The organism is Arsenicicoccus sp. UBA6765, assembly GCF_002453335.1.
Lineage (GTDB): Bacteria > Actinomycetota > Actinomycetes > Actinomycetales > Dermatophilaceae > Arsenicicoccus > Arsenicicoccus bolidensis.
The window spans coordinates 1,089-58,759 of sequence record NZ_DKGR01000053.1 but is presented as its reverse complement, the minus strand read 5'-3'; the positions used below and the strand labels follow the sequence as shown (position 1 = coordinate 58,759).

The 57,671-nt window shown below is 72.9% G+C and carries 46 protein-coding genes (1 of these 46 only partly in view); 11 read left to right on the top strand and 35 right to left on the bottom strand.

Features of this window, described 5'->3' with window-relative positions:
- A protein-coding gene (locus B4K29_RS14290) for a S9 family peptidase (protein ID WP_286967846.1) crosses the window boundary here: on the bottom strand, window positions 1-1,884 show its 5' portion. 282 nt of this gene lie to the left of the window's left edge; 1,884 of the gene's 2,166 nt are visible here — the first part of the coding sequence; its start codon is at window positions 1,882-1,884; the stop codon falls past the left edge of the window.
- A gap of 29 nt (window positions 1,885-1,913) precedes the next feature.
- On the opposite strand from B4K29_RS14290, the gene B4K29_RS14285 reads away from it, so the two are divergent.
- A complete protein-coding gene (locus B4K29_RS14285; RefSeq protein WP_286967844.1) occupies window positions 1,914-2,990 on the top strand; it encodes a malate/lactate/ureidoglycolate dehydrogenase in 1,077 nt (358 codons plus the stop codon).
- A gap of 23 nt (window positions 2,991-3,013) precedes the next feature.
- The gene (locus tag B4K29_RS14280; protein WP_286958591.1) at window positions 3,014-4,129 is read left to right on the top strand and encodes a GNAT family N-acetyltransferase; all 1,116 of its coding nucleotides are present in this window, start codon (window positions 3,014-3,016) and stop codon (window positions 4,127-4,129) included.
- A 9-nt stretch (window positions 4,130-4,138) separates the two neighbouring features.
- Here the strand turns inward: B4K29_RS14280 and B4K29_RS14275 are convergent, their stop codons facing one another.
- From B4K29_RS14275 to mraZ, 23 genes are all read right to left on the bottom strand, one after another.
- A complete protein-coding gene (locus tag B4K29_RS14275; protein ID WP_286958589.1) occupies window positions 4,139-4,333 on the bottom strand; it encodes a hypothetical protein in 195 nt (64 codons plus the stop codon).
- A complete protein-coding gene (locus B4K29_RS14270) occupies window positions 4,330-5,580 on the bottom strand; it encodes a GrpB family protein (protein WP_286967842.1) in 1,251 nt (416 codons plus the stop codon). The genes B4K29_RS14275 and B4K29_RS14270 overlap by 4 nt, the downstream gene beginning before the upstream one ends.
- Entirely contained in the window at window positions 5,534-9,094 is a 3,561-nt protein-coding gene (gene dnaE, locus B4K29_RS14265) for a DNA polymerase III subunit alpha (protein WP_286967840.1), read from the bottom strand. The genes B4K29_RS14270 and dnaE overlap by 47 nt, the downstream gene beginning before the upstream one ends.
- Window positions 9,095-9,187: 93 nt before the next feature.
- A complete protein-coding gene (locus B4K29_RS14260; protein ID WP_286967838.1) occupies window positions 9,188-10,120 on the bottom strand; it encodes an RluA family pseudouridine synthase in 933 nt (310 codons plus the stop codon).
- Window positions 10,113-10,682 (bottom strand): signal peptidase II, encoded by a 570-nt coding sequence (gene lspA / locus B4K29_RS14255; RefSeq protein ID WP_286967836.1) that lies wholly within the window; start codon window positions 10,680-10,682, stop codon window positions 10,113-10,115. The genes B4K29_RS14260 and lspA overlap by 8 nt, the downstream gene beginning before the upstream one ends.
- Entirely contained in the window at window positions 10,679-11,104 is a 426-nt protein-coding gene (locus B4K29_RS14250; protein ID WP_019287200.1) for a TraR/DksA family transcriptional regulator, read from the bottom strand. Before B4K29_RS14250 ends, lspA begins: the two co-directional genes overlap by 4 nt.
- 127 nt (window positions 11,105-11,231) lie before the next feature.
- Complete coding sequence (locus B4K29_RS14245; RefSeq protein ID WP_286967833.1) at window positions 11,232-12,155, bottom strand: DivIVA domain-containing protein; 924 nt, start codon at window positions 12,153-12,155, stop codon at window positions 11,232-11,234.
- 73 nt (window positions 12,156-12,228) lie between these two features.
- Complete coding sequence (locus B4K29_RS14240) at window positions 12,229-12,510, bottom strand: YggT family protein (RefSeq protein WP_019287198.1); 282 nt, start codon at window positions 12,508-12,510, stop codon at window positions 12,229-12,231.
- Between the two features lie 147 nt (window positions 12,511-12,657).
- The gene (locus tag B4K29_RS14235) at window positions 12,658-13,215 is read right to left on the bottom strand and encodes a cell division protein SepF (protein ID WP_286967831.1); all 558 of its coding nucleotides are present in this window, start codon (window positions 13,213-13,215) and stop codon (window positions 12,658-12,660) included.
- A gap of 42 nt (window positions 13,216-13,257) precedes the next feature.
- Complete coding sequence (locus B4K29_RS14230) at window positions 13,258-14,013, bottom strand: YggS family pyridoxal phosphate-dependent enzyme (protein WP_286967829.1); 756 nt, start codon at window positions 14,011-14,013, stop codon at window positions 13,258-13,260.
- Window positions 14,013-14,759 carry a peptidoglycan editing factor PgeF gene (gene pgeF, locus B4K29_RS14225; protein WP_286967827.1) on the bottom strand — a complete coding sequence of 249 codons (747 nt, stop codon included), beginning with the start codon at window positions 14,757-14,759 and terminating at the stop codon, window positions 14,013-14,015. The genes B4K29_RS14230 and pgeF overlap by 1 nt, the downstream gene beginning before the upstream one ends.
- Window positions 14,760-14,861: 102 nt before the next feature.
- A complete protein-coding gene (gene ftsZ, locus B4K29_RS14220; protein ID WP_286967825.1) occupies window positions 14,862-16,211 on the bottom strand; it encodes a cell division protein FtsZ in 1,350 nt (449 codons plus the stop codon).
- 172 nt (window positions 16,212-16,383) lie between these two features.
- A complete protein-coding gene (locus B4K29_RS14215) occupies window positions 16,384-17,124 on the bottom strand; it encodes a cell division protein FtsQ/DivIB (protein ID WP_286967824.1) in 741 nt (246 codons plus the stop codon).
- Window positions 17,121-18,581, bottom strand: coding sequence for a UDP-N-acetylmuramate--L-alanine ligase (gene murC / locus B4K29_RS14210; protein WP_029211441.1), 1,461 nt, complete (start codon window positions 18,579-18,581; stop codon window positions 17,121-17,123). Before murC ends, B4K29_RS14215 begins: the two co-directional genes overlap by 4 nt.
- Before the next feature lie 5 nt (window positions 18,582-18,586).
- Window positions 18,587-19,744: an undecaprenyldiphospho-muramoylpentapeptide beta-N-acetylglucosaminyltransferase gene (gene murG / locus B4K29_RS14205; protein ID WP_286967822.1), complete on the bottom strand. Its 1,158-nt coding sequence runs from the start codon at window positions 19,742-19,744 to the stop codon at window positions 18,587-18,589.
- Window positions 19,741-20,985 carry a peptidoglycan glycosyltransferase FtsW gene (locus B4K29_RS14200; protein ID WP_029211443.1) on the bottom strand — a complete coding sequence of 415 codons (1,245 nt, stop codon included), beginning with the start codon at window positions 20,983-20,985 and terminating at the stop codon, window positions 19,741-19,743. Before B4K29_RS14200 ends, murG begins: the two co-directional genes overlap by 4 nt.
- Window positions 20,982-22,493: a UDP-N-acetylmuramoyl-L-alanine--D-glutamate ligase gene (gene murD / locus B4K29_RS14195; RefSeq protein WP_376786863.1), complete on the bottom strand. Its 1,512-nt coding sequence runs from the start codon at window positions 22,491-22,493 to the stop codon at window positions 20,982-20,984. Before murD ends, B4K29_RS14200 begins: the two co-directional genes overlap by 4 nt.
- Window positions 22,494-22,498: 5 nt before the next feature.
- Window positions 22,499-23,584 (bottom strand): phospho-N-acetylmuramoyl-pentapeptide-transferase, encoded by a 1,086-nt coding sequence (mraY, locus tag B4K29_RS14190; RefSeq protein ID WP_019287186.1) that lies wholly within the window; start codon window positions 23,582-23,584, stop codon window positions 22,499-22,501.
- Complete coding sequence (locus tag B4K29_RS14185; RefSeq protein ID WP_029211446.1) at window positions 23,581-25,197, bottom strand: UDP-N-acetylmuramoyl-L-alanyl-D-glutamate--2,6-diaminopimelate ligase; 1,617 nt, start codon at window positions 25,195-25,197, stop codon at window positions 23,581-23,583. The genes mraY and B4K29_RS14185 overlap by 4 nt, the downstream gene beginning before the upstream one ends.
- A gap of 11 nt (window positions 25,198-25,208) precedes the next feature.
- Complete coding sequence (locus tag B4K29_RS14180) at window positions 25,209-27,131, bottom strand: peptidoglycan D,D-transpeptidase FtsI family protein (protein WP_286967821.1); 1,923 nt, start codon at window positions 27,129-27,131, stop codon at window positions 25,209-25,211.
- A 135-nt stretch (window positions 27,132-27,266) separates the two neighbouring features.
- Window positions 27,267-27,833, bottom strand: a complete 567-nt coding sequence (locus B4K29_RS14175; protein ID WP_239266410.1) for a hypothetical protein — start codon at window positions 27,831-27,833, stop codon at window positions 27,267-27,269.
- Window positions 27,830-28,876, bottom strand: a complete 1,047-nt coding sequence (rsmH, locus tag B4K29_RS14170) for a 16S rRNA (cytosine(1402)-N(4))-methyltransferase RsmH (protein ID WP_029211449.1) — start codon at window positions 28,874-28,876, stop codon at window positions 27,830-27,832. The genes B4K29_RS14175 and rsmH overlap by 4 nt, the downstream gene beginning before the upstream one ends.
- A 206-nt stretch (window positions 28,877-29,082) precedes the next feature.
- Window positions 29,083-29,514: a division/cell wall cluster transcriptional repressor MraZ gene (gene mraZ / locus B4K29_RS14165; protein WP_019287181.1), complete on the bottom strand. Its 432-nt coding sequence runs from the start codon at window positions 29,512-29,514 to the stop codon at window positions 29,083-29,085.
- A 356-nt stretch (window positions 29,515-29,870) separates the two neighbouring features.
- Here mraZ and B4K29_RS14160 point away from each other — a divergent pair, with 356 nt between their 5' ends.
- The 3 genes from B4K29_RS14160 to B4K29_RS14150 are packed head-to-tail and all read left to right on the top strand — an operon-like array spanning window position 29,871 to window position 34,533.
- On the top strand, window positions 29,871-30,875 hold the full coding sequence (locus B4K29_RS14160) for an AAA family ATPase (RefSeq protein ID WP_034252685.1): 1,005 nt from the start codon (window positions 29,871-29,873) through the stop codon (window positions 30,873-30,875).
- 17 nt (window positions 30,876-30,892) lie between these two features.
- The gene (locus tag B4K29_RS14155) at window positions 30,893-32,200 is read left to right on the top strand and encodes a DUF58 domain-containing protein (RefSeq protein ID WP_286967819.1); all 1,308 of its coding nucleotides are present in this window, start codon (window positions 30,893-30,895) and stop codon (window positions 32,198-32,200) included.
- Window positions 32,197-34,533, top strand: coding sequence for a transglutaminaseTgpA domain-containing protein (locus B4K29_RS14150; RefSeq protein WP_286967816.1), 2,337 nt, complete (start codon window positions 32,197-32,199; stop codon window positions 34,531-34,533). The genes B4K29_RS14155 and B4K29_RS14150 overlap by 4 nt, the downstream gene beginning before the upstream one ends.
- A 119-nt stretch (window positions 34,534-34,652) precedes the next feature.
- On the opposite strand, the gene B4K29_RS14145 is transcribed toward B4K29_RS14150, so the two are convergent.
- From B4K29_RS14145 to B4K29_RS14125, 5 genes are all read right to left on the bottom strand, one after another.
- A complete protein-coding gene (locus B4K29_RS14145; protein ID WP_286958567.1) occupies window positions 34,653-36,362 on the bottom strand; it encodes an RNA polymerase sigma factor in 1,710 nt (569 codons plus the stop codon).
- Between the two features lie 258 nt (window positions 36,363-36,620).
- A complete protein-coding gene (locus tag B4K29_RS14140; protein WP_239266678.1) occupies window positions 36,621-37,016 on the bottom strand; it encodes a universal stress protein in 396 nt (131 codons plus the stop codon).
- Window positions 37,017-37,061: 45 nt separating this feature from the next.
- Window positions 37,062-38,384 carry a DUF4192 domain-containing protein gene (locus B4K29_RS14135; protein WP_286967814.1) on the bottom strand — a complete coding sequence of 441 codons (1,323 nt, stop codon included), beginning with the start codon at window positions 38,382-38,384 and terminating at the stop codon, window positions 37,062-37,064.
- A gap of 107 nt (window positions 38,385-38,491) precedes the next feature.
- Window positions 38,492-38,899 carry a YkvA family protein gene (locus B4K29_RS14130; protein WP_029211457.1) on the bottom strand — a complete coding sequence of 136 codons (408 nt, stop codon included), beginning with the start codon at window positions 38,897-38,899 and terminating at the stop codon, window positions 38,492-38,494.
- 113 nt (window positions 38,900-39,012) lie between these two features.
- On the bottom strand, window positions 39,013-39,720 hold the full coding sequence (locus B4K29_RS14125) for an EcsC family protein (RefSeq protein WP_029211458.1): 708 nt from the start codon (window positions 39,718-39,720) through the stop codon (window positions 39,013-39,015).
- Window positions 39,721-39,792: 72 nt separating this feature from the next.
- Between B4K29_RS14125 and B4K29_RS14120 the strand changes: the two genes are divergently transcribed.
- Window positions 39,793-40,245 (top strand): SufE family protein, encoded by a 453-nt coding sequence (locus B4K29_RS14120; RefSeq protein WP_286967798.1) that lies wholly within the window; start codon window positions 39,793-39,795, stop codon window positions 40,243-40,245.
- A 2-nt stretch (window positions 40,246-40,247) separates the two neighbouring features.
- A complete protein-coding gene (locus B4K29_RS14115; protein ID WP_286967797.1) occupies window positions 40,248-41,972 on the top strand; it encodes a DNA polymerase in 1,725 nt (574 codons plus the stop codon).
- Between the two features lie 15 nt (window positions 41,973-41,987).
- Here the strand turns inward: B4K29_RS14115 and B4K29_RS14110 are convergent, their stop codons facing one another.
- Both B4K29_RS14110 and B4K29_RS14105 read right to left on the bottom strand, forming a co-directional pair.
- Window positions 41,988-42,902, bottom strand: a complete 915-nt coding sequence (locus tag B4K29_RS14110; RefSeq protein WP_029211461.1) for a PAC2 family protein — start codon at window positions 42,900-42,902, stop codon at window positions 41,988-41,990.
- A gap of 133 nt (window positions 42,903-43,035) precedes the next feature.
- Window positions 43,036-44,304, bottom strand: a complete 1,269-nt coding sequence (locus B4K29_RS14105; RefSeq protein WP_286959565.1) for a S1C family serine protease — start codon at window positions 44,302-44,304, stop codon at window positions 43,036-43,038.
- 184 nt (window positions 44,305-44,488) lie between these two features.
- On the opposite strand from B4K29_RS14105, the gene B4K29_RS14100 reads away from it, so the two are divergent.
- Both B4K29_RS14100 and B4K29_RS14095 read left to right on the top strand, forming a co-directional pair.
- Window positions 44,489-45,592 (top strand): hypothetical protein, encoded by a 1,104-nt coding sequence (locus tag B4K29_RS14100; protein WP_286967795.1) that lies wholly within the window; start codon window positions 44,489-44,491, stop codon window positions 45,590-45,592.
- Window positions 45,589-48,342 carry a multicopper oxidase domain-containing protein gene (locus tag B4K29_RS14095; RefSeq protein WP_286967793.1) on the top strand — a complete coding sequence of 918 codons (2,754 nt, stop codon included), beginning with the start codon at window positions 45,589-45,591 and terminating at the stop codon, window positions 48,340-48,342. Before B4K29_RS14100 ends, B4K29_RS14095 begins: the two co-directional genes overlap by 4 nt.
- Window positions 48,343-48,378: 36 nt before the next feature.
- On the opposite strand, the gene B4K29_RS14090 is transcribed toward B4K29_RS14095, so the two are convergent.
- Window positions 48,379-50,772, bottom strand: a complete 2,394-nt coding sequence (locus B4K29_RS14090; protein WP_286967791.1) for a glycoside hydrolase family 3 N-terminal domain-containing protein — start codon at window positions 50,770-50,772, stop codon at window positions 48,379-48,381.
- 750 nt (window positions 50,773-51,522) lie between these two features.
- Here B4K29_RS14090 and B4K29_RS14085 point away from each other — a divergent pair.
- Both B4K29_RS14085 and B4K29_RS14080 read left to right on the top strand, forming a co-directional pair.
- The gene (locus B4K29_RS14085) at window positions 51,523-52,374 is read left to right on the top strand and encodes a DUF222 domain-containing protein (RefSeq protein WP_349680257.1); all 852 of its coding nucleotides are present in this window, start codon (window positions 51,523-51,525) and stop codon (window positions 52,372-52,374) included.
- Window positions 52,374-52,604: an HNH endonuclease gene (locus B4K29_RS14080; RefSeq protein ID WP_019287163.1), complete on the top strand. Its 231-nt coding sequence runs from the start codon at window positions 52,374-52,376 to the stop codon at window positions 52,602-52,604. The genes B4K29_RS14085 and B4K29_RS14080 overlap by 1 nt, the downstream gene beginning before the upstream one ends.
- Window positions 52,605-52,684: 80 nt before the next feature.
- Here B4K29_RS14080 and hrpA read toward each other — a convergent pair whose 3' ends face one another.
- The 3 genes from hrpA to B4K29_RS14065 form a co-directional block, all read right to left on the bottom strand.
- A complete protein-coding gene (hrpA, locus tag B4K29_RS14075; RefSeq protein ID WP_414632606.1) occupies window positions 52,685-56,698 on the bottom strand; it encodes an ATP-dependent RNA helicase HrpA in 4,014 nt (1,337 codons plus the stop codon).
- Window positions 56,699-56,718: 20 nt separating this feature from the next.
- Window positions 56,719-57,066: a DUF2249 domain-containing protein gene (locus tag B4K29_RS14070; RefSeq protein WP_029212269.1), complete on the bottom strand. Its 348-nt coding sequence runs from the start codon at window positions 57,064-57,066 to the stop codon at window positions 56,719-56,721.
- Between the two features lie 49 nt (window positions 57,067-57,115).
- Window positions 57,116-57,671, bottom strand: a 556-nt coding sequence (locus B4K29_RS14065; RefSeq protein WP_349680254.1) for a DUF6541 family protein, incomplete at its 5' end; no start/stop codon positions are given.

Sequence of the window (57,671 nt, the reverse complement as noted above, 5' to 3'; positions counted from 1 at the left end):
GGCGTAGACCTCGGGGTCGGCGAGGGGGTTGCCCCACTCCTCCCACTCCCCCACGGTCAGCGGCAGGCTCGGGTCGAGGATCGTCGTCAGCGCGTCGACGAAGGGCACCTGCGCGTGGATCGCCCGGAAGCGGTCCGGCGCGAGGTTGGCGACCGCCCCCATGAGCAGGCCCCCGGCCGAGCCGCCCTCGGCGACCAGCCGGTCCGGCGCCACCCACCCCGCATCGACGAGGTGCTCGGCGCACGCCACGAAGTCCGTGAAGGTGTTGCGCTTGTGCTGCATCCGGCCCTGGAGGTACCACTGGCGCCCCATCTCGCCGCCGCCGCGCACGTGCGCGAGCGCCCAGACGAAACCCCGGTCCAGCAGCGACAGCCGCGCCACGGAGAACCACGGGTCCATGCTCGCCTCGTAGGACCCGTAGCCGTAGACGAGCCCGGGGGCCGTGCCGTCGGCGACCACGTCCTTGCGGTGCACCACCGAGATCGGGATCCGCGTGCCGTCGGCCGCCCTCGCCCACTCCCGGTGCTGGACGTAGTCACCGAGGTCGACGCCACCGAGCACCGGGGTCTGGCGCAGCAGGGTGCGCTCCCCGGTCACGAGGTCGACGTCGTAGACGCTGCGCGGCGTCACGAGGGAGGTGAACCCGATCCGCAGCACGTGCGAGGCGTAGTCGGGGTTGTCCCCCACCCCGATCGTGCCGAGCTCCTCGTCCATGACCAGCGGCCGCATCGGTCCGAAGCCGCCGCCGTCCGGCCCGACCGTTCCCCCAGGGGCGTCCGTCCGGTCCATCACGGCGAGCGCGGTCAGGCCGTCCCGCCGCAGCGAGACGACCGCGTGCCGCTGGAACGCGTCGACCCCCACGACGCGCTCGCCCGGCGCGGCGGCATACAGGCTCTGCCAGTCCTCCGCCGAGGTGCTGCCGAGGGGCGCCTGGGCCAGCTCGAAGTCCTCGTGGGTGGCGTTGTGGGTGATCAGCAGGCGGTCCCCGGCGGGCTCGGCGTCGTACTCGACCCCCTCGCGGCGAGGAGCCACGCAGCGAGGCTCGCCGCAGGGGTCGTCGGCGGGCAGCAGCCAGGTTTCCGAGGTGTCCTTGGAGCCCGCAGCGATGATGATCCACGCGTCGTCCCGGCTGGACCCGACGCCCACCCAGAACCGCTCGTCGGTCTCCTCGTGCACCAGCACGTCCTGGTCGGCCGGGGTGCCGACCTCGTGGCGCCACACCTGGAACTGCCGCCAGGCGTCGTCGTTGCGGGCGTAGAACACGTGCCGCCCGTCGCGGGAGAAGGCCAGGCCGTAGCCGACCTTGTGGACGGCGTCGTCGACGACCTCGCCGACGGGCCCGGTGCGGGTGGGGTCGTCACCGACCCGGGTCACGACCAGGTCGTAGACCTCGTCACCGGTCAGGTCGACGGCGTAGGCGTAGAGCGTGCCGTTGTGGCTGATCTCGCTGGAGCCCACGCCGAAGAAGTCGGCGTCCGCCGCGAGCGCCTCGGCGTCGAGCAGGACCTGCTCCCCCGCCGGCGGCGCACCGTCGGTCAGCTCGGGCGGCAGCTCGCCGGGCCGCACCGGCACGCGGCACTCGCGGCCGTACTGCTCTCCGGCGCTGATCCGGGAGTAGTACCACCACCCGCGGTAGGCCGAGGGGACGCTGAGGTCGGTCTCCTGCGTGCGCGTGCGGATCTCGTCGTAGACCTGCTCGGTCAGCGGCGCCAGGTGCGCCGTCATGGCCTCGGTGTAGGCGTTCTCCGCCTCGAGGTGCGCGACGACCTCGGGCGAGCCCTTGTCCCGCAGCCACTCGTAGGGGTCGACGACGCGGTCCCCGTGGTGCTCACGAATCGTCTCGACGCGACGCGCCACGGGAGGCTGGGGTGATGGGTTGGTCACCCGGGCACGGTAGCCGATATGAAGGAGGCATGACCGTACCCTCGCTGACCGTCCACCCCACGCTGCTCCACGAGGTCGTGAGCACGATCGTCCAGGCGTCCGGCAGCGACGCCCGCGAGGCGGGGCTCGTCGCCGACCACCTGGTCGCGGCCAACCTCGCCGGGCACGACTCGCACGGCGTCGGCATGGTCCCGAACTATCTGGAGGCGCTGGCGGTCGGCGAGCTGCACCCGGGCGTCGGTGCGACCGTCGTCAAGGACGCCGGCGCGGTCCTGACGATCGACGGTGGCCAGGGCTATGGCCAGGTCGTGGCCCACGAGGCGATGGAGCTCGCCATCGCTCGGGCGCGCGAGCTGGGCGTCTGCGTCACCGCCGTGCGCGGCTCGCACCACGTCGGTCGGATCGGCCACTGGGCCGAGCAGTGCGCCCGCGCCGGCCTCGTCTCGATCCACCTGGCCAGCGTGGTCGGCGAGAGGTATGTCGCCCCCTTCGGGGGAACGGACGGCCGCTTCGGCACGAACCCCGTGTGCCTGTGCGTCCCGCGCGAGGGCCAGGACCCCGTGCTGCTGGACATGGCCACGTCGACGGTCGCGCTGGGCAAGACCCGCGTCGCCCACAACGCCGGTCTCCCCCTCGAGCCGGGTCGGGCCCTCGACGCGGAGGGCCGCCCCACGACCGACCCGGGCGTGATGTGGACCGAGCCCCACGGAGCGCTGACGGCGTTCGGGCTGCACAAGGGGTCGGGGCTCGCGGTCATGGCCGAGCTGTTCGCCGGCGCCGTGAGCGGGGGCCTCACCACACATGCCGCCACGACGACGCACGAGGCCGCCATCGTCAACAACCTCCTGTCGATCGTCCTGTCCCCCGAGGCCTTCGAGGGCAGCGCGATGGCCGAGCAGACCGACCTGTTCCTGGAGTCCGTGGCCGCCTCCCGCCCCGCGGTCCCCGGCGAGCCGGTGCTGCTGCCGGGGCAGCCCGAGGTCGCGGCCCGGGAGGCCCGTCGCGACGGGGTCCCGGTCGACGCGACGACGTGGGCCCAGATCCTCGACGGTGCCCGCGCGGTGGGCGTGCCGGCCGACGTGATCGAGGGCTGGCCCACCGCCTGACCCCACGGTGCAGGATGGGTGGCATGACCCACACCCCCGTCCCCGAGCTGACCGACGGCGTGGTGCTCCTGCGGGCGCACACCGACGCCGACGTCCCGGCGATCGTCGAGCAGTGCACGGACCCCGCGAGCCTGCGGTGGACGACCGTCCCGCGCCCCTACGACGCGGGTGCGGCGCAGGCCTTCCTGGCCATGACCCGTCAGGAGTGGGCTCTCCCCGACCGGGGACGCTGGTGGGCCATAGAGTGGCTCGACCACCCCGACGGCGCACCGGATTTCGCCGGGACTATCGACCTGCGACCCCGGGGCGGTGGCAGCGCAGAGGTGGGCTTCGGGCTCCACCCGCAGGCCCGCGGCCACGGCCTGACGGCGCGCGCGCTGCGCCTCGTCTGCCGGTGGTGGTGGGAGCAGGGCGGGGAGCGCGTGACCTGGATGGCGATGGCCGGCCACCTCGCCTCGTGGCGGGTCGCCTGGTCGTGCGGGTTCGCACGGCACGCGACCCTCCCGGGCTATCTCCCCCACCCGGACGGCTTGGCGGACGCATGGGTGGCGAGCGTCGGGCGGGAGGACGACCTGGACCGGCCGGCGTCCCTGTGGCTCGACCCCGTGACGCGCGAGTCGAGCGACGTGCGCCTGCGCGCCTGGCGCGACGACGACGGGGCGAGCTGCGAGCCGGGCGACTCCCCGACCCACTTCATGCCGCCGGGGGCCGAGCCAACACCGTCGACCTTCGAGGCGTGGGTGCTGCGCCGGCGGGTCCGGATGTCGCTGGGGCAGAGCGTGCACTGGTGCATCGCCGACACCGCCGGCGACCGCGCACGCGGCGACCTGTGCCTCATCCTCGAGGGGCAGCAGCCGGGGACCGCCGAGATCGGCTACGTGCTGTTCCCGTCGGCGCGAGGGCGCGGGCTGGCCTCGGGCGCCGTGCGCCTCGCGATCGAGCACGCCTGGGCGGACGCGGCGGACGGCGGACTGGGCCTGCGGCGCCTCCTCGCCTCCACCGTCGCCGACAACGACGCCAGCGCGCGCGTGCTGCAGCGCGCGGGGTTCGCCGAGTGGGGCCACGAGCCGGAGTTCTGCGCCCGCGACGACGGGTCGTACGACGACATGCGGCACTGGGTCCTGCTGCGCGACGCCTGACCCCCGCCGTCAGCGCGCCACGGCGCGCCGCACCCAGGCGAGCAGGCCCTCGCCGACGAGGTCGGTGGTGGCGGCCAGGTCGTCCGGCGCCCACCACCGTGCCTCGTCGATGGTGGCCTGCTCGACCGCGTCCTGCCCGGACAGGTCCACGTCGGTGGAGCGGACGCGGACGGCGCAGATGACCTGCCGCTGGTCGAAGGTCACGCTCCCCCAGGAGAACTCGATCGCTTGCTCCCCCAGCACGACGACGTCGCCGGGCGCCGCGACCAGCCGACCTCCTCCCGCAGCTCCCGCAGCGCGGCCGTCACCGGGTCCTCGCCCGGGTCGATCTCGCCGCCCAGGCTGAACCACAGCGGGTGCTGCCGGTCGTCCGGGTCGACCCCGTGCAGCAGCAGCACGCGGCCCGAGGGGTCGACGGGCAGGACCCGAGCCGTATGCCGGGTGCGCCGCGGGGTCGCCGTCTCGGGTCGGGTCACCGGCAGCGGGGCCAGCCTCTCGAGCCGCCCCGGCTCGCAGCCCGCCGCCACGAGGACGTCGCGGATCACCTCGCCCTTGGCCCGCGTGCAGTCGTCGTGGTCCGCGTCGTCGGCGTGCGCCTGCGCGGCAGCCGTCTTGACCGCGGCGTAGCGCTCGCGATGCTGGGTGGACTCGCGCAGTAGATCGCGGAAGCGGATCGGGTAGTCGTGCCACGGCGTCCCGGCCCGCCGGACGTACAGGATGACCGGCGCCGCGGGGTCCGGGCGGTAGAAGAGGCGCTTGCGATAGTCCTCCTCGGCGCACGCAGCCGGGAGCATCTCGAGGTCCCGGTCGACGCCGGGCGAGTCGGGCCGAGACCCCACCGCGGGCAGGTAGCCGCACCGCAGGAGCGCCTCGTCGAACGCGCCGCCGGCAGCAGGGATCTCGTCGACGCCGACCTGCAGGTCGACGAACGCCTTGGCGAGCAGCCCCGGCACCGCCGTGGACCCGATGTGCTCGTAGCCGAAGCCACCCAAGCCACCCGAGCCACCGCGATCGACGCCCGCCTCGCCGAGCGCCCGCGCCAGGCGGGACAGCTGACGGTGCGCGACGACGCCCCAGCGCTGGTCATGCTCGACGAGCCGCGCCGGCGCGGGTGACGGCCCGTGAGCCCGGCCAGGCGGCGGGCGAGCGGCTCGATCCGCTCGCCCCAGAGCCGGTCGACCAGCGCGTCCCGCGTCACGCCGTGACCCCAGCTGAGCATGACGTCGCTGCCCGCGAGCGGCGCCCCCGGCGCGGCCAGCACCAACGGCGCCACCCCGGCGGCCTCGACCACGCAGACCGTGACGAGTCCGGGCGACAGCGCTGCGGCGTCCAGCGCACGCAACCGGTCCGCCACGAGGTTTGCGTCGGTGCCGGAGACGACCTCGACCGTCGGCACGGTCACCGTCAGCCGTTGGCCAGGCAGGCCGGCCCCAGCAGCGCCTTGAGGTCACCGAACAGCGCCGACGTCGCGTCCACACGGAAGTTGTCCTCCAGCCGCATCAGCACGGACCGCCCCGGCTGGGTGAGCTTGACGTGCACCTCGGTCGTGCCCGGGTGGTTGAGCAGGACGTCCTTGAGCGCCTCGGCCATGCCGTTGGTCGCCCGGGTCATCGGCAGGTTGAGCACCACCGGCCCGCGCGGCCCCTCGTGCAGGTCAGGGAGCGTCAGGTCCTGCGCATAGATGGAGGTCGACTCGTCCCGCTTGTTGACCCGCCCGCGCACGACCACGACGGTGTCCGGCGACAGCATCGTGGCGACGGTCATGTAGGTCGACGGGAAGAACAGGCACTCCACGGCGCCGTCGAGGTCCTCGACCGTGGCGATGGCCCACAGGTCGCCCTTCTTGGTGCGCTTGAGCTGCAGGCCGGTGATCAGACCCGCGATCGTCACGGTCGCCCCGTCCGGCTTGCCGTCCTCGCCGTTCAGCGACGCGATGGACGTGTCCGCCGCCTGGTGCAGGATGTGCTCGATCCCGAAGAGCGGGTGGTCGGAGACGTAGAGCCCGAGCATCTCGCGCTCGTACTGCAGCGTCACCTGCTTGTCCCACGAGTGCGTCGGGACCGGCGGCATGCCAGCGAACGAGTCCGAGCCATCGGCCGAAGCGTCGCCCTCGCCGCCGAACCCAGGGAGTGAGTCCTGCCCCTGGTCAAGCTTCTTCTTGACGTCCACCAGGGCCTCGACATACGGCTCGTGCACCTCGGCGAGGCCGCGGCGGGACTCCCCGAGGGAGTCGAACGCACCGGCCTTGACCAGGGACTCGATGGTGCGCTTGTTGCACACGACCGCCGGCACCTTGTGCAGGAAGTCCTTGAACGAGGTGAAGGCGCCCTTGTCCTCGCGGGCCTTGATGATCTCGACCACGACGTTGGCGCCGACGTTGCGGACCGCCTCCAGGCCGAAGCGGATGTCCTCGCCGACGGCGGCGAAGTAGCCGATGGAGTCGTTGACGTCGGGCGGCAGCACCTTGATGCCCATGTGCCGGCACTCGTTGAGGTAGAGCGCGGACTTGTCCTTGTCGTCGCGCACGCTGGTGAGCAGCGCCGCCATGTACTCGGCGCGGTAGTTGGCCTTGAGGTAGCCCGTCCAGTAGGACACGACGCCGTAGGCCGCGGTGTGGGCCTTGTTGAACGCGTAGTCGGAGAACGGGAGCAGGATGCTCCACAGCTTGGCGACCGCGTCCTTGGAGAAGCCGTTGTCGAGCATGCCCTGCTCGAAGTTGGCGAACTCGGCGTCCAGCACCTCCTTCTTCTTCTTGCCCATGGCGCGGCGCAGCAGGTCGGCGTTGCCGAGCGTGTAGCCGGCGAGCTTCTGCGCGATCTCCATGACCTGCTCCTGATAGATGATCAGGCCGTAGGTCATGGACAGGATGGGCTCGAGCGCCTCGGTCAGCTCGGGGTGGATGTAGTCCACCTCCTGCTTGCCGTTCTTGCGCAGCGCGAAGTTGGTGTGCGCGTTGGCGCCCATCGGGCCGGGGCGGTAGAGCGCGAGGGCGGCGGAGATGTCCTCGAAGTTGTCGGGCTGCATGAGCCGCAGCAGCGAGCGCATGCCGCCGCCGTCGAGCTGGAAGACGCCGAGGGTGTCGCCGCGGGCCAGCAGGTCATAGGTCGCCGGGTCGGTCATGTCCTTGGACAGGCCGTCCAGGTCGATGGTCTCGCCGCGGTTCATCTCGACGTTCTTGATGGCGTCGTCGAGGATCGTCAGGTTGCGCAGGCCGAGGAAGTCCATCTTGACCAGGCCGAGCGTCTCGCAGCTCGGGTAGTCGAACTGCGTGATGATCTGCCCGTCCGCCTCGCGGCGCATGATGGGGATCAGGTCGATCAGCGGCTCGCTGGACATGATGACGCCGGCGGCGTGCACGCCCCACTGGCGCTTCAGCCCCTCGAGGCCGCGCGCGGTGGCGACGACCTCCTGGGCCACGGGGTCGGAGTCGTGCATCGCGCGGAAGTCCGCGGCCTCGGCATACCGCTTGTGCGCGGGGTCGAAGATCCCCGACAGCGGGATGCCCTTGCCCATGACGTCCGGCGGCATGGCCTTGGTGAGCTTCTCGCCGACGGCGAAGGGGTGGCCGAGCACGCGTCCGGCGTCCTTGACGGCCTGCTTGGCCTTGATCGTGCCGTAGGTGACGATCTGGGCGACGCGCTCCTCGCCGTACTTCTCCGTGACGTACTTGATGACCTCGCCGCGGCGGCGCTCGTCGAAATCCACGTCGAAGTCGGGCATCGACTGGCGCTCGGGGTTGAGGAAGCGCTCGAAGATCAGACCGTGCGGCACCGGGTCGAGGTCGGTGATGCGCATGGCATAGGCGCACATCGAGCCGGCACCGGAGCCACGGCCCGGTCCCACCCGGATGCCGTTCTCCTTGGCCCAGTTGATGAAGTCGGCGACGACGAGGAAGTAGCCGGGGTAGCCCTTGCCGACGATGACCTCGGTCTCGAAGGCCGCCTGCTTGCGGGCGTAGTCCGGGATGCCCTCGGGGAAGCGGGCGTGCAGGCCGCGCTCGACCTCCTTGACGAACCAGCTGGTCTCGTCCTCGCCGTCGGGGCAGGGGAAGCGGGGCATGTACTGCCCCTCGCCCTCGCTGAACGAGATGTCGCACATGTCGGCGATGAGCAGGGTGTTGTCGCAGGCCTCGGGCAGCTCGCGCCACAGGTGGCGCATCTCCTCGGGGCTCTTGAGGTAGAAGTCGTCGGCGTCGAACTTGAACCGGTTGGGGTCCATCAGCGTCGAGCCGGACTGCACGCACAGCAGGGCGGCGTGGGCCTTGGCGTCCGCGGCGTCGGTGTAGTGCAGGTCGTTGGTGGCGACCAGCGGCAGGTCGAGCTCCTTGGCCAGGCGCAGCAGGTCCTTGTGGACGCGGCGCTCGATGTCCAGGCCGTGGTCCATCAGCTCGCAGAAGAAGTTCTCGGCGCCGAAGATGTCGCGGTAGTCGCTGGCCGCCTGGCGGGCCTCGGCGTACTGCCCGAGGCGCAGCCGGGTCTGGACCTCGCCCGAGGGGCAGCCGGTCGTGGCGATCAGGCCCTTGCCGTAGGTCTGGAGCAGCTCGCGGTCCATGCGCGGCTTGAAGTAGTAGCCCTCGAGGCTGGCCAGCGAGCACAGCCGGAAGAGGTTGTGCATGCCCTCGTTGTTGCGCGCCCACATCGTCATGTGGGTGTAGGCGCCCGAGCCCGAGACGTCGTCGCGACCGCCGTCGCCGAACCTCACCCGGGTCTTGTCGGTGCGGTGGGTCCCCGGTGTGAGGTAGGCCTCGATCCCGACGATCGGCTTGACCCCGTGCCGGGTCGACTTCTTCCAGAACTCGTAGGCCCCGAAGATGAAGCCGTGGTCGGTGGTCGCGACCGCCGGCATCCCCATCTCGGCGGACCGGGCGAAGAGGTCGTCGATGCGGGCGGCACCGTCGAGCATGGAGTACTCGGTGTGGTTGTGCAGGTGCACGAAGGACTTGCTGGAGGCTGCTGGCGAGGACATCGGCGGCAGTCTATGCCCGCGGTCCGACAGACCCCTCCCGGACATCCCGTATGCCGTCCCGCCGCCTCGACGGGCCGCCGTCAGGCGTCTCGGTCAGCTCTCGCGGAGCAGGTCCAGCGACCGCTGCAGGTCGGCCGGGTAGGGGCTCTGGTAGGTGACCCACTCGCCGCTGCCGGGGTGGGTGAAGCCCAGCTCGCGGGCGTGCAGCCACTGCCGGTCCAGGCCGACGCGCCGGGCCAGGACCGGGTCGGAGCCGTAGAGGGGGTCGCCGACGCAGGGGTGGTGCAGGGCGCTGAAGTGGACGCGGATCTGGTGCGTGCGTCCGGTCTCGAGGTGGATCTCGAGCAGCGACGCGTGGCGGAAGGCCTCGAGCACCTCGTAGTGGGTCACCGAGTGGCGGCCCTCCTGGCGGACCGCGAACTTCCAGTCGTGGTTGGGGTGCCGGCCGATGGGCGCCTCGATGGTGCCGACCATGGGGTCCGGCAGGCCCTGCACGACCGCGTGGTAGGTCTTGGAGACCGTCCGGTCGCGGAAGGCCTGCTTGAGCACGGTGTAGGCCCGCTCGGACTTGGCCACCACCATCAGGCCGGTGGTGCCCACGTCGAGGCGCTGCACGATGCCCTGGCGCTCGGCCGCGCCCGACGTCGAGATGCGGTAGCCCTCGGCGGCGAGCCCGGACACGACGTCCGGACCGTCCCAGCCGACGCTCGGGTGCGCGGCGCAGCCGGCGGGCTTGTCCACGACGACGATCTCGGTGTCGTCGTGGATGATCGCGAGGCCCGGGACCTCGCGCGGCACGACGGCCGGCGCGTCCTCGGACACCGGGTCGGGGAGGGTGGCCTCGAGCCAGGCCCCGGCGGTGACCCGGTCGGACTTGCCCGCGGCGCGGCCGTCGAGCTGGATGTGGCCGTCCGCGGCGAGCTCGGCCGCCTTGGTGCGGGACACCCCGAAGAGGCGGGAGACGGCGGCGTCGACGCGCTCGCCCTCGAGGCCGTCGGGGACGGGCAGCATCCGGACGTCAGGCATGGGTGTCCTCCTCGGACGGGGCGTGGTCGGTGGCCCGGGTGCCGTCGTAGGAGATCCCGAGGAAGGACAGCAGCGCGACGAGGATCGCTGCGGCGACGATCGCGATGTCCGCGACGTTGCCGATGAAGAACCCGTTGTAGTCGAGGAAGTCCACGACGTGGCCCTGGCCGAAGGACGGGGGCCGGAACAGCCGGTCGTAGAGGTTGCCGAGCAGGCCGCCCAGCACCAGGCCCCCCGCGACGGCCCACGGCACGCTGACGATGCGGCGGGCGTGCCAGGCGACCAGCACCCCGATGACCACCGCGACGATGGTCAGCAGCCAGGTCGTCCCGGCGCCGAGCGAGAACGCCGCGCCGGAGTTGAAGATGAGGTTGAGCCGCAGGAACGACCCCAGCAGGTCGCGCGGCGCGCCCGGCACGAGCGCGCCCAGCGCCCAGACCTTGCTCGCCTGGTCGGCGGCGAAGGTCAGGACGGCCAGCAGGACGAGCAGGGGCCAGACACGACGCCGCGACGCGCGGGTCGCCCCGGCGTCGCGTGCGTCGTCGTCGATGGGTGAGGTCACCGCTTCTGCGCGGACTTGCACGCCACGCACAGCGTGGCGCGCGGGAAGGCCTGGACCCTCAGCTTGGGGATGACCCCGCCGCAGCTCTCGCACACGCCCTGCAGGTCCGCGTCCACGCGCTCGAGCGCGTGCTGGTACTGCGCGAGGACGTCGCGCGTGTTGGCCGCCATGGCGGCCTCGTGCTCACGCTCGATCGCCTTGGACCCCACGTCGGCCTGGTCGTCACCCACGATGTCCTGGGTGTCCTGCACCAGGTCCACCAGGTCGGTCTGGGCCTCGGCGAGCTCCCGCGTCAGCCGGTCGATCTCACCCTGCAGGGTCTCGCGCAGCTCCGCCACCTCGGCCGTCGACCAGGTGGCGTCGTCAGCGGTGCCCTTGGTCGAGGTCGCGGTCGTCGACTGCCCTCCGGACTTGCCAGCCATGATGCCCTCACTTGCTCGTGGTGACGTCGACGCCCCCCGGCGCCGACCGACTCGTCACGCCAACGGCGTGCGAGGTCTGCACAGGGTAGCCGTTCGACCCCCTGTGCGACAGACGTGCCTCGTTGTCTCAGTGCTGCTGCGGAGGCTGCTGCTGCTCCGGAGCGAGGCGGGCCTGCTCCACCTCCTGCAGCTGAGTCGTGAGGAAGGCCTTGATGCTGTCGCGGTAAGAGACCTCGTAGGCCCGCAGGGAGGCGACCGCCTGCTCGAGCGTGGCCTTCTCGGAGACCAGGGTCGCGAGGATGCTCTCCCGCTGCTTGGTCGCCTCGCCGATCATCGTCTCGTGCTGCGTGGTGCCGTCCGCGATGAGCTTCTTGTGGCGCTCCTGGCCCTCGGCGACGAGCTCGTCGTGCCGGCGCTGCGCCGTCGTGACGAGCTCCTCGCGCTTGCGGGTGCCCTCGCCGATCAGCGTCTCGCGCTGCTGGCGCGCCTCGGTCAGGAGCCGCTCGTGCTCCGCCTTGCCCTTGGCGACGTGCTCGTCGTGCAGTCGCTGGGCCAGGGCGATCAGGCCCGCAGCCTCGTCGGCGTCGCCGGACTTCTCCGGAGCCTTCGTCTGCTGGGCCTGCTGGGCGGCCGACCGGGCCTTGGTCAGCTCGGTGCGGGTCGACTCGAGGTCCTTCTCGACGGCCTGGAGCCGCTGGCGCAGCTGGGTGACCTCGGTGCGGGCCGCGGCGCTGGTCGCTCCACCACCCGTGGCGGACTGGCGGGTCGCCTCGTCGGCGCGCTTGTTGGCGGCGGCCACCTCGGCCCGGAGCTTGTCCAGCTCGGCGGAGGGCGCCGCGGCGGCCCGGCCCTTGGCCGGCACCGGGGTCTGGCCCTTGCTGCGAGCCGTCTCCTCGTACTTGCGCTTGTAGTCGTCGCGCTCGGCGATCAGGTCACGCAGCTCGCTGACCACCTCGTCGAGGAAGTCGTCGACCTCGCGCTCGTCGTAGCCCCGTCGGAACTGGGTCGCCCCAAAACTCTTCTTGAGCACGTCATCAGGCGTGAGCGCCATGTGTCCACCTCTTCGTTCGTCGTGCGGTCGGGCCCGGAACCACCAAGGTCCCCGGGGCCATTCGTCGGAAAACCTACACCCTGGCCACGACCTGCATGAGGACGATCACGATGAGGAACAGCACCATGAAGGCCAGGTCGAGGGCGATGCCTCCCAGCCGCAGGGGCGGGATCACGCGGCGCAGTGCCCGCAGTGGCGGGTCCGTGAGCGAGTACACGCCCTCGACCAGGACGAGCACCACCCCGCGGGGTCGCCAGTCGCGCGCCAGCATCACGACATAGCTGAGGACCAGCCGGGCCATCAGCACCAGCCAGTAGAGCCACAGGAGGTTCAGCAGCAGGCCACGGATGCTCATGTCTACGGAGGTCCTTTGCCACCGACCCGGGTGTCCGGGGCGGTCGTCGTCGGGTGCGGGTCGCCGTCCAGCACAACGGCGCAGGACCCCGTGGCGTTCCCGGGGGCCTGCGCCTTCGCCCGGCTGGGGCCGGGCGGTACGGGTGGCTCAGCTCTGGTTGAAGAAGCCGCGCGTCGACTGCGGCGCCTCGGACTCCTCGGAGGAGACCTCGACGTGCTGCGGGGTGAGCAGGAAGACCTTGCTCGTGACCCGCTCGATGGCTCCGTTGAGACCGAAGACCAGGCCGGCGGCGAAGTCGACGAGGCGCTTGGCGTCGTCGTCGGCCATGTCACCGAGGTTCATGATGACCGGCGTGCCCTCGCGGAAGGACTCGCCGATGGTCTTGGCCTCGTTGTAGGTGCGGGGGTGGATCGTCGTGATGCGGTTCATCGGGCCGACCTCCGGGTCGCGGACGACGCGCGCCACGGGGGTGCGCTGGGGCAGGTGGGCGACGGAGGCACGGTGCTCCTCGCGGACCGCCGTCGCGCCCGCACGGTCGTCGGACCGGGCCTCGACGAGGTGCGGCTCCCGGCGGGCCGGCTCGGGCTTGTGCGCCTCGGCCGGGCGCGAGTCGCGGGCCCCAGCCTCCTGGCGGTCGTAGGTGTCGTAGTCGTCGTCCTCGGCCAGTCCGAGGTACACCATGGTCTTGCGCAGCGCCCCAGCCATCGCGCATCTCCTGCTCAGTCGTCGGTCACGTCGTGCCGAACGCTACCGGGGCGCCGGGCGGGGCCCGAGGATTGCCGACCCGACACGCAGGTGTGTCGCTCCGTGGGCGACGGCCTGCTCGAGGTCGCCGCTCATCCCGGCGGACACCAGGGTCGCACGATGATGAGCGGACCGCACCTCGTCGGCGACGCGGGCCAGGGCGGCGAAGGCCCGCTCCGGGTCTCCGTCGCGAGGTGCGACCGCCATCACGCCACGCAGCTCGAGGTGCTCCGCCCGGCCGACCTCGTCGGCGAGGGCCGGTATGCCGTCCGCCGGTGCCCCGCCGCGGGACCCCGAGGCGCGGTGGCCGCCGTCGGCGTGGCCCTGCTCGTCGGCCTCCCCTGGCGCGTCCAGATCCACCTGCAGCAGCACGTCCAGGTCGCGCCCGGCCTGCTCGGCTCCCCGGTCGAGGGCCGCGACGAGACGGGCCCGGTCGACGGTGTGGACGACGTCGGCCCAGGCGGCCACCTGACGGGCCTTGTTGGTCTGCAGCTGACCGACGAAGTGCACGGTGAGGGCGGCACGCTCGTCAGCGGTCAGCCTCTCCAGCTTGGCGGAGGCCTCCTGCGCCTTGTTCTCCGCGACGTCTGTCACGCCCAGCGCGAGCAGGCGGCGGACGTCCTCGACGGGGAAGAACTTCGTGACGACCACGAGCTGCACGTCGCCCCGGTCACGGCCGGACGCGGAGCAGGCGGCGACGATCCGCTCCTCGACGCGGGCAAGGGCGTCGCGGAGCTCGACCGAGCGTGCGTCCGTCATCAGGCCACCTCGCGTCGCAGCACGACTCCCCCGAACCGTCCGGTCGTGCCGGAGCGGCGGTAGGAGTAGTAGCGGGCGTCCTCGTAGGTGCAGCCGGGAACCCACGTCACGGCGACCCCCAGCCCGGCGAGCTGGGTCACGACGCCGGTGGCCACGTCGATCGATGGGGTCCCGGCCCAGGTGCGGGCCAGCACCTCCGGGACGACCCTCGCGGCCGCCTGCTGCATCTCGGCGGGCACCTCGTAGCAGCGACCGCAGACCGACGGGCCCACCACCGCGCTGATGGTGCGCGCCCCGAGGTCGCGCATCGCGGCCACCGTCGCGGGCACCACACCGGCCAGCATCCCGGGACGTCCGGCGTGGGCGGCCCCCACGACACCCGCCACCGGATCGGCGAGCAGCACCGGCGTGCAGTCGGCCACGAGCACGGCCAGGGCCAGTCCAGCCCGGGAGGTCACCATCGCGTCGGCCTCACCGGCCGACCCGTGGCAGGGTCCGTCGACCTGGACGACCTCGGCGCCGTGCACCTGGTCGACGAGGACCAGCGCCTCCGGAGCGACCCCAGCCGCCTCGGCGACCCGGCGCCGGTTGGACCTCACGGCGGTGGGGTCGTCGCCGACGTGGCTGCCGAGGTTGAGGCCTCCGGCGGCGTCGCGGCCGGCGGTGTACGGCGCGTCGCTCACGCCGTCATGGGCGTCGGTGAAGGCCCGCCACACGGGCCCGTCCTGCTGCTGGTGGGCGAACACCCCACGAGGGTAGCGGCACGCGAGGCCCCCGCCGGGTCGGCGGGGGCCTCACGTGGATCGGGGCGCCGGCTCCGTGAGGAGGCTCACGGGCCGAGTCCCTCCCTACTTCAGGAAGTCCGGGACGTCCAGGTCGGCGGCGTCGTCGTAGGTCACCTGGCGCGGGGGGCGCTGCTGGGGCTGCTGCTCGCCCTGCTGCTGCTCGGCCGGGCGGACCTGCCCGGGCGTGCCCTGCTGCGGCTGCTGCTGGGGCTGTCCCTGCTGCTGGACCGGCTGGGCCTGCTGCTGCGAGGGCTGACCCTGCTGCTGGGACTGCTGGGGCTGCTGGGGCTGCTGGGGCTGCTGACCCTGGGCCCGCTGCGGCTGCTGCGGCGCCGGACGCTGCTGCACCGGCTGCTGCACGGGACGCTGCTGCTGGACCGGCTGCGGGGCCGGACGCTGCTGGGTCTGCTGCTGCGCGGGCTGCTGCGCGGGGCGCTGGGCCGGCTCCTCGCGGCGGGGCTGGGGGTCGCCGCCGTCGAAGCCGGCGGCGATGACGGTCACGCGGACCTCGTCGCCGAGGGCGTCGTCGATGACGGATCCGAAGATGATGTTGGCCTCGGGGTGCGCGGCCTCCTGCACGAGGCGAGCCGCCTCGTTGATCTCGAACAGGCCGAGGTCCGAGCCGCCCTGGATGGACAGCAGGACGCCGTAGGCGCCGTCGATGCTGGCCTCGAGCAGCGGCGAGGAGATCGCGAGCTCGGCCGCCTGGACGGCGCGGTCCTCGCCACGGGCCGAGCCGATGCCCATGAGCGCCGACCCGGCGCCCTGCATGACGGACTTGACGTCGGCGAAGTCGAGGTTGATCAGGCCCGGCGTCGTGATGAGGTCGGTGATGCCCTGGACACCCGACAGCAGCACCTGGTCGGCGCTGCGGAAGGCGTCGAGCATGGAGACGTTGCGGTCGCTGATCGACAGCAGGCGGTCGTTGGGGATGACGATGAGGGTGTCGACCTCCTCGCGGAGGTTGCCGATGCCGGACTCGGCCTGGTTGGCGCGGCGACGGCCCTCGAAGGTGAACGGACGGGTCACGACGCCGATGGTGAGCGCACCGAGGTTGCGGGCGATCTTGGCGACGACGGGCGCGCCACCGGTGCCGGTGCCGCCGCCCTCGCCTGCGGTGACGAAGACCATGTCGGCGCCCTGGATGACCTCCTCGATCTCCTGGGCGTGGTCCTCGGCGGCCTTCTTGCCGACCTCGGGGTCCGCCCCGGCACCCAGCCCGCGGGTCAGCTCGCGCCCCACGTCGAGCTTGACGTCCGCGTCGCTCATCAGGAGGGCCTGCGCGTCGGTGTTGATCGCGATGAACTCGACCCCCTTGAGGCCGACCTCGATCATGCGGTTGATCGCGTTGACACCGCCGCCGCCGATGCCGACGACCTTGATGACGGCCAGGTAGTTCTGTGGTGCTGCCACGGTGGGGCCTCTCCTGCTGGGGGCAACCAACCCTTAACCCTAAAGGTTGAGTGCAAGGTTATGGTTCTGTTATAGAGCGTCGAGAGAAAGGTACGTCCTGTCCGTCGCACGGAGCAACCTTCGACCAGGCGTGTTGCCACCCGCATGGCCCAGCGATGGCCCAGCGATCGCGTCAGGTCGTGGCAGGCGCGTGCGGAGCGCTGACGTTGACCGTGGCAGGAGCGCCCTTCAGCAGGGTCGACAGCACCTTGACCTTCAGCTGAGGTTCAGTGCTGTCCCCCCACAGCACCTTGGTCTTGCCGGCCTGGAAGGTCACCATGCTGGGGCCCTCGACCCGCACGGCCGACACGGTCGAGCGCAGCTCCGGCGGCAGGGCCGACAGGACCGAGATGGCCGTCTTGAGACCCTCGGGGGTGGCTGCGCCCTGGCTGGTCACGACCGGCACATCCTTGGGCGCCTCGGGAGCGGTGAGGTAGGCGACGCCCTGGCCGTCGACCAGCTGGACGTCACCCCCTCGGTCGAGGGCGAGGACCGGACGTCGAGGCTCCACGCGCACCAGGACGGTGCTCGGCCACCGCCGGGCCACGTCGACCGAGGCGTAGAGGGGCGAGCGCGTCACCCGCTGCCCCGGGCCCTCGAGGTCGACCCGGGCGAGGGGGACCCCGAGGGGCACGTCGGCGGCGCGGCGGACGGCCTCGGCCTGCGACCCCTGCACGCCCTCGACCACGACGGAGCGCACGGCCAGCACCGAGCTGAACCACACGACGTAGACGAGGCCGGCCACCAGTACCGCGGCGAGGAGGGTGAGCAGGATCGGACGCCAGCGCAGACGCCGGGCACTGCGAGCCCGGTCCTCGAACCGGGCTCGCGACGACCCACCCTCGCCGCGGCCGCCGGGACGACGGATCCTCACCGGCGGACGCCCTCCTCCACGGCTGCGAGGATCTGCGGACCCAGCTGCGTCACGTCGCCCGCGCCGACCGTCAGGACGAGGTCACCGGCCCGCGCGAGTCCCGCGGCCAGCGGGGCCGCCTCGGGCCACCCGGCGACGTAGTGCACCTCGCAGGAGGGGCCACCGTCGCGGGCCGCCAGGTCCCGGACCGCGTCGGCGACCAGGGCTCCGGAGACCCCGTCGACGGGGTCCTCGCGCGCGGCGTAGACGTCCATGACGACGACGACGTCCGCCGGGCGTAGCCCCGCGGCGAGCTCGACCGCGAAGTCCTGGGTCCGGGAGTACAGGTGCGGCTGGAAGACCACGACGAGCCGCGCGGGTCGCTGCACGAGCCCCGCGGCGGTGCCGACGACGGCAGCGACCTTGCCGGGGTTGTGCGCGTAGTCGTCGACCACGGTGACGCCGCCGATCTCTCCCTTGAGCTCGAACCGGCGCCGCGTGCCGGTGTAGGCCCCGAGACCGGTGGCCGCGCGGTCCGCCCCGACCCCGAGGCCGTGGTGGGCGGCGGCATACGCGGCCGTGGCGTTGAGGACGTTGTGCGCGCCCGGTATGGCGATCGCCAGCCGCACCTCCTCGTCGCCGTCGAGGACGCGGGCCACGGTGCGGAAGCCGTCCACCTCGTGCCCGAGCACCCGCACGTCGGCCGACACGTCCGTGCCGTAGGTGAGGACGCGCACCCCGCTGTCGGAGGCGCGACGGGCGAGCGCCGCCGACCCGGCGTCGTCGGCGCAGGCCACGAGCAGCCCGCCCGGGCGGATGCTGCGGGCGAAGTCGAGGTAGGCGTCCTGGACGGCCTCGAAGGTGCCGTAGTGGTCGAGGTGGTCGGGCTGCACGTTGGTGACGATCGCGACCTCGGGGTGGTAGACGAGGAAGGAGCCGTCCGACTCGTCGGCCTCGATCACGAAGGCCTCTCCCCCGCCGGCGTGCGCGTTGGTGCCGAGCCCGGCCAGCTCGCCCCCGATGGCGAAGGACGGGTCGGCGCCCGCGTCGATCAGCAGCGCGGTGAGCATGGACGTCGTCGTCGTCTTGCCGTTGGCACCGGCCACGGCCACCACCCGACGGGCGTCGGCGGCGCTGGCCAGCGCCTGCGACCGGTGCAGGACGCGCTTGCCCAGCCCACGGGCGCGGGCCAGCTCGGGATCGGTCTCTCGGGTCGCCGAGGACACGACGACGGTGTCGACCTGGTCCACGGACTCGGGCCGGGCACCCACGTGCACGTCGGCGCCCGCCTGGCGCAGCGCGTCCAGCACCGGCAGGTCCTTGGGGTCGGACCCGCTCACCGGCACGTCACGGCCGAGGAGCACCCGAGCCACGGCCGACATGCCCGCGCCCCCGACGTTGGTCACGTGCACGCTTCCCAGCTCAGAGATCGGGACGACGGGGGCCGTGAAGTCGAACCGGTCCTGGTGGACGCTCATCGACGTCACCGACCCTCTCGTGACGTGGAGGCAAACGCCTCTTCGACCAGGTCCGCGAGCCGGCGGTCGCCGTCGCGGGTGCCGACCTGGGAGGCGGCGGTCGCCATCAGGTCCAGTCGCTCCCGGTCCCGGACCAGCGGCACCAGGACGCGGTCGACCCAGGCGGGGAGCAGCTCGGCGTCGTCCACGACCAGGCCGCCGCCGGCGGCCACGACCTCGGCGACGTTGAAGCGCTGCTCGCCGTTGCCGATGGGCAGGGGGACGTAGACCGCGGGCAGGCCCACGGCCGTCAGCTCGCACACCATGCCCGCGCCGGCCCGGGAGACCACGAGGTCGGCGGCGGCGAAGGCCAGGTCCATGCGGTCGGAGTACTCGCGCACGACGTAGGGCGCGCCGTCGCCGAGGGCCGCCGGCTCGAAGGTCTTGCCCGTCCCGGTGACGTGCAGCACCTGGATCCCCGCGTCGGACAGCTCGCGCACGCGGGCGGCGAAGGTGTCGTTGAGGCGCTTGGCGCCGCTCGACCCGCCCGTCACGAGGACGACCGGACCGCCGTCCGCGTCCAGGCCGAAGTGCTCGAGCGCCTCGGCGCGCCGGGCGGGGCGGTCGAGACCAGAGATCTCGGTGCGCAGCGGCATCCCGAGATGGCGGGCCCCGGGGAGCCGCGTGGCGGCGAAGGTCGTCGCGACGAACCGCGTGAGGCGGGCCCCGAGCCGGTTGGCCAGGCCGGGGCGGACGTTCTGCTCGTGGATGGCGATAGGCAGGCCCCGGCGCCGGGCTGCGAGGTAGGCGGGGGTCGAGACGTAGCCGCCGAAGCCGACGACCACGTCCGCGTCGACCTCGTCGAGGATCGCGCCGGCCGCGTCGACCGCCGCCTTGAGGGACTGCGGCAGCCGGAGCAGCGCCGCCGAGGGCTTGCGGGGGAACGCGACCTTGGGGATGGTCCGCAGGGGGTAGCCGCGCTGGGGGACCAGCCGCGTCTCGAGCCCGGTGGCCGTCCCGAGCACCGTGACGCGCACGTTGGGGTCGCGCCGTCGGAGCTCGTCCGCGAGCGCCAGGAGCGGCGAGACGTGCCCTGCCGTGCCTCCGCCGGCAAGGACCACGGAGGCGGCTCGGCGGCCCGAGGGAGGGGTCGGGGCCGGGGTCGGTGCCGGGGTCGCGGTCATCGGTCGATCCTAGGGCGGTCGTCGCGGGCGGGCCGGGAGCGGCGCAGGCTGCGGGCCTCGCGGGCGCCGGGCTCCTCGCGGGCGAAGGCCATGAGCATGCCCAGCGCCGTGAGGGTGGAGATCAGGGCGGTGCCGCCGCCGGAGATGAGCGGGAGGGGGACACCGATGACGGGCAGGAGCCCGGTCACGGCACCGATGTTGATGCTGGCCTGCACCACCAGCCAGGTCAGGACCCCGGCCGAGGCGATGCGGACGAAGAAGTCCTGCGACCGGAACACCAGGCGGTAGCACGCGTAGGCGAGCAGGGCGAGCAGCAGCAGGACGGTGAGGGTGCCCGGCAGCCCGAGCTCCTCGCCGATGATGGCGAAGATGAAGTCGTTGCGGGACTCGGAGAGCCAGCCCCACTTCTCGGCGCTCTCCCCCAGCCCCTTGCCCCACCAGCCACCCTCGGCCAGGGCGTACTTGCCGTTGACCACCTGGCGGCACAGGTCGAAGTTGGTGGCGCAGCCGTCGCCGATCCAGGCGTCGATGCGCCCCAGCCGGTTGCGGCTGGTCAGCGTCATGACCGCCACGGCGGCCACGCCCAGCAGCGCCGCGAAGCCGAAGAACCGCGCCGACACCCCGGCCGCGAAGAGCATGCCCGCGACGATGGCGAGCAGCACCAGACCGGTCCCGAGGTCGTTGCCGGCGAGCTGCAGGCCGAGCAGCAGCACCGCCGCCGGGCCCAGCGGGATGACCGCGTGCCAGAACTGCCCGAGGCGGTCCTTCTTGCGGTCGAGGATCGCCGCGCCGAAGACCACGATCGCGATCTTGGCGAACTCCGACGGCTGCAGCTGGACGCCCGCCACCTGGATCCAGTTGCGGTTGCCCTGGAACTCCTGGCCCAGCCCCGGCACGAAGATCAGCGCCTGCAGGGCCAGGGACAGCAGGATCCCCGGCCAGGCCAGCCGCTTCCACACCCGCACCGGCAGGCGTGAGGCGACGACGCACAGGACCAGGCCGATGCCGGCGAAGAGCAGCTGGCGCAGGAACAGGTCGTAGCTGCGGATGCTCGAGGCCGAGAGGTACATGACCAGCCCGACGATCGTGAGGGCCGCGGTGACCGATGCCAGCAGGTAGTAGGTCGTGAGCGGGGTGTCGATGCTGTCGAGGAAGTCCACCACCCGGTCGGGCAGGGTCTCGCGCCCCGTGCGTCGCGCGCGGGACGCACCCGTCGGCGAGGCTCCGGGGCGGGTCGTCATACGGTGCTCCCTCCGAGCCGGCGCACCGCCTCGGCGAAGGCGTCGCCGCGGGCACCGTAGTTGTCGAACATGTCCATGGAGGCGGCCGCCGGTGCGAGGAGCACCACGTCGCCCGGCTGGGCCAGGGTGGTGGCCTCGCGGACGACGCGTGCCATGGCACCAGTGTCGGTGCTGTCCACGTCGACCACGGGCACATCGGGCGCGTGTCGAGCCAGGGCCTCGGCGATGCGGGCCCGGTCGCGCCCCATCAGCACGACGCCGGCCAGCCGGTCGGCCCGGGAGCGGACCAGGTCCTCGACGTCGGCGCCCTTCAGCAGCCCGCCGGCGATCCACACGACGCGCCGGAAGGCGGCCAGGGAGGCCGCCGCCGCGTGCGGGTTGGTGGCCTTGGAGTCGTCGACGTAGCGGACGCCGTCCACCGTCGCGACCTCGGCGATGCGGTGCGCCTCGGGCCGGTAGGCGCGCAGCCCGTCGCGCACGGCCATGGGACCGACGCCGAAGGCGCGGGCGAGCGCCGCCGCCGCGAGGGCGTTGGCGACGTAGTGCGGAGCGACGTCGGGCGCGTCCCCCTGCAGGTCCGCCAGGGTGCCGAGCTCGGCCGCGCTGGAGTGGCGCTGCTCGACGAACGCGCGGTCGGCGAGGACGTCGTCGACCAGGCCCACCATGCCGGGGGCGGGGACGCCGATGGTGAAGCCCACCGCCCGGCACCCCTCGACGACCTCGGCCTCCATCACCAGCAGCTCGGTCTGGGGGTCCTGCACGTTGTAGACGCAGGCCACCTGGGTGTTGTCGTAGACGCTGCCCTTGGCGCGGAGGTAGTCGTCGTAGGACCCGTGCCAGTCGAGGTGGTCGGGGGCGACGTTGAGGCAGGCGGAGGCCAGGGGCGACAGGGAGCGCTGCCAGTGCAGCTGGAAGGAGCTGAGCTCGACCGCGACGACGTCGTAGGGGGTCGGGTCCAGCATCACTTCCATGATCGGCGTCCCGACGTTGCCGGCGGCGACCGCCCGCGCGCCGGAGTGCCTCAGGATCGACTCGAGCATCGTCACCGTCGTGGTCTTGCCGTTGGTGCCGGTGACCACGAGCCACGGCGCCGCACCCTCGCGGGGGCGCATGCGCCAGGCCAGCTCGACCTCGCCCCACACGGGGATGCCGGCCTCGGCGGCCCGCACGAGCAGGGGGTTGTGCGGCGGCACGCCCGGCGAGGTCACGACCAGCTCGGTGCCCTCGGGGATCTCGTCGGTCGCGTCGTCGCCGAGGCGGACGTCCACGCCGAGGATGTCGAGGATGCGGGCGTGCTCCTCGATCTGCGGGGTCACGTCGGGGCTGTATGCCGTGACCACGGCGAGCCGCTCGCGCAGCGCGTCGGCGGCGGCGAAGCCGGAGCGGCCGAGGCCCACGACCAGCACGCGCAGGCCCGCCCAGTCGGCGTCCTTGTGGGTGAGGCCGGGACGCGGCTCGTAGGCGATGTCTCGAGGGTCCTCGTCGGGTCGGCCCTGGCCGGCTGGCACGTCCGTCACGCTCCCACGACCCATTCCGCGTAGAACAACCCGATGCCGAGCGCCACGAAGAGCCCGGCGATGATCCAGAACCTGATGACCACGGTGATCTCGGCCCAGCCGAGCAGCTCGAAGTGGTGGTGCAGCGGCGCCATGCGGAACACGCGCTTGCGGGTGGTCTTGAACGACCCGACCTGGATGATCACCGACAGCGCCTCGAGGACGAAGAGCCCACCGAGGACCACCACCAGCAGCTCGGTGCGGGTGCAGATGGCCAGGCCGGCGAGCGCGCCGCCGAGGGCCAGGGAGCCGGTGTCGCCCATGAAGATCTTGGCCGGCGAGCCGTTCCACCACAGGAACCCGAAGCACGCCCCCATGAGGCAGGCCGCCACGACGGCGAGGTCCCGGGGGTCGCGCACCTCGTAGCACCCCGCGCTGGGCGTGATCGCGCAGCTCTGGTTGGTCTGCCAGGTGCCGATGATGACGTAGGCGGCGAAGACCATGGTGCTCGCGCCGGTGGCCAGCCCGTCGAGCCCGTCGGTGAGGTTCACGCCGTTGCTGGTGCCCGCGATCATGAGGTTGGCCCACAGGACGAAGAGGACGACGCCCACCCAGGGCAGGGTCGAGCTCACGTCGAGGTCGAGACTCGTGTCGCGCACGGAGGAGATGACGGTGGAGGCGGGGGTGAGGCCCCGGGAGTTCTGGAACTGCAGGACGAGCAGGGAGAAGATCAGGCCGACGATCCCCTGCCCGGCGAGCTTCTGCCACGAGCGCAGGCCCAGGCTGCGCTGCTTGGAGATCTTGATGTAGTCGTCGAGGAACCCGACGAGGCCCAGCCCCGCCATCAGGAACATCACCAGCAGGCCGGACGCCGACGGGGGCCACCAGGTGAGCAGGTGGGCCATCGCGTAGGCACCGAGCGAGGCCAGGATGATGACGGCACCACCCATGGTCGGCGTGCCGCGCTTGGTGTGGTGGCTCGTCGGGCCGTCGTCCCGCACGAACTGGCCGTAGTGCTTGCGCACCAGGAAGTTGATGTAGGCGGGGGTGCCCAGCAGGGCGACCAGCAACGAGAAGCCGGCAGCGATCAGGACGGCCTTCACGGCGTGGCCTCCTCGGGGGTCGAAGTCTCAGGCTCCACGTGAGGTGCACGCTCCTTGGGGTGAGTGCCGGCGCGGCGCTCGCGCAGCGCGTCGCCGAGCTCCTCGCGGTCGTCGAAGGGGTGGGTCAGCCCGGCGATCTCCTGGCCCTGCTCGTGTCCCTTGCCCAGCACCACGACGGTGTCGTCGGCGCCGGACGTGGCGGCCACGGCCTCGCGGATCGCGGTGGAGCGACCCGCCACGACCCGCACCCGGTCCTGCAGCGCGTCGGAGATGCCGCCGGCCACCGCCCCGCGGATGGCGGCCGGGTCCTCCGAGCGAGGGTTGTCGTCGGTCACCACGACGAGGTCGGCGACGGCGGCCGCGGCGGCACCCATGTGCGGCCGCTTGCCGGGGTCCCGGTCACCGCCCGCGCCGAGCACGACGACGAGCCGGCCCCGGGTCTGGGGACGCAGCGCCCGCAGGGCCGCCCCCACCGCCTCGGGGGTGTGGGCGAAGTCGACGACCGCCAGGGGCTGGTCGGGCCGGCCGGTCTCGACGCGTTCCATCCGGCCGGGCACGTGGGGGTCCTCGCAGACGGCGCGCGCGGCCTCGGCCAGGTCCTCGCCACCGAGGTGCAGCAGGAGCGCGGCCACGGCGGTGTTGACCTGGTTGAAGTCGCCGGGCAGCGGGCAGACGAGCTCGAGGCTGGTCCCGCCGCCGTCGGTGAGCAGGAAGGCACGGTCGCCGAGGTCTCGCACGTGCCAGTCGGCGTCCGCCCCGGTGGCCGACACCGTGGTCACGGGGACGGTGGCCCGCTCGGCCAGGCGCCTGCCCCACGCGTCGTCGACGACGACCACGCCACGGCGGGAGCGCTCCGGGGTGAACAGCGACGCCTTGGCGGCGAAGTAGTCCTCCATCGTGCCGTGGAAGTCGAGGTGGTCCTGCGAGAGGTTGGTGAAGGCCGCGACGTCGTAGACGACGCCGTCGACCCGGTGCATGACGAGGGCGTGGCTCGAGACCTCCATGGTGCAGCGCTCGACACCGCGCTCGGCCATGACGGCGAGCAGCGCCTGCAGGTCGCTGGCCTCGGGGGTCGTCCGGGTGCTGCGCAGCCGCTCGTCGCCGATGCGGGTCTCGACGGTGCCCACGAGACCGGTGCGGCGGCCCAGGGCGTGCAGTCCGCCGTCGACCAGGTAGGCCGTGGTGGTCTTGCCGTTGGTGCCCGTGATGCCGTAGACGTCGAGCCGCGTCCCGTCCGGTCGCGCGTAGACCTCGGCGGCCGCGCGTCCCAGCGCCGCCCGCGGATCGGGGCTCACCAGCAGCGGGAGGTCACCGGTCGCCGGCCCGAGCTCGTCGCCCACCAGGGTCGCCCCGGCGTCGTCGGTCAGGACCGCCACCGCCCCGGCAGCGAGGGCCTGCGCCACGAACCTGGCGCCGTGGACGTTGGCGCCGGGCAGGGCGGCATACAGGTCTCCGTCGCGGACCGACCGCGAGTCGAGGGTGACGCCGCGGACCGCCGGGTCCGACGCGGGGGCGCCGGAGACGGTCCGCAGGGTGACGCCGTCGAGCCGGCGCGCGAGATCGGTCGCTGCGAGGGCTCGGACGTGGGCAGGGCGGGGGAAGGGGGTTGCCACGAGGAACGAACCTATCGTGCCTGCGTGGTCGTGCGGGTCCTCGCGGGGCTCCTCGGGCTAGTCGACCTGGTCGAGCCGGTCGAGCCGGTCGTGCCTGTCGAAGTCTTGTCCTCGTGCAGCGAGAACCCGTCGAAGGTCGCAGGCAGCCGCGGTGCGGGGCTGCCGCTCGGCGGGACCTGGTACTTCTCCAGGGCGGTCTTCATGACCTCGGTGAATACCGGGCCGCAGGTCTGACCGCCGTAGTGCCCCTTGATCGGCCGCTGCAGGGTGCAGGACACGACGAACCGGGGCTGGTGGGCGGGCGCGAACCCGATGAACGAGGCGGTGTGGCCGAGGTAGCGACCGGCCTGCTCGTCGTAGCGGTCGGCGGTGCCGGTCTTGCCGGCCACCCGGTAGCCCGGGATGGAGGCGTAGGCACCGGCGGTGCCCTCGTCGGAGACGACGGACTCCATCATCTCGCCGAGCGTCTTGGCCACGGGGGCCGAGATGACCTGCTGCTGCGCGGGAGCCTTCGCCGGGGTGTAGGTGCCGTCCGGCTCGGTCTGCCCGTTGATCAGCGTCGGCGGGATGCGCACCCCGCCGTTGGCGATGGTCTGGAAGACGCTGGCGGACTGGACGGCGTTGAGGCTCATGCCCTGCCCGAACATCACGGTGTAGCGCTGCGACCCGGTGGGGTTCTTGGGCACGACGCCGGCCTGCTCGCCGGGGTAGCCGATGCCGCTGAGGTGGCCCAGGCCGAACTTCCCGAAGTACTCCATGACCTTGCTGACCGGCAGCTTCTCACCGGCCAGGATCGTGCCCATGTTGGACGAGGTCGCGAGCACACCGCTCAGCGTGAGCTTCTGGACCCCGTGCTCGGAGGAGTCCTTGAACACCTTGTCCGAGCGCGGGAGCTCCGACGGCACCGTGACCGGGGTATCCGCCTTGGCCACGCCCTCCTGCAGCACCGCGGCCATGGTCATGACCTTGGCGGTCGAGCCCGGCTCGAAGTTCTCCTGGAAGGCCTTGTTGGAGACGGTGCCGCCCCGGGAGAGGCTGCCGAGGTCGGCCGGGTCGAAGGTCGGGTAGTTGGCGACGGCGAGCAGCTTGCCGGTGCGGACGTCCTGCACGACGACGTAGCCGTTGAGCGCCTCGCGCTGCGTGACGGCCCGCGCGAGGGCGTTCTGCGCGACGAACTGCAGGTCCGCGTCGATGGTGGTCTGCACGTTGCGACCGGGGACGGCCGGAGTGTGGGACTCGCTGCCGGTCGGGATCTTGAGCCCGGACGGGGTCGTCTCGTAGCGCTGCTCCCCCGGCTTGCCGGCCAGGACGGAGTTCATCAGCTGCTCGACGCCGCCCACGGGGGCGCCGGCGTTGGTCATGGCGCCGACGAGCGAGGCCGCGCCCGTGCCGGCGGGATAGACGCGCTTGGTCGTGAGCTCGGCGGACAGACCACCGATGCCGAGCTTCTTGATCTGCCGCCAGGCCACCGGCGTCATGTCGGTGGCGACGGGGTACCACCGACGCTCGCCGCTCAGCCGGGCCTGCACGTCCGCGACCGGCAGCCCGAGGAGCGGGGCGACGTCGGCCGCCGCGCCCTGGGCGCCGACCTTGGTGCGGGGACCCTTGGGGGTGAGGCGCTTCTGGTACTCCTTGACCGCCTGCTGGTCGACGATCAGGGTGTAGCGCTCGATCGACTCGGCGAGGACGGTGCCGTTGCTGTCGGTGATCTGCCCGCGCGCCGCGGGGAGGGTGCGCTTGGCGCTGCGCTGCTCGAGGGCCTTGGCCGACATCGCTGCGGCGTCGAACCCCTGGAGCCGCACGAGCTGCGCGGCGAAGACCGTCAGCACGAGGAGGGACACGATGAACATCGAGCGGACCCGACGCCTGGGGTGCATCCGCGCCCGGGACCCGGTGACCCGGGCGCCCTTGCGGGTGGGTCGCGTCGCGGTCACGCGCTCACCTCGATCCTTCGTGCGCCCTGCGGGCGCGTCGGTCCTGCCTGCTTCTGGTCCTGCATATGGCGTATGGCGCTGCCCGCCGACACCATCATCGACCGCCCGGGCCCGATCGGCGGGTTGCGACGCGGCTCAGCGGGTCGCGGCCGAGCCGGCCAGGCCGGCGAGGCCACCCACCAGCCCGTTGCCAAGCCCGAGGCCCGAGACGGCGGACGCGGCGGCCATGGTGGAGTCGTCGGGCCGAGCCTGCGGAGCGACGGCCTGGCTGCCGGACACCACGGTAAATTCGGCGGTCTTGGTCGCGGGCTTCGCCACGCCGGACACCTTGCCGGTGACGGGGTCGAGGAAGGCCGGGGAGTCCGCCGGCCCCATGCCCAGCTCCTGCGCCTTGGTCGCGAGGTGGTTGGGCGAGGAGACCGCGTTGATGTCCTGGCGCAGGGCGGCGGACTGGTCGCGCAGCGTCGCGGACCGGTCCTGCAGGTCGTTGAGGGCGTAGGAGCCCTGGGACAGCGTGATGTTGAGGAGCAGGGCGGCGAGCAGACCGAGCGTCAGCAGCACGGCTCCCAGGACCACGAAGGGGACCTGGGAGGCTCTCCGGCCAGCCATGCGCACGACCTCCAGGTGGGGACGCTGCCCGACGAGACGATCGTAGGTGCGGGTCGGTGCCGTGCGCGGGCTGACGGTCTGCAGCAGGCTCATGAACGGTGTCCCTTCCGGTGGGCTGGCCGGTCGACGCGGGTGGGGCGGGTGGTGGGCGGGGACGTGCGGACGCGCTCGGCGACGCGGAGCCGGGCCGACGCGGCGCGAGGGTTGTCGCGCGTCTCGTCGTCGCCGGGCTCCTCGCCACCGCGGGTGAGCAGACGCAGGTATGGCGCGTGCTCGGGCAGCTCGACCGGCAGGCCGGGGGGCGACGTGCTGCGGGCTCCCGCGGCGAGGACCTGCTTGGTGAGCCGGTCCTCGAGGGAGTGGTAGGAGAGGACGGCCAGGCGGCCGCCGACGGCGAGCGCGTCCACGGCGGCGGGCAGGGCGGCCTCGAGGGAGGCCAGCTCGCCGTTGACCTCGATGCGCAGGGCCTGGAAGGTGCGCTTGCCGGGGTGCCCGCTCTGCCGCTGCGAGGCCGCCGGGATCGTGCGGCGCAGGAGCTCGACGAGCCGGCCCGACGTGGTGAACGGCTCGACCTCGCGCTCGCGGAGCACGGCCGAGGCGATCTGCTTGGCGAACCGCTCCTCGCCGTAGGTCCGCAGGACGCGGGCCAGGTCGCCGTGGGCGTAGGTGTTGAGCACGTCGGCGGCAGTGGTCCCGGTGGACTGGTCCATCCGCATGTCCAGCGGGGCGTCCACGCGGTAGGCGAAGCCGCGGTCCTCCTCGTCGAGCTGCAGGGAGGAGACGCCGAGGTCGAGCAGCACGCCCTGCACTCCGTCGACGTCGAGGTCCTCGAGCACCTCGCCGATCTCGTCGTAGCGGGCGTGCACGAGGTCGACGCGGTCCCCGAAGGCGGCGAGCCGCTCGCCGGCCAGGCGCAGCGCCTCGGTGTCGCGGTCGATGCCGACCAGGCGGGCCTGCGGGCAGGCGGCCAGCACCGCCTCGGCGTGGCCACCCATGCCGAGGGTACCGTCGACGTACACCGGGCGTCGGCCGTCGACGTCCTGGGCCAGGGCCGGGGAGAGCAGGCCGACGATGCGATCGCGCAGGACCGGGACGTGACGTCCCTCGGCGCCGGTGCGCGCGTCGTCCTGCTGCACGTCGGCCCTCCTCTCTCTCGCGGGTGGTGCTGTGTCGGTCGTGCTGGTTGCGTGGTGCCGGGTGGGTGGTGCTGGGTGGGTGGTGGAGGTGGACCCTCGGACGAGGGGCCCTGGCGTCCGGTCCCCAACCGCTCCGCTCGATGTGTCCCGAGACCGGGGAAGGTGCCGCGGGGCACGAGGAGCGGGTGGAGGCCGGGCGCCAGGGATCACAGCAGTCCGGGGACCACCTCCTCCGCCTGGTCGGAGAAGGCCTGCTCGGTGGAGGACAGGTAGCGCTCCCACGCCTCGGTGTCCCAGACCTCGACGCGCTCACCCGCACCGATGACGGTGCAGTCGCGGCTCAGCCCGGCGTACTGCCGCAGGCCGGCCGGGATCGTGATGCGGCCCTGCTTGTCGGGGACCTCGTCGGAGGCGCCGGAGAGGAAGACGCGCAGGTAGTCGCGGACAGCCTTGCTGGTCATCGGGGCGGAGCGCAGCTGCTGGGAGACGCGGATGAACTCGTCCATGGGGAAGACGTAGAGGCAGCGCTCCTGGCCACGGGTCACGACGAGGCCCTCGGCCATGCGCTCGCGGAACTTGGCGGGGAGGAACAGTCGGCCCTTGTCGTCGAGGCGCGGGTTGTGGGTGCCCAGGAACATCGTGGCCCCCTCCCCGTCGGCTCGCCGCGTGCTCTGATGTCCCCCACTTTACTCCACCACCCACCACGGTCAATCGTCGGCCGTGCGTTTCGCCGTTATTTCTTCGTCATACGCGCAGGTCAGAGGCGGTGGTAAGAAGTGGAGGGCGCGTGGGGCGATCGATCCGCCGAGTCCGGACGAAGGGGGTGAATCACCCGCCCGCGGACGCTGCGGAGGTCCGACGGCCCGCCGGGCGGCGCCTGGTGGAGGGAAGTGGGGAACCGCGGCTTCGCCTTGTCAGCAGCCGCGATGTCCATAGAGTTGGGCTGACGTCCCGGTGGACCCGGCACCGGACCGCACCAGACGGGGGCCCCGTGATCCATCGCACCGAGACGCAGCACCTGAGCACGGCGATCGAGGTCGCCGAGGCCGCCGAGGCCGTCTGCCGAGCTGTGTCCACCGTCATCGCCGGCAAGGACGAGCAGGTCCGCACCGCCGTCACCGTGCTGCTGGCGGGCGGCCACCTGCTGCTCGAGGACGTGCCCGGGGTCGGCAAGACCATGCTCGCCAAGGCGCTCGCCGGCGCCGTCGACGCCTCGGTCCGCCGCGTCCAGTTCACCCCCGACCTGCTGCCGAGCGACATCACCGGGATCTCGGTCTTCAACCAGGAGACGCGGAGCTTCGAGTTCCGGCCGGGTGCCGTGTTCACCAACCTCGTCATCGGCGACGAGATCAACCGCGCCTCCCCCAAGACGCAGTCCGCGCTGCTGGAGGCCATGGAGGAGGGGCAGGTCACGACGGACGGCGTGAGCCGCCCCCTGCCCCGGCCCTTCATGGTCCTCGCGACCCAGAACCCCCTCGAGATGGAGGGCACCTATCCCCTGCCGGAGGCCCAGCGCGACCGCTTCATGGCCCGGCTGTCCATGGGCTACCCCACGGCCGACGCCGAGACCGCCATGCTGGCCGCCCACGGCGAGCACCGTCCGCTCCGCGACCTCGCCCCCGTCACGGACGCCGGCACCATCGAGCAGCTCGTCGAGTCGGTCCGCCACCTGCACGCCGGCGAGGCGATCCAGCGCTACGTCGTCGAGCTGGTCCGCGCGACCCGGACGTCCTCCGGCCTGCGGCTCGGTGCCAGCCCACGGGCCGGGCTCCACCTGCTGCGCGCGGCGAGGGCCCGCGCCGCGATGGCCGGCCGGGACCACGTGCTGCCCGACGACGTGCAGCAGCTCGCCGTCCCGGTCCTCGCCCACCGCGTCCTCCCCGCCGGGGGCGCGGGTGGCCTCGGGGGCGCCCACGGCGCCGCGGTGGACGTCATCGAGACCCTGCTCGCCCAGGTGCCCGTCGTCGGGGTCGCCACCCGCCGTCCCGGCTCGCGCTGACCACGCCGCAACGGCCCATGCCACGTCCCGACGGAGTCCTCACGACCCGAGGCCAGTCCTTCCTGGCCTCGGGCGTCGTGCTGCTCGGGGCCGGCGCGGCGCTCGGTCTGGGCGACCTCCTGCGCATCGGGACGGTGCTCGTGCTGCTCGCCGCCGGCGCCTGGGCCCTGTCCCGGCGTCCCGCGAGCTGGCTGCACGTCGAGCGCGAGGTCGCCCCCGGCCGGCTCGCCGTCGACGAGCTCGGCACCGTCACGCTGACGCTGCGCAACGCCGGGCGCCGGCGCTCCCCGCTCGTGCTCGCCCAGGAGCACGTGGCCTATCCCCTCGGCGACCGGCCCCGGTTCGTCGTGCCGTCGCTGCGTCCCGGCGAGCACCAGGTCATGCACTACCCCATCGGCTCGGTCGTGCGCGGCGAGCACGCGCTCGGGCCCATCTCGGTGCGCGTGCGCGACGGGTTCGGGCTGACCAGCCGGCTGACCCGTCTGCCGGGGTCCCGGACGGTGCTCGTCGTCCCCCAGGTGCTCCCCCTGGACGCGTCCGCGCTGCCGGGCTCGGGCCCCGGCCAGGACGACGACGTCGCCGACACCGTCGCCCTGCACGGTGAGGACGACGTCACCATCCGTCCCTACCGCCAGGGGGACGAGCTGCGCCGCATCCACTGGCCGGCCAGCGCCCACACCGGGTCGCTCATGGTCCGTCAGGAGGAGCAGCCCTCCCGGCGCCGGGCCGCCGTGCTCCTGGACCGCCGGGTCACCGCCCACGCCGGCGAGGGTCCGCACAGCTCCTTCGAGTGGGCCGTCACGACGGTCGCCTCCGTCGTCGGTCACCTGCAGGACCACGGCTACGACGTCGACCTCGTCACCGAGCCGGACACCGGCCACGAGCGCCCGGTCACCCTCGACGAGGCGCTCACCACCCTCGCGCGGACGGTGCTGGCCGAGCACGACGGGCTGGCCAGCACCGCCGGCGTCCTGTCCCGGGGAGCCGCGGGTCTGGTGGTCGCCGTCGTCGGCCCGGGCAGCCGCACCGACCTCGAGGCGCTCGCGGCGACCCACCGCACCGGGACGGCGTCGCTGGCCATCGTCGTGGACAGCCCGACCTTCGGCCGCCCCGTCGAGGGTCGTCCGGACGTCTCGGCGCCGGGCGCCGAGCCCAGCCACCTCGCCCACCCGTCCGGCCCGGCCCGCACCGGCCACCTGTCCGCCGCCGCCAGCGTCGAGCTCCTGCGGCGCTACGGCTGGCGCGCGGTGGTGGCCGGCCACGGCACCGTGCCCGCCCTGGCCTGGCGACAGATCGCCTCGTCCACCGGCAGGAGCGTCCGATGACCCGGGCCCACCTGCGCGAGACCGCCCTCTGCGCCCTCGCCGTCGTCGTGGCCGCCTGGCCCATCGGCACGCTGCTGCGCGACTCCAGCTGGACGGGCCCCACCCTCCTGGTCGTCGCCCTCGTCGCCCTCCTCGGGGCGGGCCTGCGATCGCTGCGGGTGCCCGCCTGGGGCGTGGTCCTGGCCCAGCTGGTCGGGGTCTGCCTCGCGGTGTGCCTGCTGCACGACCTCGGCAGCGGACCTGCAGGACTCCCCTGGACCGACGTCGGGGACCGCCTCGTCGACCGTCTCGAGGAGGCCGGGCGCACCATCCGCAGCTATGCCGCGCCGGCCCCTCCCACGCGAGGCCTGGTCACGCTGATCTCGCTGCTCACCGGCCTGGTCGCCATCCTGGTCGACCACCTGGTCGTGGCGCGACGGGCCGCCACCGTCGCCGGGTTCCCGCTCCTCGTCGTCTACCTCGTCGCCGTGGTCAACACCGGGGTGGCCCTGCCGGCGATGTACTTCCTCGCCCTCGCGCTGCTATGGCTGCTCCTGCTCGTCGAGCAGCACGGGTCCCAGCTGCGCCGCTGGGCCACGCTCGCCGCAGCCCCCTCCCGCGGGTCCGGCGCCGACGACCCCGCGACCGTCGTCAGCAGGTTCTCACGGCGGTCCCGGCTCGTCGCGGTGGCCGTCGTCCTGGCGGCCGCCGGCATACAGGCCCTGCTCCCGGACATCCAGACGAGGTTCCTCACCGAGGGGCTCGGCCGGCAGGAGCAGGCGGGCCGGGGCAGCCTGAGCTTCACCTCCGACGTCGACATCACGCGCAGCCTGGGGTCGCGCGACCCCCGGCCCGTGCTCACCCTCCGCACGAGCGACGGCAGCGAGCCGCCCCCGCTCGCGGTCACCATCGCCAAGCAGTATGTCGACGGGCACTGGCGCATGATCCCGACCCCGCCCCCCTCCGGGCAGGGTCAGCCCGCCCCCGGCCGGGCGCTCGGACTGCCCGACGGGATCGCCCCGGGCCTGCCGCACCGCGCAGTCACGGCGCGGGTGAGCGACAACACCGTGATGCGTCCGCCGCAGCTCGCGGCGCCCGTCCCGGCGCTGGCCGTGGGCACGGACGTCCCCTGGCGGCGGGACGCGACGACAGGCCTGGTGTCCGTCGGCCGCGCCGCGGAGGACTACACCGTCTCCTACGCCGTCCCCACCCTGACCCCCGAGCAGCTGTCCCGAGCCGCCGGAGGCTCCGCGGCACAGCAGCCGTACGCGACCTCCGCCTTCAACGACGGGGACTACCTGGACGTCGACCCCGCCTCGCGCGAGCTCGTCGACAGCACCACCCGGGAGGTCCTGTCCTCCCCCGACGTCCAGCGCTACGGCGCCGCGGACAGCGCCTACGCCAAGGCCATGGCGATCCAGCAGTACCTCCGCTCGCCGACCTTCGTCTACAGCCTCACCCTCGCGCCGCTCACGGAGGAGGAGCGGCAGCGGGGCGTCGAGCCCGACGCGGTGAGCCACTTCCTCCGCACGCGTCGGGGCTACTGCACCCAGTTCTCCTCGGCCATGGTGATGATGGCCCGCTCCCAGGGGATCCCGGCGCGCGTCGTCTTCGGCTTCCTGCCAGGATCGCTGCAGCCCGACGGGACCCGCATCGTGCGGGCGGCCGATGCCCACGCCTGGCCCGAGCTGTTCATCGACGGGGCCGGGTGGACCCGCTTCGAGCCGACGCCGGGTGGACGGTCCGGGCTGCCCCCGGCCTGGGCGACGCCTCCGACCGCCCCCACCGCGACGGCGTCCACGTCCGCCCCCACCACGACGTCCAGCGCCCGCCCGCGCCCCGCCGAGACCGACACCTCGACCGCGGCGCCGACCCAGCCCGGGCTGCTGGACCGGCTGCGCGGCTGGTTCACCCCCGCGCGCATCATCACCCTGGGGCTGCTCCTGCTCGCTGCCGTCGCCCTGGCCGTCACCCCCCTGCGCGCGGCGCGGGTGCGTCGGCGTCGGCTCGCGAGAGCCGGGTCCCCCGCGGCGGCGGTGGAGTCGCACTGGACCACCCTGGCCGAGCAGCTGCGCGACCTGGGTGTGGGCCCACCCACGGGTATGACGCCGCGAACCCTCACCTCGCACTACGACCGGTATGCCCTGCTCCCCGACGACGGCAAGCGGGCCCTCGCCCGGGTGCTCGCCGCCGTCGAGCGGGCGCGCTACGCCCCGCCCGGCGCGTCGGCGTCCCCCCGTCAGGTGCAGGCCGACGCGCAGGTGGTGCGCCGGAGCTTTGCCCGCACCCGGTCCTGGCCGCAACGGCTGCGGGCCGCGCTGCTGCCCTCGGCGGGACGCGGCTCGACGTCCTGACGCCGGGCTGACGTCGGCGATCCCGACGCCCCTCACCCGCCGTCGCACGAGCGCGGACGAGGCCGGCATCCCGTGGGGATGCCGGCCTCGTCCGTCAGGTCATCAGGTCGTCGGGTCGCTCAGTCGAGGTAGTCCCGCAGCACCTGGCTGCGGCTGGGGTGCCGCAGCTTGGACATCGTCTTGGACTCGATCTGCCGGATCCGCTCCCGCGTGACGCCGTAGACCTTGCCGATCTCGTCGAGCGTCTTGGGCTGTCCGTCGGTCAGGCCGAACCGCATCGACACCACACCGGCCTCGCGCTCGGACAGGGTGTCCAGCACCGAGTGGAGCTGCTCCTGCAGGAGGGTGAAGCTCACGGCGTCGGCCGGCACCACGGCCTCGGAGTCCTCGATGAGGTCGCCGAACTCGCTGTCGCCGTCCTCGCCGAGCGGGGTGTGCAGCGAGATGGGCTCGCGACCGTACTTCTGGACCTCGACGACCTTCTCCGGGGTCATGTCGAGCTCCTTGGCGAGCTCCTCCGGGGTGGGCTCACGACCGAGGTCCTGCAGCATCTGCCGCTGGACGCGGGCGAGCTTGTTGATGACCTCGACCATGTGCACCGGGATGCGGATGGTGCGGGCCTGGTCGGCCATGGCGCGCGTGATCGCCTGCCGGATCCACCACGTCGCGTAGGTCGAGAACTTGTAGCCCTTGGTGTAGTCGAACTTCTCGACGGCGCGGATCAGGCCGAGGTTGCCCTCCTGGATGAGGTCCAGGAAGAGCATGCCGCGACCGGTGTAGCGCTTGGCGAGCGACACCACGAGGCGCAGGTTGGCCTCGAGCAGGTGGTTCTTGGCCCGCTTGCCGTCCTGGCCGACCCACCACAGCTCACGCTTGAGCTTCATGTCGATCTTGTCGCCGGAGTTGAGGCGCTCCTCGGCGAACAGGCCGGCCTCGATGCGCTTGGCGAGCTCGACCTCCTGCTCGGCGTTGAGCAGCGCCACCTTGCCGATCTGCTTGAGGTAGTCCTTGACCGGGTCGGCGGTGGCTCCCGCCGTCACGACCTGCTGCGGCGGGGCGTCGTCCTCGTCGTCCTCGCGGTAGACGAAACCGCCGTCGGTCTCCTCCTCGTCGTCCTTCTTCGTGCCCTTGGCCCGGGCCGCCCCGGCTGCGCCCTGCGGGGACTTGGGGTCGACGGCGCTCTCGTCGTCGGCGTCATCCGCCGCGACGACGTCCGCGCTCGCCACCTCCTCCACGGCGACGTCCTCCACGACGACGTCCTCGACGTCGTCCAGGGAGGCCGGGCCCTCGTCCGCGACGCCGGTCGGCTCCTCGACGTCGGCCGCGCCGGCCATCGTGGCAGCGGCGGTCTTGGCCGTGCCCGCCGCGGTGGCCTTGGCAGCGCTCTTGGCGGTCGTCCTCTTGGCGGCCTTGGCGGTGCCAGTGGTCTTGGTCGCGGTCTTGGTCGCGGTCTTGGTCGCGGTCTTGGTGGCCGGTGCGTCGGCGGACGCGTCGGCGGAGGGCGTCGGGGCGGCAGACTTCTTGGCCGGTGCCTTCTTGGCGGCGGCCTTGCGGGTGGAGCTGGCCCGACCCCCCGCGGTCGCGGCGACGGCCCGGGCGTGGTCGGGGTCCAGGGTGACCGTGATGCCGGCGGCGTCGATGGCCCGCAGGACGGCCTTCATCCGGCGGGGCTCCAGGGCGACCTCGCTCAGGGCGGCACCCAGCTGCTGGGAGTCGATCGAGCCGTGGGTGGCGCCGAGCTGGAGCAGGGCCTGCAGGGAGGGGTGTGCGAACTCCGGGGGCAGGGAGGCGGCATTGGGTAGGGTGGTCACAACAACCTTTCGTCGCATGACGTGGGCGCGTGGAACCATCGGTCGTCGGAGGACGAGTGCGTGGGAGCCACGGGACGGCGGTTGCGCTCTGGGCTGGTGCAGCCTGTCGTGGCAGGATCTGCGGGGGGCTGACCATGGCCTCCGGTGCGCTTCACCACCATTATAAGTCGACCGGCGACCTCGCCGCGACGAAAGCCGGCCGAACGTGCCGTCCTCACCGACCGTGACCTGCCCGACGCCGGCGGATCGGTCATCAGCGGTCAGCGTCTCGTGCGGTCAGCGGGTCAGCGGCTTGACGGTGAGCACGGGGCAGGTGGCGTCGAGCAGGATCCGCTGGGCGCTCGACCCGAGGATGAGCTTGCCGACCGGCGAGCGACGCCGCAGGCCGATCACCAGGCAGCTGGCGTCGACCTCCTCCGCCACGCCCACCAGCTGCTCGGCGAGGTCCTTGCCACCCGGGGTCCGACGCTCCAGACCCAGCCCGGCCGCGGACACCTCGGCCGTGAGCTCGGCCACCACCGTCTCCATCGCCGCCGCGCTCTCGGCGTCCGGCGCGGGCCGCCCGGTCTCGACGAGCACCAGGGGCACGGAGCGGATGACGGCCTCCTGGGCGGCGCGGGCGAGAGCGGCCCGCCCCTCGGGCGTGGCGACCAGGCCGACGACGATGGTCATGACAATCCTCCGGGCAGGTGGGGCCGAGCGACGATGGCCCCGAACCTATCCCATGGGCCCGGCGCCGTGCGCACCCCTGTGATCGGCGTCGTGACGGTGCTGGGCGTCGTGACGGTGCTGGACGTCGTGGCGGTGCTGGACGTCGTGGGCGGCGCGGCCGGCCTGACCACCGCGGGCGTCACGGTCGTCCCTGCCGTGGCCGATCACCTCGGAGTAGACCGCCAGGCGCTCGACCGCGGGCAGGACGAGCCTCGCCATCGTGTGCCCGGGCTCCACCGCGAGCGCCCGTCGCAGCGCCGCGGCGGCGATCATGTGGTCGCCCAGGGACCACGCGACGACGCCGGCGATCGTCAGCACCCCCGCGGCGTGCTCGGGCGGGACGACCCTCGCGACCAGCAGGAGGCGCTCCTGCAGCACCTCACGGCGCTCACGGTCGGCCGACCCCCACCGCACCGGACGCCCCAGGGCACGCAGGCACCGGTCACGCAGCTCGTGCGGCAGGAGCGCAGCCGGGATCATGCCGGGGGCGGACCAGGCCAGGACGGCGTCCCTCACCGCCTTGTCCTGGATCACCGTCACGGCCGCGGCCAGGTCCTGGGCGGACCACTCGTCCTGCGACGCCGTCGCCGGCGCGTGCTCGGACGCCTGGGCCCACCCGAGCAGGCGGGCCCACGCGTCCAGCCCCGGCCCCACGTGGGCCCAGCCAGACTGCTCACCGGCGGCGGCTCGCGGGGGGCGCCCCCCGCCGGCCAGGGCGTCCCGCACGTCGCGGCACCGGTCGTCCTCGGGCGCGGCCCGGACCCGGGCGAGCGCCGCGTCGCGGTCGGCGAAGGGAGCCGAGCCGGCCAGCACGAGGTCCGCGACGGCCTCCACCTGGCTCGGGTCCGGCAGGGGCTGCAGCCGCGAGGGACGGCACGCCGAGTCCGGGGCCAGCAGCGACCACCATCCCGTCGCGCCGACGACGACCGCGTCGACCACCTCCACGTCGGCCCGCCCGGCCAGCACCAGGATCTCGTCGAGCAGCTCGCAGCCCCACGCCGAGGCCGGGTCGTCCCGGTCACCGCTGCCGGGCACGTAGCCGACGACCACGAGATGGCGGCTGTGCCGCGCCATACGGCCGTGGACGGCGTCCCAGAGGGTCGCGGCCGGGGTGCCCACCGGCGGGAGGTCGATCCGCGCGCACGGTCCGACGCAGAGCCGCCCGGTCGAGGACGGGACGAGGCCGAGCACCACGAGGCTCTCGGTGGGGTGGAAGCCGAGGAGATAGGGCAGCGTCGCCACCAGCTGGCTGCTGTCGCGCACGGACGTGACGGGGGCGTCGGCGGGGCTGCTGGGGAACGGGGCGGAGGTCTGGGGGAAGGACGTCATGGTCCGACCCTGGACGCCGCGAGGCGCCCCGACCAGGAGTGGTCGGGGCGCCTGTGGACAGAGCGCGGATTGACGCGTCCAAGGACGAGGCCTGTGGACAGTCGTCGTCAGCGCACGACGCGCCCGTCGACGGTCACCGGGGCGGGATCGCCCGGACGCGGACCGCGACGCCCGCCACGCTCCCAGTGCAGGAAGTCCTCGGTGGAGCTGACGAGCTGGGCGGCGGCCCAGGCCAGGACGAACGCGTCGTCACCGAGGCCGAGGACGGAGAACAGGCCCTCGGGGACGAGATCCAGCGGGCTCACGACGTAGACCAGGGCCGCGGCGAGCGCCAGCAGCTGCCCGCGCGAGGTGCCGGTGTAGGAACCCGACGTGACCGCTCGCACCAGGCGCGGGAGGGACTGGATCCGGGTGGCCATGCTCGGCGATCCCGGGCGGCTCGCCGTGCGGACGGCCTGGCCGAGGGACCACACGGACGCCCAGCGGGACGTGGGACGGGATGCTCGGAAGCTCATGCGACCTCCTGGGTCGGACCTGTTCTGGGCGGGGCGTGAGGGGCGTGCTACCCCTGCCAACGAACGGGCCCGCGCGGGGATTCCCCACGCGGGCCGCCGTCGGTGCTGGTGGGTCAGGCCGCGGTGGCCGGGAACTGCTGCTTGGCGTTGGAGGCGATCTTGCCGAGGAGGTAGTAGTCCATGCCGCCACCCACGACGCCACCCACGAGCGGCAGGCCCTTGCCGACCACCTTGGCGAAGCCCTTCTGCCCCAGCGTCGAGATGAGGCGGAAGCCGACGCCCTTGTTGATCATCATCACGGCCGAGGCCGGGAGGTGCTGGGTCGCGAGGCTCGAGAGCCGGCCGGAGGTGAGCACGCCGGCGCGACGCAGCAGGTCGTCGTCGGCGTCGGCCCCGACGAGCGTCAGCAGGATGGCCGAGCGGACCTCGGGCTTGGCGATGTCGTAGCCCCGCACGCGTGCGATCGAGGCGACCATGCGGGTGGCGGTGAGGTAGAACTCGACGACGTTGGCGGGCAGGGCGACGGGCATCGTGATGAAGCCGCCGAGACCGGTGACGAAACCGCCCGTGGCCGCGATCCGCTTGTGGTCCTTGACGATCTCCCCGACGGCCTGCTCCGGGCTGCGTCCGCGCAGGGCCTTGTCCGCGACCTTGGCCGCGCCGTCCACCGGCCCGGCGCCATCCACGCCCACGTCGAGGAGCTTCTGCACGAACTCCTCGACCGGTCCGTTGAGGCGCGAGTCGCCGGTGGCGGGGTCGGTGGTGTGCTGACCGATGGCCTTGTTGATGACGGAGCCGGTGATCCTGTCGAAGATGCCCACGGGCAGTCCTTCCTGTCTGTGGCGATGGCGGGCCGCGCTCCCGGGAGGAGCGTGGTGACGCACACTGGGTCGGTGAGCGACATACCCGACACCACCCCGTCCGACACCTCCGGACTGCCCGACGCCGTGGCGGAGCTCGTCGAGGACCTCGCGGCGCTGACGCCCAGCGAGCGCATGGACCTGCTCCAGGAGCTCGCCGACGACCTCCCGGCCCCGCCCGATCGGCTCCACGGCGACCCGGGGTTCGAGCGGGTCGAGGAGTGCCAGTCTCCCGTCCACGTCCTGGCCCGGGTCGAGGAGGGGGTCGTCCGGCTGTATGTCGACGCGCCGCCCTCAGCCGCGGCCACCCGCGCCCTCGCGGCGATCCTGCACGAGGCCGTCGACGGCGCCCCGATCGAGCAGGTGCTCGGGCTGCCCCTCGACCTGCCCCTGCGCCTGGGCCTCGGCGGCACGGTGTCCCCGCTCCGGCTGGGCGGCATGGCCGGCATGCTCGGCCGGGTGCAGCGCCAGCTGGCCTCGGCCTGATCGTGCCGGTCGAGGCGCTGGGCCGCCTCGGCCTCGCCGTCGCCGGTGGCCACGGCGTGGTCGTCGACCCCTCCGGCGCGGTCGTCGTGCCTGCCTGCCCCGTGGACCGGCTCGTGCCGCAGCTGCGACGCCTCGAGGAGGACCGCCGGCCCCGGTGGGTCTGGTGGCAGGCCGGTCACGACGCGCGGCCGCTCGTCGCCGCGGGGCTGCACCTGGCGCGCTGCTGGGACGTCGCGGAGGTGCACCGCGTGCTGGCGGGCGGCTTCGCGGCCGACCCCGGCACCGTCTGGGCCCACCTCCGCGGGCTGGACCCCCACGGCCTGCCGCAGGTCGCCGAGCCGGACCTGTTCGCGCTCGTCTCCCCCGCCGCCCAGCTCGACCCGGAGTCACTGACGACGGCCGAGGGCTACCTGCGCGCGGACGCGGTGCAGGGCACCTGGACGTCGACCCCCGACCGCCTCGCGGCGTGGGCACGAGCCGCGCTGACCGCTGCCGAGCAGCAGCACGACCTGGTCGAGCAGGCGCCCCGGGTGCCGGACGCGGGGGGCAGCCCGCGCGACGCCCGGCGCCTGCTCGGCACCGCCCTGTCGGAGTCGGCGGCGGCGCTGCTCTGCGTCGAGCTCGAGGTCCACGGCCTGCCCATGGACCGCGAGGCGGCGACCTCGCTCATCACGGCGGCCGCCGGACCACGCCCTCGCGACGAGCCGCAGGCGAGCGCCATACGAGCCGAGCGGGACCGCGCCGTCCTGGTGCACGTGCCCGGCCGTGAGCGCACCGACCTGCGAAATCCCGTGCAGGTCAAGGAGATGCTCGCCTCGGTGGGGGTCCACGTCGACAACACCCGGAAGTGGACGCTGGACGCCCACCGGGCCTCGCACCCCGTCGTCGAGGCCCTCCTGACCTGGCGCAAGGCCGAGCGGATCGCCACGACCTACGGCTGGCACTGGCTCGCCACCCACGTCGGCGAGGACGACCGGCTCCGGGGCGGGTGGACGGCCTGCGACGGCGGAGCCGGCCGGATGACCGCCGCCAACGGCCTGCACAACCTGCCCGCCGAGCTGAGACCCGCCGTCGCGGCGCACCCGGGGCACGTGCTGGTGCGCGCCGACCTCGGCCAGATCGAGCCGCGGGTGCTGGCGGCGGTGGCGCGGGATCCGTCCTTCGCCGACGCCAGCCAGGCGGCCGACCTCTACTCCCCCGTCGGCGCCGAGCTGGGCGTCGAGCGACCGATCGCCAAGATCGCCGTCCTGGCCGCGATGTACGGCCAGACGTCGGGCTCGGCGGGCGAGGCGCTCAAGCGGCTGGACCGCGCCTACCCGACGGCCATGGCCTACCTGCACCGGGCCTACGACGCGGGTGTGCGGGGCGACCCCGTGGTGACCTGGGGCGGGCGCAGGGTGCCCATGTGGCAGGGACCGCTGTCGGAGGCGCAGCTCGCGGGCCGCGGCAGGTTCGCCCGCAACGCGGTGATCCAGGGGGCGGCGGCCGAGCTGTTCAAGGCGTGGGCCGCGACGGTGCGCGCCGGTGGACGGGCCCTCGGCGCCGAGATCGTGCTGTGCCTGCACGACGAGCTGCTCGTGCACGTCGCGGCCGAGCACGCGGACGAGACGGTGGCGCTCGTCCACCGCAGCCTCGACGAGGCGGCGCGGCGGTGGACGGGCACCGACCGGGTCCGCTTCGTGGCGGACGTCAGCGTCGTGCGTCGGTGGTCCGAGGCCAAGGCCTGAGGGTCAGGTCGAGCCTCAGGCCTCGCCGTCGCTGTGGGTGCGCAGGAACTGCTCGAACTCCGCACCGATCTCGTCGGCCGTCGGCAGCTCGCCGATGCTCGGGGCCAGGAGGGTGGGCTTGTCGAGGCCGCGGGTCCACTGGTCGTACTGCCCCTCGAGGGCACGCACCACCTGGACGACCTCCTCGTTGTCGCCGATCTCGGAGTCGATGGCCTCGCGGTTGGCGCCGGCCACGGCGGCCAGCTCGGCCGTCGGCAGGGCCAGCCCCGTCGCGCCCGACACGGCCCGCAGGCCGGTCAGCGCCGCGTCCGCGAAGTCGGTCTGGGCGAGGTAGTGCGGGACATGCACGCTGAACCCGACGGAGTCGTAGCCGGACTCACCCAGCCGCAGCTCCAGCAGCGAGGCGAACGACGCCGGCACCTGCACCTCGCCGAAGACGGGGTTGTTGTCGGGGATGAGCGCCCCGTCGGAGGCGTGGGCGGTCAGGCCGATGGGGCGGGTGTGCGGCACCCCCATGGGGATCCCGTGGACGCTCACGGTCAAGGAGACGCCGAAGGTCCGCACCAGCCCGCGCACCGCCTCGGTCATGCGCTCCCACTGGTAGTCCGGCTCGGGACCCGTCAGCAGCAGGAAGGGCGTGCCGTCGACGTCCAGGACGCGGTAGAGCACGATCGCCGGGTCGTCGTAGGTCGTGTAGCGGTCCCGGTCGAAGGTCATCAGCGGCCGGCGCCCGCGGTAGTCGAGCATCTGGTCGACGTCGAAGGACGCCACGACGGAGTGGTCGAGCGCGCCCAGCAGGTGGTCGGAGATGAGCTTGCCGGTGTGACCGGCGTCGATGAACGCGCCCATCGCGACGACCAGCGACGACGCACGCATGTGCGTGGGGTCGCAGTCGGTCTCGAAGCGGTAGAGACCCGTGGGGTCCTGCACGGTGTGCCTCCTGCTGGTCTGGCTGATCTGGCTGATCGGCCGGTCTGGCTCGGTGCTCCGCTCCCCGTCATCGCGTCGGGAGCGGCCTTCTCCCCCAGGGCAACGCCCGTCACGCCGAGCACATTCCGAGGCGTCAGGCGACCGTGCTGGTGCCGAGGGTGACGCTCGTCGAGCGGGTCGTGCCCGAGGGGTCGGTCCACGTCACGGTGACGCGGGTGCCCGGGTACTCGTCGGACAGGTCCTCGCTCAGGTCGGTGCCGCTGGTGACGGTGTCCCCGTCGACGGCGGTGATGGTCGACCCCGCGGTGATGCCGGCCGCGGCGGCGGCCCCTCCGGCGACCACGTCGGCCACGGCGGCGCCGGACGGCATACCGGTCGCCCCCCGAGAGCCGCCGTAGCCCCCGGCCGTCACGTCGGTCACCTGCACGCCCAGGGCCGCCCGCGCCCCCACGTGCACGTCCTCGGACCGGACGCCCGCCGTGATCTGGTCGGCGATGGCGAGCGCCTGGGAGATCGGCACGGCATACCCGTCGATGTCCCCGCTGGAGGTCGCCGCCGTGTCGATGCCGATCACGCGGCCGGACGTGTCCATCAGCGGACCGCCCGAGTAGCCGGGCACGACGTCCGCCGTCGTCCGGATGAGCCCGGTGAGCTGCTCCCCGGAGCCCACGGAGGTCTCGTCCTGCGCGGTGATGGACTGGTCCAGAGCCGTGACGGAGCCGGTGACCCGGTAGATGGAACCCTGGCCGCCGCCCTGCCCGACCGCGACCACGCTCTGGCCGACCTGCGCCGGCGACCGGTCGACCGTGACCGTGGACAGCCCGCTCGCGCCCGAGAGCCGCAGCACCGCGACGTCGTGCGCCGCGTCGTGACCCACGACCGACGCGGAGTACTTCCGGCCGGTCGTGGTGTCGGTGACGGTGATCGAGGTGGACCCCTCGACGACGTGATAGTTGGTGAGCACCTCACCGTCGGCGGTGAGGATCATCCCCGTGCCGGCGCCTCTGCCGTCAGGCAGCACGGTGTCCACCATGACGACCCCCTTCATCGAGGCGACCTCGGTCCCCGAGATCGTCGAGCCGTCCGCGGCCTGGCTCAGGTCGGACGAGCCGGTCCCCTGGCCGGAGGACTGGCCGTAGCCGTCGCTCCCGTACGCGTAGCCGCCGTAGCCGTAGCCGTGCCCGTAGCCGTACCCGTGGTGCCTGGCCCAGGTCGGCTGGCCGGTCTGGTCGGTCTGGTCGGTCTGGCCCTCGGTCGACGAGGCTATGGTCGAGCTGTCGACGACGGTGGTGCCGTCGGAGGTCCGGGCGGCGGCGAGGCCGGTCGCGACCATCCCCGGGGAGGCGGCGAGGGCGACGGCGGCCACGGCGGTCGCAGCGATCTTGGCGGTGGCGGTGGTCATGGTTGGCTCCTGGTGGACGACGGGCCGGCGAGCGTGGCGTCGGGGGGCGTGTGCGTGGACCCCACGTTGGCCCCGGCGGCTCGCAGAGCGGTGTGCCCTGCCTATGTCTCCCCTGTGAGCCCAGTCGCCGCCACCGCCGACCCCCGGTCCGGGCGGGCCCGATCGATTTACTACACTTCGACCTGTGATAAATCCGCAGGAGGCAGCCGCGCTACGCGTCCCCCGGCTGCCGCTCCTGCTCCCCGCCGGGCTGGCGCTGCTCGCGGGCCTCGACGCGGCCCTGATCCTCCTGCGGGTCCCGGCTCCCGTCGGCTCCGAGCGGCTGCCGTCCGTGCACGGTCACCTCATGGTCCTGGGGTTCGTCGGTACGGTCATCGCCCTCGAGCGGGCGGTGGCCCTGCGACGCACCTGGGGACTCGCCGCTCCGGTCCTGCTCGGCCTCGGGGCGCTCGCCCTGCTCACCCCCGTCCCTCGGGACGTCGGGACGGCGCTGCTGCTCGCCGGCACCCTCGCGCTGAGCGCGGTCTACGTCCCCCTCCACGCGCGGTCCCACGACCCGTCGGTGGCCGTCCAGGCGCTCGGGGCGGTCCTCGCCGCCGGGGCCGCGATGCTGCTCCTCGCGGGAGCCCCCGTCTCCCTGTCCCTCACCTGGCTCGTCGGCTTCGTCGTCCTGACCATCGCCGGCGAGCGCCTCGAGCTGGCCCGCCTCGCCATGCTGCAGCCCCGCGTGCCGGCCCAGCTCGTGACCATCTCCCTGCTGTATGCCGTCAGCGCCGCCACCGCGCTCCTCGCCCCCGGACCCGGCCACCGCCTCGTCGGGGTGACCGTCCTGGCGCTGGGCGTCTGGCTCGTCCGCCAGGACGTCGCCCGACGCACGGTCCGCGGCTCCGGCCTCCCCCGCTACGTCGCGGTGTGCCTGCTGGCGGGTTACGCCTGGCTCGCGGTGACCGGCGCGCTGTGGGTCGTCCACGGCGCGATCACCGAGGGCCCGGCCTACGACGCCGTCGTCCACGCGGCCTTCCTTGGCTTCACGATGTCGATGATCATGGCCCACGCCCCGGTCATCCTCCCCGCCGTCCTGCGGCGCCCCCTGCCCTACAACCCCCTGCTCTACGTCGGAGCCGGGCTGCTGCACCTCACCCTGCTCGTCCGCGTCGTCGGCGGCGACCTGCTCGGTCACCAGGCGCTACGCGCCGGCGGGGGCGTGGGCAACGTCGCCGCCGTCCTGCTCTTTCTCGCCGGCGCGGTCGCGCTGGTCGTCACCGCTCCACGGAGGACCTCGTCATGAGCCTGCTCACGCCCGGCGGCAGCCGCCCGGAGACCCCGCAGACCCCGGGCACCCCGGGCACCCCGGGCACCCCGACGAACGGCCCCGGCCCCCAGGGCTTCTCGGACCGCGCCCGCTGGCACGTCCGGTCCTTCCTGCCGGTCCTGGCCTGGCTCGTGGCGGCGGCCGTCGTCTCGGTGGTGCACCGGTTCGTGCCCGGCTCGCGGTGGATGCTCGTCCACTTCCTGCTGCTCGGTGCCGTCAGCAACGCCATCGTCACGTGGACCTGGCACTTCACGGGTGCGCTCGTGCGGCGCCCCGCGTCCGCCACCGAGACCCAGCACCAGGTCGTGCGCCAGATCCTGCTCAACGTGGGCGTCGTCGGGGTGAGCGCGGGCGTGGTCGGCGGCCAGCTGCGGACGACCGTCGCCGGTGCCGTCGTCGTGGGTGGCGTCCTCGCCTGGCACGGCGTCGCGCTCGGCATCCGAGCCCGTCGCTCCCTGTCCAACCGCTTCCGCCGCACGATCACCTACTACACCGCCGCGTGCCTGCTCCTCCCGGTCGGGGCGGCCCTCGGGGCGTTCATGGCCGCGGGTCGCTCGGACGAGTGGCAGTCCCGGCTGGTCCTTGCGCACCTGGCCCTCAACCTGCTGGGGTTCGTCGGTCTGACCATCCTCGGCACGCTGGTCACGCTGTGGCCCACCATGCTGCGGACCCGCCTCGAGGAGGGCTCGGAGCGCACCTTCGCGGCCGTGCTGCCGATCCTGCTGGGCGCGATCGTCGTGACGGTCGCCGGGTCGGTCCTCGGGCTCACCTGGGTGGTCGCGGCCGGACTCGTCCTGTATGCCGCCGGCACCGTCACCCTGCTGATCCCCCTGGTGCGGACGGCCGTCCGCAAGCCGCCGTGGCAGTTCTCGACCTGGTCGGTGGGCGCGGGGATGGTGTGGCTGCTCGTCGCGCTCGGCCAGCTCGTGTGGCTCGTGGTCCGCACGCCGCGGGTGGCGCGCGTGCACGACGACCTCGGGCTGGTGGTGTCCTCGTTCGCCGTCGGGTTCGTGGCACAGGTGCTGTTCGGCGCCCTGTCCTATCTCCTGCCGGTCATGCTCGGCGGGGGCCCGGCCGCGGTGCGGCACACCACCTCCATCACCCAGCGTTTCGGCGCCTGGCGGGTGACGGTGACCTCGCTCGGCCTGCTGGTCTGCCTGCTGCCCGTCCCGAGCCTGGTGCGGGTCACCGCCTCGGTGCTCGTGCTCGTGGCGCTCTGCTTCACGCCGCCGCTGCTCGTCCGGGCCGCCGTCGTGGCCCACCGCCTGCGCACCCACCCCGAGCTCACCCGCGCCCTGCCGCTCCCCGAGCGGCGCGCCGACGGAGCGCCGACGCCGAGCCACGAGCGTGAGCGCGGTCGTCCCCTCGGCGGCCTCGTCGCCGGGCTCGCGGCGGTGCTGCTGGCCGTGGCCGGAGGTGTCGCCATGGACCCCGCCGCCGTCTTCCGCAGCGACGCCGCGGGCGGCGTGACCCCCACCGGGCGGACCGTCGACGCCACCGTCACGGCCCAGGGGATGCGCTTCACCCCGGACACCGTGACGGTGAACCCCGGCGACCGGCTCGTCATCACCGTCACCAACACCGACGCCGACGTGCACGACCTCACCCTCGAGACCGGCGAGCAGTCCGGGCGCCTCGCGCGCGGGCAGAGCGCCAGGATGGACGTGGGCGTCGTCGGCCGGTCCGTCGAGGGCTGGTGCTCGATCGTCGGGCACCGGCAGATGGGCATGGTCTTTCACGTCCGCACGACCGGCGGCGACGACGTGGCCGCCGCGCCCGGCGTGGCGGGAGCGCTCGCCGGGGGTGGCCACGGCGGTCACGCGGCCGGTGGCGCGGCCAGCCCCAAGGTCGACCTCCACGGCACCTTCCCCGCCGACTTCACGGCCCGGGACGCGACCCTCCCGCCCGCGCCCGCAGCCACGCTCCACCGGATCACCTTGCGCGCCCAGGACGTCGACCTGCCGGTCGGGCCTGGCGTCACCCGGCGCATGTGGACGTTCAACGGTCAGGCGCCCGGCCCCGCCATACGAGGCAAGGTCGGCGACCGGTTCGAGATCACCCTGGTCAACGAGGGCACGATCGGCCACTCCATCGACTTCCACGCCGGGGCCCTGGCCCCGGACGGGCCGATGCGCACGATCCAGCCCGGGGAGCGCCTCGTCTACCGGTTCACGGCGACACGCTCCGGCATCTGGATGTACCACTGCTCCACGATGCCCATGTCGGTGCACATCGCCGCCGGCATGGCGGGCGCGGTGATCATCGACCCGCCCGGCCTGCCCAGGGTCGACAAGGAGTACCTCGTCGTCCAGTCCGAGCTCTACCTCGGGGCGGGCAGCGAGCCCGCGGACGCCGCCAAGATCGCCGCCCACCAGCCCGACGCCGTCGTCTTCAACGGCACCAGCGGGCAGTATGACGCCCGCCCCCTCACGGCGAAGGTCGGTGAGCGGGTGCGGTTCTGGGTGCTCGACGTGGGTCCGGACGAGCCGACGACCTTCCACGTCGTCGGCGCGCAGTTCGACCGGGCGTTCAAGGAGGGCGCGTGGTTGCTGCGCGCCGCACCGGGCGAGCCGGACGCGCCCGGCGGGTCCCAGGCCCTCGACCTCGGCGCCGCGCAGGGCGGGTTCGTCGAGATGACCTTCCCCGAGGCCGGGCACTACCCCTTCGTCAACCACATGATGAGCCGCGCCGAGAGCGGCGCGCACGGGATCGTCGAGGTCCGCTGACGATCCCGTGCGCGTGGGCTCCTGCTCGGCGCCTGCTCAGCGACGGCGGTCGATCACGCCCTTCCACCCGAGGCCGAAGCCGAAGGAGTAGGTGTTGCCCATCGAGTCGCGGTAGGGGGTCATGTCCTCGCCGACGTCCTCCAGCTGGGCCTCGACCGCGTCCATGTCCTTGGGGCTGGTCATGGGCAGGCGGCCCCGCGGCTCGTGCTGGCCGAGCGCCGTCTCGATCAGCGCCTGGTCGCTGACGGAGTAGCCCACGAGGATGGCGTCGACCCGGCGCTCGAACTCCGCGGGGATGAAGCTCGTCTTGGCCTTGACGCTCGCGATGATCGGGATGTGGCGGCCCGTCCGCCGCTCGACCGCCCGGACGGCGTCCGCGGCCCGCAGCACGGCGGTGAGGTCGCGCTCGTTGCCGATCTTGGACGTGGCGCCGTAGTACGAGCGGTTCTCCTGCGTGCCGTCCTCGCGCAGGTCACCGGCGATGGAGGTGCGGCGCACGTGCGGGCCCGCCGCGGTGTAGGGACGCCACTGCAGGGACAGCGGGTAGAAGCTGCCGTCCTTGTTCATGCCGGCGCCGGTGAAGTTGTCGCCGTTGTCCGGGCCGCGCAGGCCGGCGAGGACCAGGTCCACGGACGACAGGTCGGGCAGCCGGTAGTCCACGACCTTGCCGGATGCGTCCAGCACCGGGGTGTCGGTCAGGACCTTCTTGAAGTAGCGCTTGGCGGTGTCGACGTCCATGGTCGGCCCGACCACGTCGGTCGTGGCCTGCGAGAACACGCTCGGGAAGCCGTGGGCGATGGTGCTGGGGATGTAGACCGTCTTGTTCTTGAAGGACGCCAGCGACGACTTCTTGACCGTGCGGCGGGCGTTCTTGAGCATGACGACGGAGTCGAGCTGGGCCGCGATGCCGCGCATCTGCTTGTCCTTGCTCGCGACCGTGGCCTGCGACCTCGACAGGTCGAGGTAGGGGTTCTCGAACAGGCCGGGGGCGAAGAGCATCCGCAGGATCCGCTCCCCCGACTGCCGGAACCGCACGTCCGCGCTGACCGGGACCTTGCCGGCCTCGAAGTCCTTCTGCCACATGGCGTGCGCAGCGAGGACGGGGACCGTGTCGTTGTTGCCGCCGAACATGTCCAGCCCCGCGCGCAGCACGGCGTAGTGCCGCTCGTTGACCGAGGCCTTCTCCATGCCCCAGGCCATGCCGAACGGCGAGTTCGGGTCGGTGTAGCCGCGGGTGACGCCCCAGTCGGTGCAGATGACGCCGTCGTAGCCGGCGTTGCGGGCCAGGTCGATCTTGACCTTGTCGTAGGCCGAGCCCACCCGGTTGCCCGTCAGGGGCGAGCCGTCCTTGGCGATGGCGATCGAGTAGCTGCTCATCACGGCCGTCGCGTCGCTCGCCGCCTGGAAGGGCTTGAGGTGCTCGGCCCAGTTGTTGCCGGGGTAGACGGCATACTTGCCGGCGTTGAGGTGCGACTCACGACCCGCCTCGCCGGCCCCGTCCCCCGGCCAGTGCTTGATCATCGTGTTGATCGAGTCCTCGCCCCAGCCTGTCGGGTGGCCGTAGAGGTCGTAGGTGTTCTGCGAGCCCTCGACGTAGGCCTTGGCCATGGTCGACGCGAGCGCGGCGTTCTCGCCGAAGGTGCCGTCGACGCGCAGCCAGCGGGGCTCGGTCGCGAGGTCGATCTGCGGCCCGAGGGCGGTCGTGATGCCCATGGCGCGGTACTCCTCGGAAGAGGTGCTCGCGAAGTCCAGCATCGTCTTGCGGGAGAAGGTCGCCGCCAGGCCCAGGTTGGACGGCCAGCGGGAGATGTCGCTGCCCGCCGCGTTGTATGCCGAGTCGTTGGCCGCCGTGGAGCGGGGATCCGAGGAGAAGTTGACCGGAACGTAGGGCAGGCCGCTCCTGGCCCGGGTCTCGGCGTAGGCCTGCACCTGGTTGACCCAGGTGACGGTCGCCTTGACGTCGTTGGAGCTGGCGTTGAGGACGTTGCGCAGGTGGTCCACGCCGAGGTACGTGCGCTGGGGGTCGGTCAGCCCGGCGGCGGCGTTGCGCTCGTGGGAGCTGAAGAGCATGAGCCCGGCGACCTGCGGGATGGTGAGCTCCTGGGCGAGGGCCTTGGCTCGCTCGTTCGTGGAGCGGCGCCAGTCCTCCCACACGTCCAGCCTGCCGTTGGCGTTCATGTCCTTGAACGCCAGGACGGCCTCGTCCGTCGTGACCCGCAGCAGCTTCACGCTGCCGCCCGGGACATAGCTGAGGACGGCGCCGCCGGCGGGGTTGGTCACCTGGGTGAACGTCGTCCGGCCGTCGGTGACGGTGCGCTCGGTGGGGGTGGGCAGGGCCGGGTCCGCGTGAGCGGTGCCGGCCGTGGCGGCGGCGCCGCCGAGCGCCAGGGCACCCGCGAGCGTCGTGGCCAGGAGGGGGGTGGTGCGCATCGGTGCTCCTTCGTGCCGCGGCCCGGTGCTGGTCGCTCCGGTGCGACCCGGCTCCCGGCCTGGATGCGGTGAGTAGCAGAGATCCTGGCATCGGCCATCTCACCCGGCAACGGGACGGAAACGGTTAGGCCGTTCAGGGCGCCATACGGCCATGCAAAGGAGTGTTTGCAAAACAATCTTTGTGGTCTTGGCTGGCGTCATGATCGATCCCCGCCAACGTCGTCACCCCGGACGTGACCCAGCTACCACAAGAACGATTCACCTGGCATTCTTAGAAATACCTATCGGCCATCGTTCAGAACCTTGCTGCCAAATCGGCGCCGAGACCCGCATCCCTTGGCCCGTGCGTCTTTGAAGGACGCGGTCAGAGCAGTTCGCCGGAGGTTCCAGCGCTGACACCCACCAAAGACCAACAGCTCCAGGAAATGCGTCACGGCGCCATCATCCGTCATTCTTCTAGACCCTCGGTGAGATTTTCTGCATCCAGGTGACTTCCCTTTCTTGGCGGGCGCCCTCTCGATAGAATAGAGCCATGAACTTCACCGATGTCGTCACCGCGAGAGGGGTCCTCACCGAGGCCCTCACCGCGCTGCGCACGCTCGGTGAGGGCCTGGCCTTCGTCCAGGAGGCGGACCTCGGGGACCTGGCCCGCGAGGCCTCGCAGGTGACGGCTCTCGCGCGTGGGCTGCTCACCGCCACAACGATGGAGGCCGAGGCTCGCGGGCTCCTGGTCACGTCGGGGTCGGGAACATCGCGCAGTGGCTCCTCGACCACGAGGCGGCCACCCCCGAGGTCGAGCGCAACACGATCGCGCGCGCCGTGCGCGAGACGCGCCGGCGCGAGCTGGCTCCGCTCCGCGACGCGATGGCGTCGGGCGAGGTCAGCCCAGGCGACGCGACCACTGCCGCGAGGACCTTCGACGACCTGCGCCTCACCACCGACCCGGCCATGCACCCCGACATCGTCGACGCCGTCATCGAGCTCGCCCAGGTGGGGTTCAACCGCAGCAGCCTCCGGCGGTTCCGCACCGAGATGCTCGCGCGCTTCGGCACAGCCCGCGACGAGGACCACGAGCTCGACAAGGCCACCCGCCGGGGCGTCACCGGTTGGCACGAGCTGCCCGACGGCACCTGGCGGTTCGAGGCGACCCACGACACGCCCGACAAGGTCGTGCTCGACGCCCTCTTCAACGCGCTCGGTGCTCCCCTCCCCCAGTCCGACGGCATGCCGGACCTGCGCACCCCCGGACAGCGCCGCGCCGACGCCCTCGTCCAGGCCGCGCAGCTGGTCGCCCGGATGGGCACGACGGGTCCCACGGGCACGGACGCCCGCGTCAACCTCATCCTGCCGATCGAGTCGCTGACCCACGCCACCGGCGAGGGCGCCACCGCCGGATCCGACGAGCGCGGCACCCGCCTGATGCCCGCCACCGCGCGTCTGCTCTCGTGCTGCGCGACCATCACGTTGCCACCCAGCTGCCATCGGCGACGGACCAGCTCCGGCAGCTCGGTGCAGCCGTGTCGGGTCGTGGTGGGCCTGGCGGGAGCGGCGAGGGACGAGCCGCGGATGGTAGGGCCGACGCGGCTGCACCGAGCGGCCTGATGAACCTCCCCCACCACATAGTCCACTGGGCCGACGGCGGGGAGACCAACCTCGACAACCTGGCCTCGCTGTGCGGCCCGCACCACCGGTTCATCCACCAGCACCACATCACCGGTCACGTCGACAGCACCGCCCCGAGGGGAGGGCGCAGGGTGAGGTGGCACGTCATGCGCGTCGGGTTCGGATGGAGACCGGCGCCACCGCCCGAGCCCGACGAGGCCGTCGCCTGAGCCCAGCCTCGTTCCCGCGGTCCGACATCAGCCCGCCAGCACCCGGCTCTCGCCTGCCCGAGGGTCGGGCAGAGGCGCGCTCAGCGGGCCTCGGCCGCGTCCATCGCCTTGTAGATCCGCTGCTCGCTCACCGGGTGCGCCGTCCCCAGCGACTGGGCGAAGAGCGACACCCGCAGCTCCTCGATCATCCACCGGATCTCGACGACGTCCGGGGCGTCGACGCGCGCAGGCTTGAGGCTCTTGAGGAAGTCGGCGTGCTCCCGCTCCACGGTCGCCACCACGGCCTGCCGCTCGTCGTCCCGGCGCAGGTCGTCCGGCCCCTTCTGCGCCCGTATGACGATCGCGCGGACGTAGCGCTGCAGGTGCCGCAGGCGCGCCCGACCCGTCTCGGCGACGAACCCAGGATGGATCAGCGCCTCGAGCTGGCGGGTCATGTCGTCCTTCATGGCGCGCGCGGCCGGCGAGAGGCGGTCCAGCGCCAGCCGGGCCTCACGGGCCGCGACGAGGATGGGCTCCACCTGCTCGATGATCTCGATGACGCGGGCGGACACGAGCTGGCGGACCCGGCGCAGCACCTCGGCATACTGCTCCTGGTCCCGCACGATCCCCGCGGCACCGGTCGTCAGGGAGGGTGTCTCGGCGACGATCGAGTCGATGGTCGCCGCGAGGCAGTCGTCGAGCAGGGCGGGGACGGATCCGTGCGGGTTGTGGCCGAGGGCGATCTTCTGCTGGTTGGTGAGGACGGCGAGGACCCGCTTCCACGGCGGCGTGATGTCGAGCAGCAGGAGCCGCCGCAGGCCGAGTCGTGACGCGACCTCCGCCTCGTGCTCGGTGGCGAGCACCTGCACCGACACCGAGGTGCCGCGGTCGACGAGGGCGGGATAGCCGTGCAGCGTCCGACCGCCCTTGACGCGCTGCTCGAAGGTCGCCGGCAGCGCCCCGAAGTCCCACGTGGTCAGGCCGGTTCGCTCGATCGAGGACGCGGCGGACGCCATGGTCTGGCGGACCGTGGGGGCGAGCTGGCGCCGCAGCGCCTCCAGCTCCTTGGACTCGCCGAGCGCCTTGCCCCGGGCGTCCTCGACGCGGAAGGTCATGCGCAGGTGGTCCGGGACCTTGCTCCAGTCCCACTCGTCGGGCCGTATGCCGAACCCCGTGCGGCTGCGCAGGGCGGCGGCGAGCTCGTCGACCAGGTCCTGCCCCGACGCCGGATCCGCCTGGGCCAGAGCGGTTCTCGCGTGGTCCGGCGCGGGCACGAAGTGCTTGCGGGTGGCCTTGGGCAAGGACTTGATCAGGGCGGTCGCCAGCTCCTCGCGCATCCCGGGCACGAGCCAGTCGAAGCCCTCGTCGCGCACCTGGTTGAGGACCTCGACGGGGATGTGGCAGGTGACACCGTCGGCGTCCGCGCCCGGCTCGAACTGGTAGGTCAGCCGCAGCTCCAGCTCGCCCTGACGCCAGGTCTGCGGGTAGTCGGCGCTGACGGACGTGTCGGCGCCCTCGGCGACGACCACGTCCTCGGTGAAGGTCAGCAGGTCCGGCGTCTCGTGCCGCTCCGACTTCCACCACGCGTCGAAGTGCCGCCCGGACACGACGGACTCGGGGATGCGGGCGTCGTAGAACGCGAACAGCTCGTCGTCGTCGACCAGGATGTCGCGGCGCCGGGCGCGCTCCTCCAGCTCGGCGACCTCCTTGAGCAGGCGCCGGTTGTCGTGGAAGAAGTGGTGGCGGGTGTCCCAGTCCCCCTCCACGAGCGCGTGCCGGATGAACAGCTCGCGCGCCAGCACCGGGTCGACGCGACCGAGGCTGGCCTTGCGCCCCGCGACGAGCGGTATGCCGTAGAGCGTGACGCGCTCCAGGGCGACCGCTCCGGATCGCTTTCGCTCCCAGTGGGGTTCGGCATACGTCCGCTTGACCAGGTGCGAGCCGAGACGCTCCGCCCAGGCCGGGTCGATGCGCGCGTTGGTGCGCGCCCACAGCCGGGTGGTCTCGACGAGCTCGGCCGACATGACCCAGTCCGGCTGCTGCCGCTGGAGCACCGATCCGGGCTGGATGGCGAAACGGGCACCGCGGGCACCGGCGTACTCGCGTCGCTCGGGATCGCGAAGTCCGATGTGGGACAGCAGCCCTGACAGCATCGCCTGGTGGATCGCGTCGGGCGTCCCGGGGCTCTTGTTGGGCTCGAGGTGGAGTGCCTTGCACGCCTGCTTGAGCTGCAGGTGCAGGTCCTGCCACTCGCGGATGCGCAGGTAGTGCAGGTACTCCTGCTTGCACATCCGACGAAAGGCGCTGCCGCTCAACGCCTTCTGCTGCTCGCGGAGGTAGTTCCACAGGTTGAGCCAGGTGATGAAGTCGCTGTGCTCGTCCTTGAACCTCGCGTGCTGCTGGTCGGCCTGGGCCTGCTTGTCGACGGGCCGCTCGCGCGGGTCCTGGATCGACAGGGCTGCCGTGATGACGAGCACCTCTGCGAGACAGCCGTTCTCGTTGGCCTCGAGGATCATGCGGGCCAGGCGCGGGTCGACGGGCAGGGCCGCGATGGACCGGCCGTATGCCGTCAGCCCCCTGCCTCGCCCGGCGTCGCGTCCCGCGGAGGCGGCGTCGATCGCGCCGATCTCGAGGAGCAGGTTGAGCCCGTCCGTCACCTGCCGCGAGTCCGGCGGGTCGACGAACGGGAACCGCGCAACGTCGCCGAGCCCCAGGGAGATCATCTGCAGGATGACCGACGCGAGGTTGGTGCGCAGGATCTCCGGGTCGGTGAACTCCGCTCTGGCGTCGAAGTCCTCCTCGGAGTAGAGCCGGATGCAGATGCCGTCGGAGACGCGTCCGCAGCGGCCGGCGCGCTGCGCCGCCGAGGCCTGCGAGATGGGCTCGATCGGCAGGCGCTGGACCTTGGTGCGCTGGCTGTAGCGCGAGATGCGGGCGACGCCGGTGTCGACGACGTAGCGGATCCCCGGGACCGTCAGCGAGGTCTCGGCCACGTTGGTCGCGAGCACGACGCGACGTCCGGTGTGCCGCGAGAAGACGCGGTGCTGCTCGGCGCTCGACAGCCGGGCGTAGAGCGGGAGAATCTCCGTCCCCGGAAGGCCCAGCCCCTCGAGCGCGTCGGCGGCGTCACGGATCTCGCGCTCCCCGGAGCAGAAGACGAGGACGTCCTGGTCCGAGCCGTCGCCGGACCCGGCCTCGGTCCACAGCTCCTCGACGGCGTCCACGATCCCGGTGACCTGGTCGACCGTCTCGAGCAGATCCCCTGCGGGAGAGAGTCGCTCGAGGGGGCGGTAGCGGACCTCGACCGGGTAGGTGCGACCGGACACCTCGATGATCGGCGCGGGTTCGCCTGCGGCGGAGGCGAAGTGCTCCGCGAACCGCTCGGGGTCGATGGTCGCCGAGGTGATGATCACCTTGAGGTCCGGGCGCCGCGGCAGCAGCTGCTTGAGGTAGCCGAGGATGAAGTCGATGTTGAGCGACCGCTCGTGCGCCTCGTCGATGATGATCGTGTCGTAGCGGCGCAGGTCCCGGTCGCGCTGCAGCTCCGCGAGGAGGATGCCGTCGGTCATGACCTTGACGAGCGTGTCGCGGGTCGAGTGGTCGCCGAAGCGCACCTGGTAGCCCACGGGCCGCTCCTCGTCGGCCGTCCGCTCCCCCGTGATCGGGTGCCCCAGCTCCTCGGCGATGCGCTCGGCCACGGACCGGGCGGCGATGCGCCGCGGCTGGGTGTGGCCGATCAGGCCGTGGATGCCGCGGCCCAGCTCCAGGCAGATCTTGGGGATCTGGGTGGTCTTGCCGGACCCCGTCTCGCCCGCGATGACGACCACCTGGTGGTCGCGGATCGCGGCGGCGATGTCGTCCTTGCGGGCGACGACGGGCAGCTGCTCGGGATAGGTGATCTCGGGGACGAGCGCTCGACGCCGGGCCTCGCGCTCCTGACCCCGCGCCCGGGCGGCCTCGCGCTCCTCGGGCGTGCGGGCGTCGGCGTCCCGTCGGCCCCGCGGTCGGCGCCCCGGCGGACGCCCGCGGCGTCGCTGGTCGCTGGGGCGGGAGGACTCGTCAGGCACGCTCTCCAGGATAGGTGGGCGGTGCAAACCGGTTGCCCGCCGCCGCATCCCCCACCCAGCGAGGGGGATCAGGCGGCGACGCGGACGAACCGCAGCCGCCACACCTGCGGCCCGCGCTGCACGTAGTCCACGGAGAAGCGCTCGGGCCAACGCTGCTCGACCTGGGCCAGCAGCGGCAGCGGGTCGTGCGGGGCCACGAGGATCAGGCCGTTGCCGGGGGCCAGCGACTCGAGCCCGCCGAAGATCACGCCGTGCCGGATGGCGTGCGGCACCACGGTCGCGTCGAGCTCCGGGAGCCCCTCGACCGGGACCACGGGCAGCGAGCGCGCTGGCGCCGCGGTGGCCGTCGCAGCACCAGAGGCGCCGGTGGTGGGCTCGTCGTGGCCGCAGCCGCAGCCGCACGATGACTCGGACATAGGGGTCTCCTCAGCACAATGGGATGATTAAACCCACCATATACCGTGATTAAAAGGAGGCTGCACCGCACCCCGTGATCCGATAGACCGTCACCGTCCCGTCCTGACCGATCGGCTCGAGCCCGCCGATCCCCGCGAGGCCGCGCAGCCCGGCATACAGCGGATAGCGGGGGTCGTTGTCCCACACCCGGTCCGTGTCCTCGACGACATAGCCCACGTGCAGGTCACGCACCGCCTGGCACACCTGCGGCGTCATCTCACGAAGGTGCCGGCGCAGCAGGTCGTAGTCGCCGCCGAGGACCCCGCCGAAGTGGGTGAAGACGCTCGGGTGCCCGCTGAGCACGCCCGCCCACTGCCCACCGCCGAAGGGGTCGCCGGCCACCGCCAGGCCGTCCGGCCGCACCCCCAGAACTTGCTCGTAGAGCGCCGCCTCACGCTCGGACACCACGGTCCGCCACCACTGCTGGTCACCGTAGTTGTGGCTCACCAGGCGCTCGGACGAGGCTGCCCCCGAGGGGATCCCGGCCGTGATCGCCAGACCGACGACGACGGCGAGGGCAGCGCGGCCGACGAGCGGGCGGGCGGGCACGAGCCGCTCCCCCAGG

Excerpts from the sequence above, each read along its gene's own strand:
- dnaE (WP_286967840.1), bottom strand. The coding sequence starts at position 9,094 with ATGTCCTCGCCAGCAGCCTCCAGCAAGTCCTTCGTGCACCTGCACAAC.
- murC (WP_029211441.1), bottom strand. The coding sequence starts at position 18,581 with ATGAGCGTCCACCAGGACCGGTTCGACTTCACGGCCCCCGTCGTCCCG.
- B4K29_RS14245 (WP_286967833.1), bottom strand. The coding sequence starts at position 12,155 with ATGGCGCTCACGCCTGATGACGTGCTCAAGAAGAGTTTTGGGGCGACC.
- B4K29_RS14250 (WP_019287200.1), bottom strand. The coding sequence starts at position 11,104 with ATGGCTGGCAAGTCCGGAGGGCAGTCGACGACCGCGACCTCGACCAAG.
- murG (WP_286967822.1), bottom strand. The coding sequence starts at position 19,744 with ATGACCGCGACCCCGGCACCGACCCCGGCCCCGACCCCTCCCTCGGGC.
- B4K29_RS14090 (WP_286967791.1), bottom strand. The coding sequence starts at position 50,772 with ATGCGCACCACCCCCCTCCTGGCCACGACGCTCGCGGGTGCCCTGGCG.
- B4K29_RS14070 (WP_029212269.1), bottom strand. The coding sequence starts at position 57,066 with ATGTCCGAGTCATCGTGCGGCTGCGGCTGCGGCCACGACGAGCCCACC.
- B4K29_RS14080 (WP_019287163.1), top strand. The coding sequence starts at position 52,374 with ATGAACCTCCCCCACCACATAGTCCACTGGGCCGACGGCGGGGAGACC.
- B4K29_RS14260 (WP_286967838.1), bottom strand. The coding sequence starts at position 10,120 with ATGCCTGACGTCCGGATGCTGCCCGTCCCCGACGGCCTCGAGGGCGAG.
- hrpA (WP_414632606.1), bottom strand. The coding sequence starts at position 56,698 with ATGCGGCGGCGGGCAACCGGTTTGCACCGCCCACCTATCCTGGAGAGC.
- B4K29_RS14135 (WP_286967814.1), bottom strand. The coding sequence starts at position 38,384 with ATGACGTCCTTCCCCCAGACCTCCGCCCCGTTCCCCAGCAGCCCCGCC.
- B4K29_RS14175 (WP_239266410.1), bottom strand. The coding sequence starts at position 27,833 with ATGAGCCTGCTGCAGACCGTCAGCCCGCGCACGGCACCGACCCGCACC.
- B4K29_RS14285 (WP_286967844.1), top strand. The coding sequence starts at position 1,914 with ATGACCGTACCCTCGCTGACCGTCCACCCCACGCTGCTCCACGAGGTC.
- B4K29_RS14150 (WP_286967816.1), top strand. The coding sequence starts at position 32,197 with ATGACCCGGGCCCACCTGCGCGAGACCGCCCTCTGCGCCCTCGCCGTC.
- B4K29_RS14200 (WP_029211443.1), bottom strand. The coding sequence starts at position 20,985 with ATGACGACCCGCCCCGGAGCCTCGCCGACGGGTGCGTCCCGCGCGCGA.
- B4K29_RS14230 (WP_286967829.1), bottom strand. The coding sequence starts at position 14,013 with ATGACGGACGCACGCTCGGTCGAGCTCCGCGACGCCCTTGCCCGCGTC.
- B4K29_RS14235 (WP_286967831.1), bottom strand. The coding sequence starts at position 13,215 with ATGGCTGGGGCGCTGCGCAAGACCATGGTGTACCTCGGACTGGCCGAG.
- B4K29_RS14095 (WP_286967793.1), top strand. The coding sequence starts at position 45,589 with ATGAGCCTGCTCACGCCCGGCGGCAGCCGCCCGGAGACCCCGCAGACC.
- B4K29_RS14130 (WP_029211457.1), bottom strand. The coding sequence starts at position 38,899 with ATGAGCTTCCGAGCATCCCGTCCCACGTCCCGCTGGGCGTCCGTGTGG.
- B4K29_RS14280 (WP_286958591.1), top strand. The coding sequence starts at position 3,014 with ATGACCCACACCCCCGTCCCCGAGCTGACCGACGGCGTGGTGCTCCTG.
- B4K29_RS14105 (WP_286959565.1), bottom strand. The coding sequence starts at position 44,304 with ATGACCACCGCCACCGCCAAGATCGCTGCGACCGCCGTGGCCGCCGTC.
- B4K29_RS14140 (WP_239266678.1), bottom strand. The coding sequence starts at position 37,016 with ATGACCATCGTCGTCGGCCTGGTCGCCACGCCCGAGGGGCGGGCCGCT.
- B4K29_RS14145 (WP_286958567.1), bottom strand. The coding sequence starts at position 36,362 with ATGCGACGAAAGGTTGTTGTGACCACCCTACCCAATGCCGCCTCCCTG.
- B4K29_RS14155 (WP_286967819.1), top strand. The coding sequence starts at position 30,893 with ATGCCACGTCCCGACGGAGTCCTCACGACCCGAGGCCAGTCCTTCCTG.
- B4K29_RS14240 (WP_019287198.1), bottom strand. The coding sequence starts at position 12,510 with ATGAGCATCCGTGGCCTGCTGCTGAACCTCCTGTGGCTCTACTGGCTG.
- mraZ (WP_019287181.1), bottom strand. The coding sequence starts at position 29,514 with ATGTTCCTGGGCACCCACAACCCGCGCCTCGACGACAAGGGCCGACTG.